Annotated in this window: 50 protein-coding genes and 4 pseudogenes (2 of these 54 only partly in view); 31 read left to right on the top strand and 23 right to left on the bottom strand. The window is 59.9% G+C overall.

Annotated features, from left to right (window positions below):
• A protein-coding gene (locus KF707C_RS27955) for an ABC transporter substrate-binding protein (RefSeq protein ID WP_003457713.1) crosses the window boundary here: on the bottom strand, window positions 1-1,091 show its 5' portion. Its footprint begins 484 nt before the window's first position; 1,091 of the gene's 1,575 nt are visible here — the first part of the coding sequence; its start codon is at window positions 1,089-1,091; its stop codon lies off the left edge, out of view.
• 358 nt (window positions 1,092-1,449) lie between these two features.
• On the opposite strand from KF707C_RS27955, the gene rpmB reads away from it, so the two are divergent.
• Complete coding sequence (gene rpmB / locus KF707C_RS27950) at window positions 1,450-1,686, top strand: 50S ribosomal protein L28 (RefSeq protein ID WP_003457710.1); 237 nt, start codon at window positions 1,450-1,452, stop codon at window positions 1,684-1,686.
• 10 nt (window positions 1,687-1,696) lie between these two features.
• Complete coding sequence (gene rpmG, locus KF707C_RS27945; RefSeq protein ID WP_003457707.1) at window positions 1,697-1,852, top strand: 50S ribosomal protein L33; 156 nt, start codon at window positions 1,697-1,699, stop codon at window positions 1,850-1,852.
• Between the two features lie 134 nt (window positions 1,853-1,986).
• Here rpmG and KF707C_RS27940 read toward each other — a convergent pair whose 3' ends face one another.
• Both KF707C_RS27940 and KF707C_RS27935 read right to left on the bottom strand, forming a co-directional pair.
• On the bottom strand, window positions 1,987-2,352 hold the full coding sequence (locus tag KF707C_RS27940; RefSeq protein ID WP_003457704.1) for a cupin domain-containing protein: 366 nt from the start codon (window positions 2,350-2,352) through the stop codon (window positions 1,987-1,989).
• Window positions 2,353-2,366: 14 nt separating this feature from the next.
• Complete coding sequence (locus tag KF707C_RS27935; protein ID WP_003457701.1) at window positions 2,367-3,707, bottom strand: aspartate aminotransferase family protein; 1,341 nt, start codon at window positions 3,705-3,707, stop codon at window positions 2,367-2,369.
• A gap of 229 nt (window positions 3,708-3,936) precedes the next feature.
• Between KF707C_RS27935 and KF707C_RS27930 the strand changes: the two genes are divergently transcribed.
• Window positions 3,937-5,430, top strand: a complete 1,494-nt coding sequence (locus KF707C_RS27930; RefSeq protein WP_003457697.1) for an aldehyde dehydrogenase — start codon at window positions 3,937-3,939, stop codon at window positions 5,428-5,430.
• A 128-nt stretch (window positions 5,431-5,558) separates the two neighbouring features.
• Window positions 5,559-6,710 carry an MFS transporter gene (locus KF707C_RS27925; protein WP_003457693.1) on the top strand — a complete coding sequence of 384 codons (1,152 nt, stop codon included), beginning with the start codon at window positions 5,559-5,561 and terminating at the stop codon, window positions 6,708-6,710.
• A gap of 160 nt (window positions 6,711-6,870) precedes the next feature.
• On the opposite strand, the gene KF707C_RS27920 is transcribed toward KF707C_RS27925, so the two are convergent.
• Together KF707C_RS27920 and dadR are read right to left on the bottom strand one after the other, a co-directional pair.
• A complete protein-coding gene (locus KF707C_RS27920; protein WP_003457690.1) occupies window positions 6,871-8,193 on the bottom strand; it encodes an NAD(P)/FAD-dependent oxidoreductase in 1,323 nt (440 codons plus the stop codon).
• 111 nt (window positions 8,194-8,304) lie between these two features.
• Window positions 8,305-8,793: a transcriptional regulator DadR gene (dadR, locus tag KF707C_RS27915; RefSeq protein ID WP_003457687.1), complete on the bottom strand. Its 489-nt coding sequence runs from the start codon at window positions 8,791-8,793 to the stop codon at window positions 8,305-8,307.
• Between the two features lie 157 nt (window positions 8,794-8,950).
• On the opposite strand from dadR, the gene dadA reads away from it, so the two are divergent.
• The 5 genes from dadA (at window position 8,951) to KF707C_RS27890 (ending at window position 13,015) form a co-directional block, all read left to right on the top strand.
• Window positions 8,951-10,249: a D-amino acid dehydrogenase gene (gene dadA / locus KF707C_RS27910; RefSeq protein ID WP_003457684.1), complete on the top strand. Its 1,299-nt coding sequence runs from the start codon at window positions 8,951-8,953 to the stop codon at window positions 10,247-10,249.
• Window positions 10,224-10,577 (top strand): RidA family protein, encoded by a 354-nt coding sequence (locus tag KF707C_RS27905; protein WP_003457681.1) that lies wholly within the window; start codon window positions 10,224-10,226, stop codon window positions 10,575-10,577. Before dadA ends, KF707C_RS27905 begins: the two co-directional genes overlap by 26 nt.
• A 66-nt stretch (window positions 10,578-10,643) precedes the next feature.
• Window positions 10,644-11,711, top strand: a complete 1,068-nt coding sequence (gene alr, locus KF707C_RS27900) for an alanine racemase (protein ID WP_003457679.1) — start codon at window positions 10,644-10,646, stop codon at window positions 11,709-11,711.
• A 200-nt stretch (window positions 11,712-11,911) separates the two neighbouring features.
• Window positions 11,912-12,460, top strand: coding sequence for a cupin domain-containing protein (locus KF707C_RS27895; protein ID WP_003457676.1), 549 nt, complete (start codon window positions 11,912-11,914; stop codon window positions 12,458-12,460).
• A 132-nt stretch (window positions 12,461-12,592) separates the two neighbouring features.
• Window positions 12,593-13,015 carry a c-type cytochrome gene (locus tag KF707C_RS27890; protein ID WP_003457674.1) on the top strand — a complete coding sequence of 141 codons (423 nt, stop codon included), beginning with the start codon at window positions 12,593-12,595 and terminating at the stop codon, window positions 13,013-13,015.
• A 210-nt stretch (window positions 13,016-13,225) separates the two neighbouring features.
• On the opposite strand, the gene KF707C_RS27885 is transcribed toward KF707C_RS27890, so the two are convergent.
• Together KF707C_RS27885 and rep are read right to left on the bottom strand one after the other, a co-directional pair.
• Window positions 13,226-13,798, bottom strand: coding sequence for a xanthine phosphoribosyltransferase (locus KF707C_RS27885; protein ID WP_003457671.1), 573 nt, complete (start codon window positions 13,796-13,798; stop codon window positions 13,226-13,228).
• Between the two features lie 45 nt (window positions 13,799-13,843).
• Complete coding sequence (gene rep, locus KF707C_RS27880) at window positions 13,844-15,856, bottom strand: DNA helicase Rep (RefSeq protein ID WP_003457669.1); 2,013 nt, start codon at window positions 15,854-15,856, stop codon at window positions 13,844-13,846.
• Window positions 15,857-16,114: 258 nt separating this feature from the next.
• On the opposite strand from rep, the gene KF707C_RS27875 reads away from it, so the two are divergent.
• On the top strand, window positions 16,115-17,779 hold the full coding sequence (locus KF707C_RS27875; protein WP_003457666.1) for a putative bifunctional diguanylate cyclase/phosphodiesterase: 1,665 nt from the start codon (window positions 16,115-16,117) through the stop codon (window positions 17,777-17,779).
• 51 nt (window positions 17,780-17,830) lie between these two features.
• Here KF707C_RS27875 and KF707C_RS27870 read toward each other — a convergent pair whose 3' ends face one another.
• Window positions 17,831-19,228 (bottom strand): NorM family multidrug efflux MATE transporter, encoded by a 1,398-nt coding sequence (locus tag KF707C_RS27870; RefSeq protein ID WP_003457663.1) that lies wholly within the window; start codon window positions 19,226-19,228, stop codon window positions 17,831-17,833.
• A 136-nt stretch (window positions 19,229-19,364) separates the two neighbouring features.
• On the opposite strand from KF707C_RS27870, the gene KF707C_RS27865 reads away from it, so the two are divergent.
• The gene (locus KF707C_RS27865; RefSeq protein WP_036994711.1) at window positions 19,365-20,282 is read left to right on the top strand and encodes a LysR substrate-binding domain-containing protein; all 918 of its coding nucleotides are present in this window, start codon (window positions 19,365-19,367) and stop codon (window positions 20,280-20,282) included.
• Window positions 20,283-20,304: 22 nt separating this feature from the next.
• Here the strand turns inward: KF707C_RS27865 and betT are convergent, their stop codons facing one another.
• Together betT and KF707C_RS27855 are read right to left on the bottom strand one after the other, a co-directional pair.
• Window positions 20,305-22,284 carry a choline BCCT transporter BetT gene (betT, locus tag KF707C_RS27860; protein ID WP_003457657.1) on the bottom strand — a complete coding sequence of 660 codons (1,980 nt, stop codon included), beginning with the start codon at window positions 22,282-22,284 and terminating at the stop codon, window positions 20,305-20,307.
• Between the two features lie 112 nt (window positions 22,285-22,396).
• Window positions 22,397-23,668 (bottom strand): annotated as a pseudogene (locus KF707C_RS27855) (YifB family Mg chelatase-like AAA ATPase); the annotation flags it as partial.
• 132 nt (window positions 23,669-23,800) lie between these two features.
• Here KF707C_RS27855 and KF707C_RS27850 point away from each other — a divergent pair.
• The 7 genes and pseudogenes from KF707C_RS27850 (at window position 23,801) to KF707C_RS27825 (ending at window position 31,472) form a co-directional block, all read left to right on the top strand.
• Window positions 23,801-24,511 carry a TnsA endonuclease N-terminal domain-containing protein gene (locus tag KF707C_RS27850; RefSeq protein ID WP_069776300.1) on the top strand — a complete coding sequence of 237 codons (711 nt, stop codon included), beginning with the start codon at window positions 23,801-23,803 and terminating at the stop codon, window positions 24,509-24,511.
• Complete coding sequence (locus KF707C_RS27845) at window positions 24,508-26,454, top strand: Mu transposase C-terminal domain-containing protein (protein ID WP_003457653.1); 1,947 nt, start codon at window positions 24,508-24,510, stop codon at window positions 26,452-26,454. The genes KF707C_RS27850 and KF707C_RS27845 overlap by 4 nt, the downstream gene beginning before the upstream one ends.
• Window positions 26,455-26,456: 2 nt before the next feature.
• A complete protein-coding gene (locus KF707C_RS27840) occupies window positions 26,457-27,350 on the top strand; it encodes a TniB family NTP-binding protein (protein ID WP_003457650.1) in 894 nt (297 codons plus the stop codon).
• Window positions 27,301-27,798, top strand: a pseudogene (locus KF707C_RS30200) (TniQ family protein); the annotation flags it as partial. The gene KF707C_RS27840 and the pseudogene KF707C_RS30200, both read left to right, overlap by 50 nt.
• Before the next feature lie 351 nt (window positions 27,799-28,149).
• Window positions 28,150-28,542, top strand: coding sequence for a hypothetical protein (locus KF707C_RS29885; protein ID WP_231992297.1), 393 nt, complete (start codon window positions 28,150-28,152; stop codon window positions 28,540-28,542).
• Between the two features lie 123 nt (window positions 28,543-28,665).
• Window positions 28,666-29,436 carry a hypothetical protein gene (locus KF707C_RS27830; protein WP_036994565.1) on the top strand — a complete coding sequence of 257 codons (771 nt, stop codon included), beginning with the start codon at window positions 28,666-28,668 and terminating at the stop codon, window positions 29,434-29,436.
• Window positions 29,437-30,212: 776 nt separating this feature from the next.
• On the top strand, window positions 30,213-31,472 hold the full coding sequence (locus KF707C_RS27825) for an OprD family porin (RefSeq protein ID WP_003457644.1): 1,260 nt from the start codon (window positions 30,213-30,215) through the stop codon (window positions 31,470-31,472).
• Window positions 31,473-31,768: 296 nt separating this feature from the next.
• On the opposite strand, the gene KF707C_RS27820 is transcribed toward KF707C_RS27825, so the two are convergent.
• The 3 genes from KF707C_RS27820 to KF707C_RS29995 form a co-directional block, all read right to left on the bottom strand.
• Window positions 31,769-31,846 carry a hypothetical protein gene (locus KF707C_RS27820; protein ID WP_231992364.1) on the bottom strand — a complete coding sequence of 26 codons (78 nt, stop codon included), beginning with the start codon at window positions 31,844-31,846 and terminating at the stop codon, window positions 31,769-31,771.
• Between the two features lie 206 nt (window positions 31,847-32,052).
• The gene (locus KF707C_RS27815; RefSeq protein ID WP_036994563.1) at window positions 32,053-32,400 is read right to left on the bottom strand and encodes a DUF3703 domain-containing protein; all 348 of its coding nucleotides are present in this window, start codon (window positions 32,398-32,400) and stop codon (window positions 32,053-32,055) included.
• A gap of 7 nt (window positions 32,401-32,407) precedes the next feature.
• Window positions 32,408-32,539 (bottom strand): hypothetical protein, encoded by a 132-nt coding sequence (locus tag KF707C_RS29995; RefSeq protein ID WP_003457638.1) that lies wholly within the window; start codon window positions 32,537-32,539, stop codon window positions 32,408-32,410.
• 86 nt (window positions 32,540-32,625) lie between these two features.
• Here KF707C_RS29995 and KF707C_RS27810 point away from each other — a divergent pair.
• Window positions 32,626-32,874, top strand: a pseudogene (locus KF707C_RS27810) (transposase domain-containing protein); the annotation flags it as partial.
• Window positions 32,875-33,135: 261 nt separating this feature from the next.
• Window positions 33,136-34,289 (top strand): IS3 family transposase gene (locus KF707C_RS27805; protein WP_085986651.1). Its coding sequence is split into 2 segments (ribosomal slippage): window positions 33,136-33,382 and window positions 33,382-34,289, totalling 1,155 coding nucleotides; the frame shifts between segments, so codons are not numbered across the junction.
• Here KF707C_RS27805 and KF707C_RS27800 read toward each other — a convergent pair.
• Window positions 34,282-34,674: pseudogene (locus KF707C_RS27800) on the bottom strand (hypothetical protein); the annotation flags it as partial. The gene KF707C_RS27805 and the pseudogene KF707C_RS27800 sit on opposite strands and share 8 nt — an antisense overlap.
• Window positions 34,675-34,820: 146 nt before the next feature.
• Here KF707C_RS27800 and KF707C_RS27795 point away from each other — a divergent pair.
• Window positions 34,821-35,720: a cation transporter gene (locus tag KF707C_RS27795; protein ID WP_394296143.1), complete on the top strand. Its 900-nt coding sequence runs from the start codon at window positions 34,821-34,823 to the stop codon at window positions 35,718-35,720.
• Window positions 35,721-36,131: 411 nt separating this feature from the next.
• Here the strand turns inward: KF707C_RS27795 and KF707C_RS29260 are convergent, their stop codons facing one another.
• Both KF707C_RS29260 and KF707C_RS27790 read right to left on the bottom strand, forming a co-directional pair.
• On the bottom strand, window positions 36,132-36,305 hold the full coding sequence (locus KF707C_RS29260) for a hypothetical protein (protein WP_192817708.1): 174 nt from the start codon (window positions 36,303-36,305) through the stop codon (window positions 36,132-36,134).
• Window positions 36,306-36,634: 329 nt separating this feature from the next.
• Entirely contained in the window at window positions 36,635-37,042 is a 408-nt protein-coding gene (locus tag KF707C_RS27790; protein ID WP_036994553.1) for a MerR family DNA-binding protein, read from the bottom strand.
• Window positions 37,043-37,110: 68 nt separating this feature from the next.
• Here KF707C_RS27790 and KF707C_RS27785 point away from each other — a divergent pair, with 68 nt between their 5' ends.
• Genes KF707C_RS27785 through KF707C_RS27770 form a run of 4 tightly spaced genes read left to right on the top strand, consistent with a single transcriptional unit; the run spans window position 37,111 to window position 39,554 of the window.
• Window positions 37,111-37,899: a cation transporter gene (locus KF707C_RS27785; protein WP_003457623.1), complete on the top strand. Its 789-nt coding sequence runs from the start codon at window positions 37,111-37,113 to the stop codon at window positions 37,897-37,899.
• Window positions 37,900-37,930: 31 nt separating this feature from the next.
• Window positions 37,931-38,359: a copper chaperone PCu(A)C gene (locus KF707C_RS27780; RefSeq protein WP_003457621.1), complete on the top strand. Its 429-nt coding sequence runs from the start codon at window positions 37,931-37,933 to the stop codon at window positions 38,357-38,359.
• A 54-nt stretch (window positions 38,360-38,413) separates the two neighbouring features.
• Window positions 38,414-39,088 carry a DsbA family protein gene (locus tag KF707C_RS27775; protein WP_003457619.1) on the top strand — a complete coding sequence of 225 codons (675 nt, stop codon included), beginning with the start codon at window positions 38,414-38,416 and terminating at the stop codon, window positions 39,086-39,088.
• Between the two features lie 4 nt (window positions 39,089-39,092).
• A complete protein-coding gene (locus KF707C_RS27770) occupies window positions 39,093-39,554 on the top strand; it encodes a methyltransferase family protein (protein WP_036994551.1) in 462 nt (153 codons plus the stop codon).
• Between the two features lie 142 nt (window positions 39,555-39,696).
• Here the strand turns inward: KF707C_RS27770 and KF707C_RS27765 are convergent, their stop codons facing one another.
• Both KF707C_RS27765 and KF707C_RS27760 read right to left on the bottom strand, forming a co-directional pair.
• On the bottom strand, window positions 39,697-40,440 hold the full coding sequence (locus tag KF707C_RS27765; protein ID WP_003457615.1) for a cytochrome c biogenesis CcdA family protein: 744 nt from the start codon (window positions 40,438-40,440) through the stop codon (window positions 39,697-39,699).
• A gap of 2 nt (window positions 40,441-40,442) precedes the next feature.
• Window positions 40,443-41,072: a TlpA family protein disulfide reductase gene (locus KF707C_RS27760; RefSeq protein WP_231992296.1), complete on the bottom strand. Its 630-nt coding sequence runs from the start codon at window positions 41,070-41,072 to the stop codon at window positions 40,443-40,445.
• Between the two features lie 160 nt (window positions 41,073-41,232).
• On the opposite strand from KF707C_RS27760, the gene KF707C_RS27755 reads away from it, so the two are divergent.
• Window positions 41,233-42,738 carry a sensor histidine kinase gene (locus tag KF707C_RS27755; RefSeq protein WP_051050808.1) on the top strand — a complete coding sequence of 502 codons (1,506 nt, stop codon included), beginning with the start codon at window positions 41,233-41,235 and terminating at the stop codon, window positions 42,736-42,738.
• Between the two features lie 115 nt (window positions 42,739-42,853).
• Here KF707C_RS27755 and KF707C_RS27750 read toward each other — a convergent pair whose 3' ends face one another.
• A complete protein-coding gene (locus KF707C_RS27750) occupies window positions 42,854-43,084 on the bottom strand; it encodes a hypothetical protein (protein ID WP_036994549.1) in 231 nt (76 codons plus the stop codon).
• A gap of 568 nt (window positions 43,085-43,652) precedes the next feature.
• Here KF707C_RS27750 and KF707C_RS27745 point away from each other — a divergent pair.
• Window positions 43,653-44,978, top strand: a complete 1,326-nt coding sequence (locus tag KF707C_RS27745; RefSeq protein ID WP_003457609.1) for an OprD family porin — start codon at window positions 43,653-43,655, stop codon at window positions 44,976-44,978.
• A 198-nt stretch (window positions 44,979-45,176) separates the two neighbouring features.
• Window positions 45,177-45,407, top strand: a complete 231-nt coding sequence (locus KF707C_RS29255; RefSeq protein WP_131679708.1) for a hypothetical protein — start codon at window positions 45,177-45,179, stop codon at window positions 45,405-45,407.
• 140 nt (window positions 45,408-45,547) lie between these two features.
• On the opposite strand, the gene KF707C_RS27740 is transcribed toward KF707C_RS29255, so the two are convergent.
• The 4 genes from KF707C_RS27740 to KF707C_RS27725 all read right to left on the bottom strand — a co-directional run bounded on the left by KF707C_RS27740 (window position 45,548) and on the right by KF707C_RS27725 (window position 52,683).
• Window positions 45,548-46,111, bottom strand: coding sequence for an SCO family protein (locus tag KF707C_RS27740; protein ID WP_197704969.1), 564 nt, complete (start codon window positions 46,109-46,111; stop codon window positions 45,548-45,550).
• A 212-nt stretch (window positions 46,112-46,323) separates the two neighbouring features.
• Window positions 46,324-49,509: a CusA/CzcA family heavy metal efflux RND transporter gene (locus KF707C_RS27735; RefSeq protein WP_003457607.1), complete on the bottom strand. Its 3,186-nt coding sequence runs from the start codon at window positions 49,507-49,509 to the stop codon at window positions 46,324-46,326.
• Between the two features lie 25 nt (window positions 49,510-49,534).
• Entirely contained in the window at window positions 49,535-50,788 is a 1,254-nt protein-coding gene (locus tag KF707C_RS27730) for an efflux RND transporter periplasmic adaptor subunit (protein WP_003457606.1), read from the bottom strand.
• 545 nt (window positions 50,789-51,333) lie between these two features.
• A complete protein-coding gene (locus KF707C_RS27725; protein WP_003457605.1) occupies window positions 51,334-52,683 on the bottom strand; it encodes a TolC family protein in 1,350 nt (449 codons plus the stop codon).
• 446 nt (window positions 52,684-53,129) lie between these two features.
• On the opposite strand from KF707C_RS27725, the gene KF707C_RS27720 reads away from it, so the two are divergent.
• From KF707C_RS27720 to KF707C_RS27710, 3 genes are all read left to right on the top strand, one after another.
• Window positions 53,130-53,804, top strand: coding sequence for a heavy metal response regulator transcription factor (locus tag KF707C_RS27720; RefSeq protein WP_036994539.1), 675 nt, complete (start codon window positions 53,130-53,132; stop codon window positions 53,802-53,804).
• A complete protein-coding gene (locus KF707C_RS27715; RefSeq protein WP_003457604.1) occupies window positions 53,801-55,198 on the top strand; it encodes a heavy metal sensor histidine kinase in 1,398 nt (465 codons plus the stop codon). The genes KF707C_RS27720 and KF707C_RS27715 overlap by 4 nt, the downstream gene beginning before the upstream one ends.
• A gap of 194 nt (window positions 55,199-55,392) precedes the next feature.
• Window positions 55,393-56,319 carry the 5' portion of a cation diffusion facilitator family transporter gene (locus KF707C_RS27710; RefSeq protein ID WP_036994538.1) on the top strand. It continues 15 nt past the right edge of the window, so 927 of the gene's 942 nt are visible here — the first part of the coding sequence; the start codon lies at window positions 55,393-55,395; its stop codon lies off the right edge, out of view.

Raw genomic sequence — 56,319 nt, 5'->3', positions numbered from 1 at the left:
CTGGTCTTGAATCCTTCCGGCAGGCCGGCTTCGGCCAGCAGCGCCTTGGCTTTCTGCGGGTCGTGGGGATAGGCCGGCAGATCCTTGGCATAGCTCCAGGTGGTGGGCGGGTAGGGGCCGTCGGCGGCCGTGGCGCTGCCTTCGAACACGGCCTTCAGGTAGCTGTTCTTGTCGAAGGCCAGGTTGATGGCCTGGCGAACCTGCGGCTTGTCCAGGGGCGGGTGCTGGCTGTTGATGCCGACGAAGGCGGTCATGAACGCCGGGGTCTCGGAGACCTTGAGGGTCTTGTCGCCGGCCACGGATTGCACGTCCAGGGGCTTGGGCGACAGGGCGATCTGGCATTCCCCCCGACGCAGTTTCTGCAGGCGCACATTGGCATCGGGGGTGATGGCGAAGACCAGGCCGTCCACCGCCGGTTTGCCGCCGAAGTAGTCGGGGTTGGCGGCGTAGCGCACCGCTGCGTCCTTCTGGAAGCGACGGAAGACGAAGGGGCCGGTACCCACGGGCTGGGCGTTCAGTCGTTCGGGGGTGCCGGCCTTCATCAGCTGGTCGGCGTACTCGGCCGAGTAGATGGAGGCGAAGCCCATGCTGAGGGTGGCCAGGAAGGTGGCATCGGGTGTGTTCAGGGTGAAGCGCACCTGATGGGCGTCGGGGGCGTCGACGGATTTGATCAGGCTGGGCAGTTGCATCGATTGGGCATGGGGGAAGCCGCTCTGGGCGACCTTGTGCCAGGGGTGGCTGGCATCCAGCATGCGTCGAAAACTGAAGACCACGTCGTCGGCCTCGAGGGCACGGCTGGGCTTGAACCAGTCGGTGCTGTGGAAGGCCACGCCCTGGCGCAGGTGGAAGGTATAGGTGAGGCCGTCGTCGGACACCTCCCAGCGTTCCGCCAGCCCGGAGACCAGGCGGCCTTGTCGGGCGTCGAACTCCACCAGTCGGTCCATCAGCACATCGGCCGAGGCGTTGGTGGTCGTCAGGGAGTTGTACTGCACCACGTCGAATCCTTCGGGGCTGGCTTCGGTGCAGACGCTCAACGTGGCGGCCTGGGCAAGCAGCGGGGCGAATAGCAGCGACAGGGCGGCGAGACGCATGGCGGTCATCCTTTGCAAGGGAAGCGGTACCCGTGATGGGCGGAAGGCCTTACCCTAGTCCAACCCCGGGTGCTGAACAATGCGCGGTTGGCGACGAGCGGTCACCTCGCCCGGAAGCGCAGGGGCCAGCCGCAGCGGCCTGTCGCGGGGCCTTCGGGGGCTGTGGGTAAAACGCTGCGGCCCTTGCTGCACTAGGGGCTTTCTGATATAAAGCAGCGCTCTTTTCTGGGGGGCCGGTATTTCGCAGTCAATTTGCGGCCGGTAAGACCCTGACGAGACGGGCGCCAAGCGCCCACAATGTGAGAGTTCAAGCGGCCAACCCATGCCGGGTTGGGCATGTGGTTTAGAGGGCTGAGGCATGTCGAGAGTCTGTCAAGTAACCGGTAAGGGTCCGGTTACCGGGAACAACATTTCCCACGCAAACAACAAAACCCGTCGTCGTTTCCTGCCGAACCTGCAGCACCATCGCTTCTGGGTCGAGTCCGAGAAGCGCTTCGTGCGTCTGCGCGTTTCCGCCAAGGGCATGCGTATCATCGACAAGCGCGGCATCGACGCAGTTCTGTCCGAACTGCGCGCCCGCGGCGAAAAGGTTTAAGGAGCCCATCATGCGTGAACTGATCCGTCTGGTGTCCAGCGCCGGTACCGGCCACTTCTACACCACCGACAAGAACAAGCGCACCACCCCCGACAAGATCGAGATCAAGAAGTTCGATCCTGTCGTGCGCAAGCACGTGATCTACAAGGAAGCCAAGATCAAGTAATTGATCCGGCCCTTGGAAGAAGCCCGCCTAGAGCGGGCTTTTTCATGGCTGCGTTTTGCCCGGCAGGACCCCGGGGGCGTAAAAAAGCCCGCGCGAGGCGGGCTGAAGGTGACAAGCATCGGGTGGGAGCGGGCTCAGTGGCTGGCCTGCTCGAAAATCACATAGACCTTGCGGCAGGGCTCCAGCACTTCCCAGGTGCCCGAAAAACCGGCTGGGATCACGAAGCGGTCGCCGGCGCGCACGGTCTTGGCGTTGCCTTCGGCGTCGCGGATCACGGAGACGCCCTGGAGGATCTCGCAGTACTCATGCTCGGTGTAGCTCACGGTCCAGTGGCCCACCGCGCCCTCCCAGATCCCCACGTTGAATTGCCCGCAGGGGCTGCCGTAGTGGTTGCGGACGCTCTGCTCCGGATCCCCCTTGAGGATCTTCTCCGGTGCCGGGCGGTAGTGCTCCGGGGCGGTGGTGGCCTGGGCGAAGTCGACGATCTGCTGAATGTTCATGGTGCTGTCCCTGTTCAGGCGGCCTTGCGGATGGAGTCGGCGAGCGTGCCGACGAGAGTGTCGATCTGTTCCTTCTCCACGATCAGCGGCGGTGACATGGCGATGGTATCGCCGGTCACGCGCACCATCAGGCCGTCGTGGAAACATTGCTCGAATACCTGGAAGCCCCGTTTGCCCACGCCCTCGGCGCTGGGGGCCAGTTGCACGCCGCCTACCAGCCCCACGGCGCGGATGTCGACGACGTTGGGCAGGTCGCGCAGGCCGAGCAGGGCGTCCTGCCAGTAGGCCTCCAGTTCGAGGGTGCGCTCGAACAGGCGTTCGCCCTGGTAGATGTCCAGGGTCGCCAGGGCGGCGGCGCAAGCCACGGGGTGGCCGGAATAGGTATAGCCGTGGAAGAACTCGATGGCGCTGTCCGGGCCCTGCATGAAGGCCTGGTGGATATCGTCGGCGACGAACACCGCACCCATGGGAATGGCGCCGTTGGTCAGGCCCTTGGCACAGGTGATGATGTCCGGGGTGACGCCCCAGCGCTGCGCGGCGAAGGCCTTGCCGACGCGGCCGAAGCCGGTGATGACCTCGTCGAAGATCAGCAGGATGCCGTGCTTGCGGGTGATCTCCCGCAGGCGTTGCAGGTAGCCCACCGGCGGCAGGATCACCCCGGCGGAACCGGACATGGGTTCGACGATCACGGCGGCGATGTTCTCGGCGCCATGCAGGGTGACCAGGCGCTCCAGCTCATCGGCCTTCTCGATGCCGAACTCCGGCAGGCCGCGGCTGAAGGCGTTGCGGGCGATGTCCAGGGTATGGGGCAGGTGGTCCACGCCGGGCAGCAGGGCGGGGAAGGCTTTGCGGTTGTTGACCATGCCGCCCACCGAGATGCCGCCGAAACCGACGCCGTGGTAGCCCAGCTCGCGGCCGATCAGGCGGGTGCGGGTGCCCTGGCCGATGGCGCGCTGGTAGGCCAGGGCGATCTTCAGGGCGGTGTCCGCCGATTCCGAGCCGGAGTTGGTGAAGAACACCCGGTTCAGGCCCACGGGGGCGATGTCCGCCAGGCGTTCGGCCAACTCGAAGGGCAGCGGGTGGCCCATCTGGAAGGTGGGGGCAAAGTCCAGGCGGGCGATCTGCCGGCTCACCGCCTCGGTGATCTCGCGGCGACCATGGCCGGCGTTGCAGCACCAGAGGCCGGCCGTGCCATCCAGGACCTGGCGACCGTCGCTGCTTCGGAAGTACATCCCTTCCGCGCTTTCCAGCAGCCGCGGATTGGCCTTGAACTGGCGGTTGGCGGTGAAAGGCATCCAGAATTCGTCCAGGCTGTTGGATATTCTGCCCGGTTGAGCGAGGGTGGCGTTCGTCATTGTTGGCACCGGAGAAGGCAAGGTGGGTCGTTGTATTGTTCTGGCGGCAGTCTATGTTTGATAAATTGAACAAGGCAAGGGTGTTTGCTGCTCTTCTGTAAAATATATTGAAAAGGCTGGTCGCTCTGGTTTAGGGTTGCCAGGATGGCCATTCGCAGGTCGGCCTTGCAGAATTTTTGACAGTGCATGCCCTGAGCTGGCGGCACTCTTCTAATAAGAGGAAAGCTCCATGACCACCCTGACCCGAGCAGATTGGGAACAGCGCGCCAAGTCCATCCAGATCGAGACCCGCGCTTTCGTCCACGGCGAGTACACCTCCGCCGTCTCCGGTGAGACCTTCGATTGCGTCAGTCCCATCGACGGCCGCGTGCTGGGCAAGGTCGCCAGTTGCGATCTGGCTGACGCCGAGCTGGCGGTGAAGGATGCCCGCGCCACCTTCGAGTCCGGCGTCTGGTCGCGCCTGGCCCCGGTCAAGCGCAAGGCGGTGATGATCCGTTTCGCCGACCTGATCGACGCCCACGCCGAGGAGCTGGCCCTGCTGGAAACCCTCGACATGGGCAAGCCCATCAGCGACTCCCTGAGCGTTGACGTGCCTTCCGCTTCCCGTGCCATCCGCTGGAGCGGCGAAGCCATCGACAAGATCTACGACGAAGTCGCTGCCACCCCGCACAACGAGCTGGGCCTGGTGACTCGCGAGCCGGTGGGCGTGGTCGCTGCCATCGTGCCCTGGAACTTCCCGCTGCTGATGACCTGCTGGAAACTCGGCCCGGCGCTGTCCACCGGCAACTCGGTAGTCCTCAAGCCCTCCGAGAAGTCGCCGCTGACCGCCATCCGCCTGGCCCAGCTGGCCATCGAAGCCGGCATCCCGGCGGGCGTGCTCAACGTGCTGCCGGGCTTCGGCCACACCGTGGGCAAGGCCCTGGCCCTGCACATGGACGTGGACACCCTGGTGTTCACCGGCTCCACCAAGATCGCCAAGCAACTGATGATCTACGCCGGCGAATCCAACATGAAGCGCGTCTGGCTGGAAGCCGGTGGCAAGAGCCCGAACATCGTCTTCGCCGACGCGCCCGACCTCAAGGCCGCCGCCGAAGCCGCCGCTGGCGCCATCGCCTTCAACCAGGGCGAAGTCTGCACCGCCGGCTCGCGCCTGCTGGTGGAGAACAGCATCAAGGAGCGGTTCGTGCCCATGGTGGTCGAGGCCATCAAGGCCTGGAAGCCGGGAAACCCGCTGGACCCGGCCACCAATGTGGGCGCCCTGGTGGACACCACCCAGATGAACAACGTGCTGTCCTACATCCAGGCTGGCCATGACGACGGCGCCAAGCTGGTCGCCGGCGGCAAGCGCGTGCTGGAGGAGACCGGCGGCACCTACGTCGAGCCGACCATCTTCGACGGCGTGAACAACGCCATGCGCATCGCCAAGGAGGAGATCTTCGGCCCGGTGCTCTCGGTAATCGGCTTCGACACCGAGGACGAGGCGGTCGCCATCGCCAACGACACCGTCTACGGCCTGGCCGCGGCGGTGTGGACCAGCAACCTGTCCCGTGCCCATCTGGTGGGCAAGGCCCTGCGCGCCGGCAGCGTCTGGATCAACCAGTACGACGGCGGCGACATGACCGCGCCCTTCGGTGGCTTCAAGCAGTCGGGCAACGGTCGCGACAAGTCGCTGCACGCGTTCGACAAGTACACCGAGCTGAAAGCCACCTGGATCAAGCTCTGATTCCACATTGAGGTCCGCCCCCCGAATCGCGGGGGGCCGGCTCTACGAGCCACGCCTGCGGCCGGGTTTTCCTTCGGGATACCCGGCCTTTTTTGCTTTGCCCCACAGGGAAAGGGAGGACGACGGCGATGCGTTGGGGAACCTACTTCGCGGTTTGCGGCGCGGTCATCAGCATTGGCCTGGCGCTGGGGGTGACCATGCCCCTGGTGTCGCTGCGGCTGGAAAGCTGGGGCTATGGCAGCTTCGCCATTGGTGTCATGGCCGCCACGCCGGCGGCGGGTGTGCTGCTGGGTGCCGTGATCGCCGGACGCCTGGCCGCGCGATTCGGCACCACTACCCTGATGCAGCTCTGCTTCCTCGTTGGCGCCGTTTCGGTGGCCGCGCTGGCGCTGGTGCAGGCCTACCCGGTGTGGCTGATGCTGCGCCTTCTGATCGGTGTTGCCCTGACCGTGGTGTTCATCCTCGGCGAAAGCTGGATCAACCAGTTGGCGGTGGAGCAATGGCGTGGGCGCCTGGTGGCGCTCTACGGCACCGGCTATGCCTTGAGCCAGCTCTGCGGGCCTTTGCTGCTGTCCGCGCTCGGAGCTGACAACGATCTGGGCTTCTGGACCGGGACCGGCTTGCTGATCGGTGGTTCCCTGCTGCTCCTGGGGCGTACCGGGGCCCCCAGCGTCGATGCCCATAGCGCGTCAGGCCGGGGCCTGTGGGCCTTCTGCTCGCGTCTGCCCACCATCGCCTGGGCGGTGGTCCTGTTCGCCGCGTTCGAGGCCATGATGCTGACGCTGCTGCCGGTCTATGGCCTGCGCCAGGGCTTCACCCAGGAAGTGGCGCTGCTCATGGCCAGCGTGGTGGTGGTGGGCGACGCCGCCCTGCAACTGCCCATCGGCTGGCTCGCCGATCGCATGTCCCGCCTCAGTCTGTTCCGCATCTGCGGCGTCACCCTGCTGGGCAGCAGCCTGGCCGTTCCGCTGTTGCTGCACGCGCCGCTGATCTGGCCCGTCTGGGTAGTGTTCGGGGCGAGTGCCGGCGGGCTCTTCACCCTGGCGTTGATTCTGATCGGCGAGCGTTACCGGGACGACGAACTGGTGCGGGCCAACGCCCATATCGCCCAGCTCTGGGGTATCGGTTGCCTGGTAGGCCCCCTGGCCACTGGCGCCGTCAGCCAGTGGGCCACCGGCCATGCACTGCCGCTGATGATGGCGCTGGGCGCGGCGGTCTTCGTCTGGCTGGCCTGGACCCGCGAGCTGTTCGATGACGGCGCCGAAGCGGTGGCTGACTGAAACGAAAAAGGGCCGCATTGCGGCCCTTTCTTCGCGAATGAACAGCTTTGTAGGATGGGTAGAGCGAAGCGAAACCCATCGCGACGTGCGCGCCGGCTGATGGGGATCGCAGGCTCAACCCATCCAATTACGGAACTATGAAAGGCTTGCGCTGGGGGGATCAGACCGCCCCCACGGCTTCCTTCATCCGATACCAGAGCATGCCCAGGGCCAGCAGTGGCGAACGCAGGTGGCGACCGCCCGGGAAGGTGATGTGGGGCACCTTGGCGAAAATGTCGAAGCCCGTGCTCTGTTCGCCGCAAATGGCTTCCGCCAGCAGCTGACCGGCCAGGTGCGTCGCGTTGACTCCGTGGCCCGAGTAGGCCTGGGCGAAGTAGACGTTGGGCTGGTTGGGCAGGCGGCCGATCTGCGGCAGGCGGTTGGCGCCGATGCCGATCATGCCGCCCCACTGGAAGTCGATGCGCACGTCCTTCAGCTGCGGAAACACCTTCAGCATCTTCGGCTGCATGTAGGCGCCGATATCCGCCGGGTCGCGCCCGGAATAGTGGCAGGCGCCGCCGAACAGCAGGCGGTTGTCGGCGGACAGGCGGTAGTAGTCCAGGGCCACCCGCTGGTCGCAGACCGCCATGTTCCGTGGCAGCAGCTCGCGGGCCAGCTCCCTGGGCAGGGGCTCGGTGGCGATCACGTAGCTGCCGGCGGGCAGGACCTTGCCGCCCAGGGTCGGGTTGAGGTCGTTCAGGTAGGCGTTGCAGCCCAGCACCAGGGTCCTGGCCCGCACCTGGCCGCGTGCGGTGTGTACCTTCACCTCGGCGCCGTAGTCGATGCGGGTCACCGCCGAGTGCTCGAACAGCTTCACGCCGAGGGATTCGGCCGCGGCCGCCTCGCCCAGGGCCAGGTTGAGGGGGTGCAGGTGACCGGAACCCATGTCGATCAGACCGCCGACGTAGCGGTCGGAGCCCACCACGCTGCGCATCTCGTGGGGCTGAAGCAGGCGCAGTTCATGACGGTAGCCGAGGCCCTTGAGTTCCTCCATGTCCTCGGCGAAGCCCTCGAGGTCGCCCGGCTTGTTGGCCAGGTCGCAGTAACCCCAGGTCAGGTCGCAGTCGATGGCGAACTCCTCGACGCGGCGGCGGACGATCTCCACGGCCTCCAGGCCCATCAGTTTCAGGGCGCGCACGCCCTCCGCGCCGATCACCGACTCGAACTGCTCGACGCCGTGGCCGACGCCCCGGATCAGTTGCCCGCCGTTGCGGCCGCTGGCGCCCCAGCCGATCTGCCGGGCCTCCAGCAGCACCACCTTGCGGCCACGCCGGGCCAGCTCGATCGCGGTGTTCAGCCCGGAGAATCCGCCGCCGACAATGCACACATCGGCCAGCTCCTCTCCCGCCAGGGGCGGGTACTCGATGCGCCGATTGGCGGTCGCGGCGTAGTAGGAGGGGGCGTGGTGTTCGGTGTGCACCGGCATGCGAACGCGGGCGTTCATGTGCGAAATCCTGATTTTATTGTGTGGAAAATTAAACGCCCGGGCAGCATAAGGCGAACCCCCTGACCCTGCCAAGGGATTTGCCGGTGGAAATGGGACAGGGGTGCCGGATCAGTCGGGAATCGGCAGGTTGAGGGATTCCTTCACCTCTTCCATGACGATGTAGGACTTGGATTCCCGGACGTGGGGCAGCTTCAGCAGGATGTCGCCGAGCAGCTTGCGGTAGGAGGCCATCTCGTTGATGCGTGCCTTCACCAGGTAGTCGAAGTCCCCCGAGACCAGGTGGCATTCCAGCACGTGGGGCAGCTTCAGCACGGCGCGGCGAAAGTCTTCGAAGGTGTCCCCGGACTTGTAGTCCAGGCTGATCTCGACGAACACCAGCAGGCTGGCCTTCAGGTGTTGCGGGTTCAGCCGGGCGCTGTAGCCCATGATGATGCCCTCGCGCTCCAGGCGCCGGACCCGCTCGGTGCAGGGGGTGGTGGAAAGCCCTACGCGCTCGCCCAGCTCGGTAAAGGAGATCCGGCCATCTTCTTGCAGGATTCGTAGAATGTTCCGGTCGATCTTGTCGAGTTCACGACGGGACTGATGCTGGGTTCTCATGGTGGATGCCCCTCCGTGCAGGCGGTTTTTGTCGAGAATTATCGCCAAATATAGCCTTCTATATAGTGAATATCACTGCTCCTGTCTTCCTATACTGCGCCGCATCGACGCTCAAAATAACAAACGCAGCGAATTCCCCGCTGCGGTGGAGACTGACATGCGAGTGATGGTTCTTGGCAGTGGTGTGATTGGTACGGCTAGCGCCTATTACCTGGCCCGCGAAGGGTTCGAGGTGGTCGTCGTCGACCGCCAGGATGCCGTGGCCAAGGAAACCAGCTTCGCCAACGCTGGCCAGGTTTCCCCCGGCTACGCCTCGCCCTGGGCCGCGCCCGGCGTGCCGCTCAAGGCCATCAAGTGGCTGATGCAGAAGCATGCGCCCCTGGCCATCAAGGTTACCGGCGACATCGACCAGTACCTGTGGATGGCGCAGATGCTGCGCAACTGCACCGCCGCCCGCTACGCCGTGAACAAGGAGCGCATGGTTCGCCTGTCCGAGTACAGCCGCGACTGCCTCGACGAACTCCGCGCCGAGACCGGCATCGCCTACGAAGGCCGCCAGCTCGGGACCACCCAGCTGTTCCGCACCCAGGCCCAGGTGGACGCCGCCGCCAAGGACATCGCCGTGCTGGAAGCCTCCGGCGTGCCCTACGAGCTGCTCGACCGCGACGGCATCGCCCGTGTCGAGCCGGCGCTGGCCTCCGTGAAGCACAAGCTGGCCGGTGCCCTGCGCCTGCCCAACGACCAGACCGGCGACTGCCAGATGTTCACCACCCGCCTCGCAGAGATGGCCCGTGACCTGGGGGTGGAGTTCCGCTTCGGCCAGGACATCCAGCGCCTGGACTTCGCCGGTGACCGCATCAACGGCGTCTGGATCGACGGCAAGCTGGAGACCGCCGATCGCTACGTACTGGCCCTCGGCAGCTACAGCCCGCAGATGCTCAAGCCGCTGGGCATCAAGGCCCCGGTGTATCCGCTCAAGGGTTACTCCCTGACCGTGCCCATCACCAACGGCGGCATGGCGCCTACCTCGACCATCCTGGACGAGACCTACAAGGTGGCCATCACCCGTTTCGACAACCGTATCCGCGTCGGCGGCATGGCCGAGATCGCCGGATTCGACCTGTCACTGAACCCGGCCCGTCGCGAGACGCTGGAAATGATCACCGCCGACCTCTACCCCGAGGGTGGCGACCTGTCCCAGGCCGAATTCTGGACCGGCCTGCGCCCGGCCACCCCGGACGGCACCCCGATCGTGGGCGCCACGCCGTTCCGCAACCTGTTCCTCAACACCGGACACGGTACCCTTGGCTGGACCATGGCCTGCGGCTCCGGTCGCCTGCTGGCCGACCTGATGGCGCGCAAGCGTCCGCAGATCAGCGCAGAAGGCCTGGACATCTTCCGCTACGGCAATACCAAGGAGACCCCGAACAATGTCAATCCAGCGCCTGCGCACTGAGACCCGCTACAGCGAAATCGTCATCCACAACGGCACCGTCTACCTGGCGGGCCAACTGGATGAAAAGCACAGTGCGGGCATCGGCCAGCAGACCCGAGAAACCCTGGCCGCCATCGACGCCTTGCTGGCCGAGGCCGGGACCGACAAGAGCCGCATCCTCTCGGTGACCATCTACCTCAAGGACATGGACGCCGACTACGCCGCGATGAATGCGGTGTGGGATGCCTGGCTGCCCAGGGGAGCCGCCCCGGCCCGTGCCTGCGTCGAGGCGAAGATGTACTCGCCGGATGTGCTGGTGGAGATGACCGTCGTCGCCGCACTGCCCTAGTTTCTTGCTCAGCCCGGCGCTCGCGCCGGGTTTTTTCCACCTGATCCATTAGAAGAAGCCCTCGCCATGCGTCCCGCCCGTGCCCTGATCGATCTCGAAGCCCTGCGCCACAACTACCGTCTTGCACGCGAAGTGAGCGGTGCCCGCGCCCTCGCCGTGGTCAAGGCCGACGCCTATGGGCACGGCGCGGTGCGCTGCGCACAGGCCCTGGAGGATGAGGCCGACGGATTCGCCGTCGCCTGCATCGAGGAGGCGCTGGAACTGCGCGCGGCGGGCATCCGCAAGCCCGTCCTGCTGCTGGAAGGATTCTTCGAGGCCGATGAGCTGGAGCTGATCCAGGAGCACGAGTTCTGGACCGTGGTCCACTCCGGCTGGCAGCTGGAGGCCATCGAGCGGGCCAGCATCGGCAAGCCGCTCACCGTCTGGTTGAAGATGGATTCCGGTATGCACCGGGTCGGCTTGCATCCGGCGGAGTACCGCGATGCCTACCAGCGGCTGTCGGCCAGCGGCAAGGTCGCGAAGATCGTCCTGATGAGCCATTTCGCAAGGGCCGACGAGCTGGACTCCAGCAGCAGCGCCGAGCAGGTGGCCGTGTTCGAGGCGGCCCGCGCCGGCCTCGTGGCGGACGTCAGCCTACGCAACTCGCCGGCGGTCCTGGGCTGGCCCCAGGTGCCCAGTGACTGGGTACGCCCCGGCATCATGCTCTACGGCGCCACGCCTTTCGAGGTGGCCCATCCCCTGGCGGAGCGCCTGCAGCCGGTGATGACCCTGGAATCGAAGATCATCAGTGTGCGCGAACTGCCTGCCGGCCAGCCTGTGGGCTACGGCGCCAGGTTCGTCACCGAGCGTCCGACCCGCGTCGGCGTGGTGGCCATGGGGTATGCCGACGGCTACCCGCGCCACGCCCCCACCGGCACCCCGGTGGCCATCGACGGCCAGCCGAGCCGACTGATCGGGCGCGTCTCCATGGACATGCTCACCGTGGACCTTACCGACCTGCCCCAGGCCGGCCTCGGTAGCCGCGTGGAACTCTGGGGCAAGCAGGTGCTGGCCAGCGAAGTGGCGATGGCCGCCGGCACCATTCCCTACCAGATCTTCTGCAACCTGCGCCGGGTACCGCTCGTCTACGGCTGAATCCGGTGTTATCGGCGAAACGCTCAGGTTAATGAACGTTTCGCCGGAAATCCCCGCATGTTTTCCAGTCTTGCTCCGGATTCTCTCCGGGTGGCGTGCGCTTGCGCGGTATCGACGGCCGAAGTGTTGTAAATACTGAACGCTGTTGCCATGATACGGCGACCGTGACCGCCCCCCAGATCCCGAGGAGGATCCCACCATTGGACGTTGGTGTTCGACTGCAAGCCATCCGTAAGCTGAAAGGCCTGTCCCAGCGCGAGCTCGCCAAGCGCGCGGGAGTCACCAACAGCACGATTTCCATGATCGAGAAGAACAGCGTCAGCCCCTCCATCAGCTCCTTGAAGAAGGTGCTGGGTGGGATACCCATGTCGCTGGTGGAGTTCTTTTCCCTCGACCTCGAACAGGAAAATCAGGTCCAGGTGGTTTACCGGGCCTCGGAACTGACCGATATCTGCAGCGGCGCCATCACCATGAAGCTGGTGGGAAAGGCCCATCCCAGCCGCGCCCTGGCCTTCCTCGACGAAACCTACCCGCCGGGCTCCGACACCGGCGACGAGATGTACGCCCACGAGGGCGAAGAGGCGGGAATGCTGGTGGAGGGCCGTCTGGAGCTGACCATCGGCAGCGAGGTCTACATTCTGGAGCCCGGCGACAGCTACTACTTCGAGAGCAGCAAACCCCACCGCTTCCGCAATCCGTTCGATGCACCGGCCCGGCTGATCAGCGCCACCACTCCGGCCAACTTCTGAATTCCATCGCCGCCGCGCCCATATCCCTGCGACAAGTTGGGTTGTTTCAGCGTGACGGACTAACCGTATATACTTGCGCCCGCTCGCGAATCCGTGGCCGCGGGCGAAACTAGCCACGATGAGGGTGTAAGGGTGAACCTAATCAAGAAGATGCTGGCGGCCCAGGCTGCCGTATTGGCCCTGTGGGCTGTTGGCGCCCAGGCCGCGACCAACGACGCCATCGCCGAGCGAATCAAGCCGGTGGGCGAGGTCTGCGTACAGGGTCAGGAATGCAAGGGCGTGGGCGCCGTAGCGGCCGCCGCTGGCGGCGGCGCACGTACGCCGGACGACATCATCGCCAAGCACTGTGGCGCCTGCCACACCGCTGGCGTTCTGGGCGCGCCGAAGATCGGCGATACCGCTGCCTGGAAAGAGCGCGCCGACCACCAGGGCGGCCTCGATGGCATCCTGGCCAAGGCCATCTCCGGCATCAACGCCATGCCGCCGAAAGGCACCTGTGCTGACTGCACCGATGATGAGCTGAAAGCCACCATCAAGAAGATGTCCGGCCTGTAATCAGATCGGCATCGATGAAAAAGCCGCCCTCGGGCGGCTTTTTCGTGTCCGGCGTCTGCGACCTGTTGTCGCAGGGGCCGAAGGCCCAAGGCTGAGATGGCTTCCGTCGCAGGTTGTGGCTGAGCTACGCGAAGCCCGACGCTGCCGGGCCCCGACCGGGGGCCTTGGGTTTCGCTGCGCGCTACCCAGCCTGCGATCCGATCGACCGCCCTATTCGAGGAAGGTCACCTGGCCGTCGGCGAGTGAGGCCACCCGCGCCAGGGACTCGATCCGGTAACCCTCGCGTTCCAGCAGTGCCCGGCCGTCCTGGAAGGACTTCTCGATCACGATGCCGATGCCGGCGACGCTGGCGCCCGCCTGCTGGATCAGGTCGATCAGGGCCTTGGCCGCGTGGCCGTTGGCCAGGAAGTCGTCGATCACCAGGACCTTGTCGGCGGCCGACAGGTGCTTGGCGGAGATGGCGATGGTGCTCTCGGTCTGCTTGGTGAAGGAGAACACCTTGGAGATCAGCAGGTCGTTCTTCAGGGTCAGCGACTGGAACTTGCGGGCGAAGATCACCGGTACGCCCAGTTCCAGCCCCGCCATCACCGCCGGAGCGATGCCGGAAGCCTCGATGGTGACGATCTTGGTGATCCCCTGGCCCTGGAAGCGTTGGGCGAATTCATGACCTACCTGCTGCATCAGGCGCGGGTCGATCTGGTGGTTGAGGAAGGCATCGACCTTCAGCACCTGGTCGGACAGTACGATGCCCTCTTCACGAATCTTCTGTTTCAGCGCTTCCACGCCCTTACCCTCATGTGTGTTCCGGTTGTTGCCGGAGTCTCTTGATCAGTTCTTCTTCAACATGGCGCGGATGTCGGCCAGGGCCGTGTTGCCGCGGGCCGCCTTCACTTCCACCGGCGCGTCGTCCATGCCTTCCCATTCCAGGTCTTCCTGGGGCAGTTCCTCGAGGAAGCGGCTGGGCGAGCAGTCGATGATCTCGCCGTACTGCTTGCGCTTGGCGGCGAAGGTCATGGCCAGGTTCTGCCGCGCACGGGTGATGCCCACGTAGGCCAGGCGGCGTTCTTCCTCGATGGTGTCGGCCTCGATGCTGGAGCGGTGGGGGAGGATGTCTTCCTCCACGCCCATGATGAACACGTAGGGGAATTCCAGGCCCTTGGAGGCGTGCAGGGTCATCATCTGCACGCCGTCGGCGCCTTCCTCTTCCTCCTGCTGGCGCTCCAGCATGTCCCGCAGCACCAGCTTGGCGATGGCCTCCTCGATGGTCATGCCGCCTTCCTCGTCACGCTCCAGGGTGTTCTTCAGGGCGTCGACGAGGAACCAGACGTTGCCCATGCGGAAGTCCGCGACCTTGTCGCTGGAGGCGTTCTGGCGAATCCAGTTCTCGTAGTCGATGTCCATCACCATGCTGCGCAGGGCGGCGATGGGGTCGTTCTGGGCGCATTGCTGGCGCACCTTGTCCATGAAGCGCTTGAAGCGCTGCAGGCGCTCGGTGAAGCGGCTGTCCAGGTGTTCCGAAAGGCCCATCTCGTCGCAGGCGGCGTACATGGAGATGCCCCGTTCGGTGGCGTAGTTGCCGAGCTTCTCCAGGGTGGTCGAGCCGATTTCCCGACGCGGTACGTTGATCACCCGGAGGAAGGCGTTGTCGTCGTCCGGGTTCACCAGCAGGCGGAAATAGGACATCAGGTCCTTCACTTCCTGGCGGCCGAAAAAGCTGGTGCCTCCCGAGAGCCGATAGGGGATCTGGTGGTGCTGGAGCTTGAGCTCCATCAGCTTGGCCTGGTGGTTGCCCCGGTAGAGGATGGCGAACTCGCTGTAGGGGCGCTGGGTGCGCAGGTGCAGGGTGAGGATTTCCATGGCGATGCGCTCGGCCTCGGCGTCCTCGTTGCGACAGCGGATCACCCGGATCGGGTCGCCCACGCCCATCTCGCTCCACAACTGCTTCTCGAACACATGGGGATTGTTCGCGATGAGGATGTTGGCGCACTTGAGGATGCGGCTGGTGGAGCGGTAGTTCTGCTCCAGCATCACCACCTTGAGGGAGGGGAAGTCCTCCTTCAGCTGCATCAGGTTCTCCGGTCGCGCGCCGCGCCAGGCGTAGATCGACTGGTCGTCGTCGCCCACCACGGTGAACTGGGCGCGATGCTGCACCAGCAGCTTCACCAGCAGGTACTGGCTGGCGTTGGTGTCCTGGTACTCGTCCACCAGCATGTAGCGCACCCGGTGCTGCCACTTCTCGAGGATGTCCGGGTTGTCCTGGAAGAGTTTCACCGGCAACAGGATCAGGTCGTCGAAGTCCACCGCGTTGTAGGCCTTGAGCGTGCGCTGGTAGTGCAGGTAGACGATGGCGGCGGTCTGCTCCTTGGGGTTGCGCGCCCTGGCCAGCGCCTCGTCCGGCAGGATCAGGTCGTTCTTCCAGTTGCCGATGTAGTTCTTGATCTCGTCGACGCCGTCGTCGCCCGAGTACTCCTTCTGCATGATGTCGGTGAGCAGGGCCTTGATGTCCGACTCGTCGAAGATCGAGAAACCCGGCTTGTAGCCCAGCCGCGAGTGCTCCTTGCGGATGATGTTCAGGCCCAGGTTATGGAAGGTGGAGACGGTCAGGCCCTTGCCCTCGCTGCCGCGCAGGAGGGAACTGACGCGCTCCTTCATCTCGCGCGCCGCCTTGTTGGTGAAGGTCACCGCGACGATGTGCTGGGCGCGGATCCCGCACTGTTGCACCAGGTAGGCGATCTTCCGGGTGATCACGCTGGTCTTGCCGGAGCCTGCGCCGGCGAGCACCAATAGGGGACCACCGACGTAGTTCACGGCTTCCTGCTGCCGGGGATTGAGTCGGGACATGCTGGGCTGGGATAGAGGGCGAATGGCCGCGCATTCTAGCAGGCGGCACGGGTCCTGCCGAAGTACCTCCGGGCAACTGTGACGCAACCCCGGTTGCGGGTGGGTCGCCCTTGGCAATTTCCTGACAGCCGGTACGATGGTTCCGCCTTCTTCGCTGAATCGGGGAAGGGCGCGCAGGGAGGCGCGGAAAGAACAGCGCCGAAAACGGCGCAGTCCGGTGCGAGAGCGCCGCAGCCCTTGTGACCCCGGGGAGGTCATTTGTCCGCGCACGTCGAGTCCCTGCGCCTGCTCCTGCTGACGGAAGCGCCGGCCTGGGCCGAGCTTCTGCGCCAACTTCTGGCGACCCTGAATCCGTCCGCTTCCCTGATCACCGCCGCCTCCTGGGATTCGGCCAGCAGCCTGGTGGTGGACCTGGAGTGCGACCTGCTGCTCTGCACCCCGGCGCTCATGCCTGCGGCGGGACGCTGCCCGCTACCCATAGTGCTGCTGCTGGAGGATGAGCCCGTCGAGACGCCCCAGGGCATCGCCGACTGGCTGGTGCGCAGCCAGCTGGGGCGAGACGTCCTGCGCCGTACCCTGCGTCATGTGCGCGAGCGGCGCAGCCTGCAGGATGCCCTCGAGCGCCTGACCGAGCAGGACCCCCTCACCGGCATCGCCAACCGCCAGGGTTTTCATGCCCTGCTGGCGTCACGCCTGGCCGAATGCGGCGGCCGTGGCCTGGCCCTCGGGCACCTGGACCTGGACAACTTCCGCCATGCCAACGATGCCCTGGGTTACCAGGCCGGCGATCGCCTGATCCTGCAGGTGGTGGCGCGGCTGAAGGCCCAGCTGCGGGCCGGCGACCAGCTGGCGCGGCTGGGTAGCGACGAGTTCGCCCTGCTGCTGGACACCCGGGGCGACTCCGCACGCGCGGAGCGTGTGGCCGAGCGGATCGCCGAAGCCCTGGGCGAGCCTTACCTCGTGGACGGCGAGAGCCTGTTGCTGGGGTGCAGCCTCGGCATTGCCCATTCCCGCTCCAGCGAGGGTGCGGACCCCTTGATGTGGCACGCCCACATCGCCATGCAGCAGGCCAAGTCCAGCCAGGGCTGCACCTACCATGTCTTCGACGAGCGCATCCACCGCAGCGCACGCAGCCAGGCCGACCTGGAAAGCGAGTTGCGCCGGGCCCTGCGCCGTGACGAGCTGGACCTGCACTACCAGCCGCGCCTCTGCCTGAAGACCGGCAATATCCTCGGCCTGGAGGCCCTGGTGCGCTGGCGCCACCCGGAGCGCGGACTGCTCACCCCCAACGAGTTCGTGCCACTGGCCGAGGAAAGCGGCCTGATCGTGCCCCTGGGGTACTGGGTCATCTCCCGCGCCCTGCGTGACATGCAATGGCTGCGCGGCCGCGGACTGCCGCCGTTGCACATGGCGGTGAACCTGTCGTTCCGCCAGTTCCAGGACAGCCAGCTGCTGTCCACCCTGAACCGCCTCATCCAGGAGCGCGGGGTCGATGGCCGCTGGCTGGAGTTCGAGCTCACCGAGACCGCCGTGATGCGTCGCAGCGACCAGGTGCGCAAGACCATGGATGCCCTGGGCCAGTTGGGCGTGCGCTTCTCCCTGGACGATTTCGGCACCGGTTTTTCCTCCTTCGTCCATCTCAACAGCCTGCCCATCGCCCTGCTGAAGATCGACAGGAGCTTCGTCGGCGGCATGCACGATCGCCCGGAGAATCGCCAACTGGTGAAGGCCATGATCGACCTCGCCCATAACCTCAACCTGGAGGTGGTGGCCGAAGGTGTCGAGACTGCGGAACACCTGGCCCTGCTACGCCTGTACGGCTGCCACCAGGCCCAGGGTTACTGGATCAGCCGCCCGCTGCCCCTGGCGGAGCTGGCGCGGTTCCTGGTGTTCGGCTCCCACCAGGCGCTGTTCAGTTCCTAGGATGGGGCGAGCGGAGCGAGCCCGTCACATCGGCCGCCAGGTATCGCAGGCTCAGCGGAACGTACGGGCGGCGGCCAGCGCTGTGGATAACCTCTCCGGGCGCAGCAGCCGCGCCGTTTTCCATTCGAAGCCCAGTGTCAGGCCGAGGGCCGCGCAGGCCAGGCCCAGGGCCAGGCCCCACCAGACGCCGGCGGCTCCCCAGCCCAGGGGGAAGGCCAGCAGCCAGGCCGCTGGCGCCCCCACCAGCCAGTAGCAGCCCAGCCCGACGACGAAGGTGGTCTTGGCATCCTTGAGGCCGCGGATCGCCCCCATGGCGATGGTCTGGATGCCGTCGAACAGTTCGAACCAGGCGGCCACCGCCAGCAGGCTCACGGCCAGTTCCACGATGTCCCGGAACGCTGGATCCTCGTGGTCGAGGAACAGCCCCACCACCCATTCCGGCGCGAGCCAGAAGAGCAGGGCGAAGGCCAGCATGCAGGAGGCGCCGAAGCCGATGCCGATGCGTCCGGCCCGGCGCGCCTCCAGCAGGCGCCCGGCACCGTAGTGCTGGCCGATGCGGAAGGTCACGGCGTAGGAAATGCCCACCGGCACCATGAAGGCGACATAGACCGACTGGATGGCAATCTGGTGGGCGGCCAGCTGGGTGCTGCCCAGGGCGCCCATGCACAGGGCGGCGAAGGCGAAGAGGCCGGACTCCACCGCATAGGTGCCGCCGATGGGCAGGCCCAGGCGTATCAGTTCCTTCCAGGCCTCGCGCGAGGGCCGCAGCAGGCCGCGCCCCAGGGGGTAGGCGGCGTAGGCGGGGTTGCGCAGGATGTGCCAGGCCAGCAGCAGCGCCATGCCGTTCATCACCAGTGCGGTGACCAGGCCGATGCCGGCCAGGCCCAGGCGCGGCAGCCCGAACAGTCCCTGGATCAGCGCGTAGTTGAGGAGGAAGTTGACCAGGGCGCCGCCGATGCTGATGGCCATCACCGGCCCGGGGCGGCCGATGGCACTGGTGAAGCCGCGCAGGGCCATGAAGGCCAGGTAGCCGGGCAGGGCGAAGACCAGGGTGGAGAGGAACTGCATGGCGCCGGTGACGCTCTCCGGTGCCTGGCCCATGGCCAGGAGGATGGGGCCGAGGTTCCACAGCAGCAAGCCGGCCGCCAGGGCCATGGAGAGGGCCAGCCACAGGCCGCTCTGGGTCAGGCGAGTGGCGCCCGGTGCATCGTCGGCACCGTGGCGGATGGCCACCAGGTTGCCCACGGCCGCGATCACGCCGACACAGAAGATCGACACGAAGGAGTAGCTGGCTGCGCCCAGGCCACCGCCGGCCAGGGCCTCGGGGCCGATCAGGCCCATCATCACGGTGTCGGTGAACACCATGAGCACATGGGCCAGCTGGGCGGCGATCAGGGGGCCGGCCAGGCGCAGGATGGCCGCCAGCTCGTTGCGAATGCTTTGTGACATGAGTCGGGCTCAATGAATCGAAGGGCTGCCAGGTATCCTGGCGATACGTCGGATCCTGCTATTTTCCGAGGCTTGCCCGGGAGGCACAAAAGGAAAAAAATGATGCGACTCATGACTCTGACTCATGGATTCGATCATGTCCCGCCGCTTGCCGCCCCTCTACGCCCTGCGCGCTTTCGAAGCCGCCGCGCGCCATGCCTCCTTCACCCGCGCCGCTGAGGAGCTGGCCATCACCCAGAGTGCGGTTAGCCGGCACATCCGTACCCTGGAGGAGCACTTCTCCTGCCGCCTGTTCGAGCGGCAGGGGCGCAGCCTTCAGCTCACCGAGCCGGCCCGCATGCTGCTGCCGGGCTTGCGGGACGGATTCGACGCGCTGGAGCGGGCCTGCATCACCCTGCGGGTGGATGACGCCACGCTCCGCCTCAAGGCGCCCTCCACCCTCACCATGCGCTGGCTGCTGTCGCGGCTGTCGCGTTTCCGTCACCTGAACGACGACATCGAGGTGCAGCTCACCAGCGCCTGGATGGATGTGGACAAGGTGGACTTCCAGCATGAGCCCTTCGATTGCGCGGTGCTGCTCAGCGACGGGCACTTCAGCCAGGACTGGGAGGTGACCCTGCTCTTCCCCGAGTGGCTGATTCCGGTCTGCGAAACCTCGGCGGCGGCCGAACCCTGGAACCTGGAGCGGCTCAAGGCCACCGAGCTGCTGCACCCCACGCCCGACCGACGCGACTGGCGTCGCTGGCTGGTGCGCATGGGGCTGGCGGAGGAGGTGCCGCTCAAGGGAGGCCAGGTGTTCGATACCCTGGAGTTGGGCATAGTCGCCGCCGCGCGAGGCTACGGCGTGTCCATCGGCGACCTGGTGATGGTGGCCGAGGATGTGGCGGAGGGGCGCATCGGCCTGCCCTGGCCGACGGCCGTGGCCAGTGGCGAGAGCTATTACCTGGTCTGGCCCCGGGCCCGCAGCGGGCAGGAGCGCCTGCGCCGTCTGCGGGATTATCTGCGGGCGGAGGTGACGGCCATGGCCTTGCCCGGGGTCGACCTGCTGGAGTAGCGGGTCGCCGGGCGGGTCGGCTTCATCGCACCACGTGCAGGAAGTGCAGGTGTTTCTCGTACTGGTCCAGCAGGTCGCCGATCACCTCGTCGCGGCTCCAGCCCATGACGTCGTAGTCCTGGCCGCCTTCGCGGAGGTAGACCTCGGCGCGGAAATACTTGCGGGCATCACCGTTCTCCTCGGCGCCATCCCGTGAGACGAATCCCGGCAGCAGCAGCGAGCGCGGACGCACCTCATAGCTGAAGTCCACTTCCTGGCCGTGCCCGACGGTGAGCTTGCAGCGGCCGTCGCCACCGTTCAGCACGGTGACCTCATAACCCTGTTTGCGCAGTTCGTCCGCCACGTCCTGGCAGGCGGGGCGGACCACTTCCTCGATGAAGCGGTTGACGTGGCTGCGGCGCGGGAACATCAGGATATTGCGCAGGCGTCGCTGCCAGCCGCCCAGCTGGCGCTGGGCCGGACGCGACAGGTTCAGCGCCTGGTAGCGGATGCCGCGCTTGGTGGCGTCCAGGCGCAACGCCTTGAGCAGCCCCCAGGTGGCGGCCAGCAGGACCACCGAGAAGGGCAGCGCGCTGGCGATGGTGGCGGTCTGCAGGGCCTTGAGGCCATCGGCCACCAGCAGCGCCATGGCCACCACGCCCATCAGGATCGACCAGAACAGCCGCTGCCACAGCGGCGTCACCTCGCGGCCGCCCGAGGCCAGCATGTCCACCACCAGGGCGCCGGAGTCGGCTGAGGTGATGAAGAACACCACCACCATCAGCACGGCCACCAGGGACAGCAGCGAGGAGAAGGGAAACTGTTCGAGGAAGGCGAACAGGGCCAGGGAGCTGTCCTGCGCCACGGTTTCAACCAGGCTCTGCACGCCCTGGTGCAGCACCATGTGGATGGCGGTGTCGCCGAATACGGTCATCCACAGCAGGGTGAAACCGGCGGGAACGAAGAGCACGCCACAGACGAACTGGCGGATGGTGCGGCCCCGGGAAATGCGGGCGATGAACAGGCCGACGAAGGGCGACCACGACAGCCACCAGCCCCAGTAGAGCAGGGTCCAGCCGCCGATCCAGTCGGTGGGTTCGTAGGCGTAGAGGTTGAAGGTCTTGCTGACGATCTCCGACAGGTAGCCGCCGGTGTTCTGCACGAAGGTCTTGAGCAGGAACACGGTGGGGCCCAGCACCAGCACCACGGCCAGCAGGATGACCGCCAGGATCAGGTTGAACTCGGAAAGGATCTTGATCCCGCGGTTCAGGCCGCTGGCGACCGACAGGGTGGCGAGGGCGCAGGTGCCGGCGATCAGGCCCAGTTGCACCGGCATGCTGACCGGCAGGCCGAACAGGTGATTCAGGCCGCTGTTGATCTGCAGCACGCCGTAGCCCAGGGAGGTGGCGACGCCGAACACCGTGCCGAGGATGGCGAAGATGTCCACGGCATGGCCGATGGGCCCGTGGATGCGCTCGCCGATCAGTGGATAGAGGGCCGAGCGCAGCGTCAGCGGCAGGTCGTGGCGAAAGCAGAAGAACGCCAGGATCAGGGCGACTATGGCGTAGATCGACCAGGCGTGCAGGCCCCAGTGGAAGAAGGTCAGCTTCATCGCCTCCTTCGCCGCCGCCACGGTATTGGCGTCGCCCACCGGTGGGTTGGCGTAGTGCATCAGCGGTTCGGCGACGCCGAAGAACATCAGGCCGATGCCCATGCCGGCGGAGAAGAGCATGGCGAACCAGGTGCTGTTGTGGTAGTCGGGCTGGCTGTGGTCGGGACCGAGCTTGATATCGCCGAAGCGACTGACGGCGAGGAAGACCACGGTGATCAGGATCAGCGCGACGGTGAGGACGTAGAACCAGCTGGCATTGACGATGATCCAGTTCTGGATCGTTCCGAACAGTGCTTGAGCCTGCTGGCGAGCGAGGGTGCTGAAGAGCACCAGGGCGATGACGAGAAGGGCGGAGCCGAAGAAAACGGGCGGGTTGAGGGTGGATGAGGAAGAAGACGAACGTGCCTCCATTGAGCTAGCTCTCCTTTTGATCGGATGGCCGCCAAGGGCGGAAAGCGCGCAATTCTAACAATCTCAATAGATTTTGTCTCTTGATTGTCGATCGGCAATAGCTTTGCCTGTCTCAAGGAAGGGGTTCCGGCCGGTATTGCAGGGCCTCTCCCAGGTGATGGCGGGCGATGGCGTCCGCCTGTTCCAGGTCGGCCAGGGTGCGGGCCACCTTGAGGATGCGGTGGGCCGCGCGCAGCGAGAGGTTGAGACGCTCGCAGGCCTCCTCCAGCCAGAGACGGTCATCCCGGGGGAGCGCGCAGTGCTGGCGCAGGCCCTGGAGGTCGAGGAAGGCATTGGCACAGCCCTGGCGTTCCAGTTGCCGACGCCGCGCCCGCGCCACTTCGGCAGCGGCGTCGGCTGTACTGGGGCCTTCGCCGCTGATCGGTTCCAGGGCCGTGGCCTCGCGGGCGACCGTGAGGTGCAGGTCGATGCGGTCGAGCAACGGACCGGAGAGCTTGGCCCGGTAGCGCTGAACCTGCTCCGGGGTGCAGCGGCAGCGGCCGCCGGGGTCGCCCAGATAGCCGCAGGGGCAGGGGTTCATGGCCGCGACCAGTTGGAAACGGGCTGGGAATCGCACCTTGTCGTGGGCCCGGGCAATGACGATCTCGCCACTTTCCAGCGGCTCCCGCAGCACTTCCAGGACCTTGCGATCGAACTCCGGCAACTCGTCGAGGAACAGCACGCCCTGGTGCGCGAGGGTGATTTCTCCGGGTTTCGGGCGGCTGCCACCTCCGACCAGGGCCGCGCCGGAGGCGCTGTGGTGGGGCTGGCGAAAGGGGCGTGGCGGCCAGGCCCGGAGCGGTGCGTGGCTGGCCACCGAGTGGATGGCGGCGACTTCCAGGGCTTCCTGTTCTTCCAGCGGCGGCAGCAACCCCGGCAGGCGGCTGGCCAGCAAGGTCTTGCCGGTGCCGGGCGGGCCGCAGAAAAGCAGGTTGTGGTTGCCCGCGGCGGCAACCAGCAAGGCACGCTTGGCGGCCGCCTGGCCCTGGACATCGGCGAGGTCGGGGTAAGGCGGGCGCTCCAGCACCAGCCCCTGGGGCGCATAGGGCGGCAGGGGCGTGTGCCCGGCGAAATGGGCGCTGATTTCCAGCAGGTGACTGGCTGCGAGCACCTTGAGACCGCTGGCGAGGCTGGCTTCCTCGGCGTTTTCCTTAGGCACCACCAGGGTGCGTCCGGCGGCGCGCGCCGCGAGCGCCGCCGGCAATACGCCCTGTACCGGACGCAGGGCGCCGGAAAGGGCCAGTTCACCCAGGCATTCCACCTCGTCCAGGGCATTGGCCGGCATCTGTCCACTGGCGGCCAGCAGGCCGAGGGCGATGGCGAGGTCAAAGCGCCCACCGTCCTTGGTATGAAGGATAATGCTATATGATAATTAGACCACCGCTATTTGATAACGAGCGTCATGCGCCCTCATATCCGAGACGTTTCGCCTTACCAGTTTCCGCAGTTTCTGGACGACTTGTTGGCGGGGCTTCACATGCCTGCCCGTAAGATCGGTCCCAGCTCCTACACCAACACTGGCTATATCCCTAACTCGAAGGGCAACCGGGTGCAGCGCGCTGAGTCGCTGCTGGAGCAGCAGTTCCTTATGCTGCTCGACTACGACAACCGCGTTAGGGGATACCAGGTTCAGCCGTTCAAAATCCGCTGGAAAGCTCCGAATGGGCGTTGGCGTGAGTTCACTCCGGATGTAGTTGTGTCATACACCGCTGATGCCCAGGCAGCTGAGCCTTGGCTCAAGCCCACAGTGTTCGAAGTTAAAACCCGAAAGGAGCTGTCGGCGAAGTGGGACGATCTGCGGCCAAAATTTCGGGCAGCAGTCGCCTGGGCCAAGATGTACGGCTGTCGTTTCAAGATCATCACCGAGACAGAGATCCGGACTCCGTATCTGACCAATGTGCAGCACTTCATGCACTTCCGGAGTTTCCGTCTCGGAGAGCACCCTGATGCTGGCCGTATGCAGAAGCTGCTTCTCGAAGCCCTGCATGAAGAGAAAAAGGCTACCCCGCGGGGTGTGCTCGAATGCATCTCAAGCAACAAGAGAGACCAGGCGGAGCTGATTCCGTGGTTATGGAACCTCGTAACCCTGGAGATGGTGGGGGCGGATTTAACTCAGCCGTTCAACATGGGGTCCCCGATCTGGATCACTGATCGCGGGGTGGTTGCGCTCGGAGTCATGCAGCAATGAGCACGTCGACATTACAAGTCGGACCAGGGGCGATCCTGACAGTCGATGAGCAGCTTGTCTGTGTGCTGCGATTCGTCTCCAGCACTGAAGTCGAGGTTTCGGTTGTCGAGACCGGCAAGAAAAAGACGGTGACCCTTGCCGAGATCAGCCACTCAATGGGATCACGGGCTGTCTTGAGCTCTGTCGAACTTAATGAGGTTGATCCGGAGGCATGGAAGGAAGCTGTTGAGAGGTTTCACTGGCTCGAACCTCTCATGTTCAAGCACGACCGATCAGTTGCTGAAATTCGGGCTGTCGCTGTCGAGCTAATGACCTCTCAAGTGTCGATTTATCGCTGGCTCAAGAAGCTTGAAGAGCACCGCAATATCCGTTGTCTCCTGCGACGCCGGCGGGGGGATGCAGGAACAAAGCGTCTCAGCGCAGAAGTCGAGGCGGTGATCGAGCGCGTCATCAGGGACACCTATCTCAAGGAACTCAAACCTAGCCCCACGGTGACGTACAACGTGCTGGAAACCGAATGTCGCCGGCTGGGGCTTAGTTGCCCGAGCAAAGGAACTTTCTTAAATCGGCTCGATGAAATCCTCCCTGCTGAGCGTGAGCTCAAGCGCAAAGGGAAAAATGCTGCATTAAAGCACCGTCCAAATCGTGGCTCTCTACCGGGCGTGAATGGGCTTTATTCGATCTGGCAGATCGACCACACCGAGGTCGACATTGAGCTGGTGGACTCGGTTGATCGGATCGCGATTGGGCGCCCGTGGATCACTGTCGTGATCGATACGTTCTCACGCATGGTGGTCGGTTGGTACATCTCATTTGACCCACCAGGAACCATCGGGACCGGGCTTGCAATCACTAATGCAGTGTTGCCGAAAGACAGCTGGATGCGAGACCTTGGTGTGGACTACGACTGGCCCTGCCAAGGTAAGCCGCGCATCATCCATTGCGACAACGCGAAAGAATTTCAGGGCAACGCCTTGGAATTGGCATCTCAGGAGCATGGATTCCAGCTTCGGTTCCGGAAGAAAAAGACACCTCAATACGGGGCCTACATCGAACGCTATCTCGGCACTGTTGGTAGGGAAATCCATGCGCTCGATGGAACTACCTTTGAAAGCGTGGGTGCGAAGGCTGAGTACGACCCTGCAGGTAATGCAGTGCTTACTCTGGAGAATTTCGAAAAGTGGCTGGCGCACCTGATCTTGGGTGAATACCACCAGAAAATTCACTCGGGCGTGAAAGGTAAGAACGCAGAGTTAAAAAGTGAGTATGCCGAGGAGCCTAGAACCCCGCTCCAGCGCTTCCATGAGGGGCTTTTGGGGACCGATGACTTCCCAGGTTTGGGGGTTCTTCCCATCACAGGCACTCCTGAGCAGCTGTATCAAGATTTCCTGCCTGTCTTCACCCGCACTATCCAAACCTATGGCGTCCGTTGGGAGCACATCGACTACTACGATTCCATCCTGGATAAGTGGATTGGATCGAAGGCCCAAAGCGATAAGCGGAATGCTCGAGAATTTTTGTTCAGGTACGACCCCAGGGACATCAGCCGTCTCTACTTCTGGGAACCGGACCTGAAGAAGTACTTTCAGATTGGCTATCGCAATATGAGCCGGCCTCCCATCAGCTACTGGGAGCTGAAGGCGGTACGTAGCTTTATCGAGAAACGCGGGATGACTGAGGTGAATGAGGATGTCATCTTCCGATCCCGTGAGGCACGACGTGTCATTGTCCATGATGCGACGAACCTGACCCGCGGGGCCGCTAGAGAGCGTGAACGGCAACGTGCTCACAGGTTGGTTGGGGCGAAGAAACCGGCAGGCCAAGCGAGAAGCTCTACCTCGGAAATGCCAACACCAAGTCCCTCGAAGGGAGCAAATACACCCTCACTCAAGCAAATCGATCTGCAGAATCTTCCTGATTTCGACGAGTTTGAAGAGGTGTAATTATGGTTGCGAAGATCATGCGCGAGCCCGTCTCTCCCGAGACGGCGCAGCGCATCTTCGATTTGAGGAAAGATGTCTGGGTCGGCTATGAGGCTGCTTTAGAGGTGCGCTACCACCTGGAGCAGCTCCTGATCCATCCTGACTCCAACCGCATGCCATGTCTGGCGCTTCTGGGAAGAAGTCAGAATGGCAAATCCAGCATCCTGGCGAACTTCCTGAAGCGCAACCCGCCGGTGTCGGACCCCAACGCCGAAAAGGCGTTGATGCCGGTCCTGCTGATCGACATGCCTCCAGCCCCGATCGAAGGGCGGTTGTACTACAGGATCCTGAGCAAATTTGGCGTGGCAGGCTCGGCACGAGAGTCTGATGAGTCGATGCTCCACAGGATCTGCATTCTCCTGAGCCATTTGGAAACGAAGATGCTCATCGTCGATGAAGCCTTCAATCTCAACGGCGGCTCGCACACCCAGCATCAGCGAATGCTCAACGCTATCAGGGGTATCTGCACCTCGCTGAGGATCCCGGTTGTCATTGCAGGCGTGCCTCAGGTAGAGCCAATCCTGGCCAGGGATGAATCGATTGGTAATCGCTTCCGGCCGGTCTATCTCCCTTCATGGAACGACAAGCGCCTTGAGGAATATGCCCGCTTCATCAAGACGTTTCTGAAGCATTTCAAGCTGGCAAACCAGTCCAACCTGATGGATGAAAACGCTTTGATGCAGCTACTCCACTTCAGTGATGGCCTGCTGGGTGAGACGGTGAAGATCCTGACGGTGTTGGCTGAAATGGCAATTCGCAGTGGTGAAGAGGTTATCGAACCTAAGCACATCACCAAGCAGCACTTGGATGCGGCCGGCTATGTACCGCCTGCGACAGGGCGTTCTTACAACTACTGATCCTCGACATCCCCTTTTGGCTTATCGAAGTCGGCCACAAGAGGATGAGTTGTTGCTGTCCTGGATGACCAGGTTGGCGCGAGGTAATGCGGTCAAGCTGCAATGCCTGGCGACAGATATTCTCGGGTTCAGCTCACAGCTCCTTAGCCATGATTTGGATCGCGTGCCAGATGAGGAGCTGCTCGGTCGGATTGTCAGGCGAGTGGGCTGTACTTACGAGCAGGCCTTCTCGACCGGGATGTGGGCATACCAGGGCCTTTTGTGGTTCCAGGCACCCAGCGAGCGAGGCCCCGTTGATTGGCTGATGCCAATGGGGCGGTCGTGTCATGACCACCGACGTATCTCCTCCTACACAACGCAAATGTGCTGCGCATGCTTAGCCAGTGATCCTATCCCCTACTTTAGGCGCTACTGGCGCCTTGCCCTGGCGGTGGTATGTCCGGCCCATGGCATCTACCTGCGGGACTGCTGTCCATGGTGTCACGGTCCGATCGAGTACCACACCACTGATTTCGGGTGCCGACTTCTCCCCGCAGTTGAGCCAATGATGCATTGCGGGAAGTGCGGCCACGACTGGTGCCATGAGCCTTGGGATGAGATATCTGCGCCTGAGAGCCTTGTTGTATTCCAGCGACAACTGTGCCGGATGCTAGTCGATGGGTGGAGCCCAGATCTGCCTGGCGCAGAGGTCTTTTCACCGCTCTTTTTTGCTGGATTGAAGATCCTTCTGCAGCGGCTCAATCAGCCCGGTCGATGCCGGCGTCTGCGCGAGTACTTTGCTCTACGAGATGCGGAGCTGATGTTTGATCCCTACGCACATTCTGCTCAGCGCTTTGAGTGTCTGCGGGTGGGTGTCCGTGCTCGTTTGCTGGACATGGCGCAAGAGCTGTTGGTGGACTGGCCTCACCAGTTCGCCAACATTGCGCGGGATAGCCGCGTCTCCAGTTCTTACCTCGTCGATTATCGGCATTGGACGCCCTACTGGTTGCATGAGCCGCTTCGGGCGCTGCTGTTCGATCAGGATTACGCGCCCACAACGCAGGAGCGTGCCTCCGCCAAGGAGTATCTGCTGCGGCATGGTGGAACTGGTAGCGCAGACGAGGTGAATGGCCTTCTAGGCGTCTCATCCGTGCTTCACAAGGCAACTCAACGAGAGCGATGGAATCCCAGAGGGCCGAGAGCGATGGTGTGAGAGACAGAGTTTCCTGCGCATTTCTTGACTTGTGGTTCGGCCAACAAAATTTACTGCTTTCAACCGCTTGTATCACCGAGCACTCCGTCTGCACGCTATAGAGCACAGATAGATGGAGGCAGCATGCCCAAGCTTCGCCAGCACCACATTTTCCGTTTCCTTGACCTGCTGTCCTTGGTGGCCAGCAACGCCTATACGGCCTGTGTAGCAGGAATTATCGCTTTCAACAGCTCTCCTGACGCTGCGGCGCTCTTACCTGTTGATGTGCTTGCCGCGCTCGCTCTTGGCGCCACGTTGCTTTTCGAGGTGGTCGCCGTTTCTCTATGGAGCTGGCACAACCACCAATGCAACAAAGTGCTCAAAGTAGCCGGTCTATCCAGCACCTACTTCAACAGAAAAGCCTTGAATACCGCCTTGAGCGACCCAGTTGCCAGACAGCGGTACAGCGAGGCGAGTCTCAACAAGAGCTCAGCCATGGGCTCAATAACCCTTTGCGCCCTGCTTCTCATGGCCAGTATGTTTGTTGCGCTGTACTTGAGCGGTACCAGCTTGACCTCGAACGGTTGGGTGTACGACAAGTTTGGCTATGCCATTTACGCCGTACCGGCGATCGGCGTCATTGTTTTCTTCACACTGAGCCTCATCCAGTATCGCCGCGGACTCAAAGACGAGGTCGAGGCGCAAAGATGGATTAGCCTAACCATCCGCCCGCCAAAGTCACAAGATATTCAGCCAGGCTTCGTCAGCGGTATGGTGCTGTGCCGATCACCCAATTACATCGATAAGTGGGGTGGCTGTTACCGTGTGTTGAAGATCAGTCAGATTAAAAACAGCAAATACATGCCGCCTCCTGATAAACAAGTGGGTATCGAGTGGACCCAATTCCGGAGCTAGCTCCGGATGTCCGCCGATAAAAATCCGCGTTTGATCGACTTGCCTCGACTCCACCAGGACTTCAATCCCCAAGACGAGTATCAAGAAGTCGATCGACGCATTACACGTCCCCTAACCTCATACAAACGGGCATCGTCGCCGTACTACGGGTCATCGCCAAGGGCCGGCGCGACTGCCTCGCTTGCCTTCTTCGTTGTCTTGAAGATCGTCGAGCTCGCCTTCCATTGACGAAGAAAAGCTCAGTCGTGTGGGATAAGCATTGGCGGATCACTGCACTTCATTGAAGGATTCGTTAGCAACGGATGCCCTTTGAACCAGCTAAACCCTTCCTATTTCTAATTTATAAACTCTCTGCGGTCACTAGCACCTAGCGGACAAGCATTGGCCGTTCCAAATCATAGAGTGCACTCGCGCAGAATGTGGGCTCTAAGACTTAACATGAAAATGACGGAAACATTACAATTTTGTAATGAAGAGTTATTTGGAATGATTCCTATATTAGTATGAGGAAAGTAAGAATTCGTAACAAATGCCCTGCCGATGAGACCAACCTCCCTTTAGCTTGATGGATCAACTTGCATAGCTCGTTAGCGGCCTGGCGAAGAGCTTGAAGCAGATTGCCAATGTCCTTACAGATCAACTGTGTTCGCTTGATTCTGTAGTTGCTACAGGTCTCAGCCTTGCCCCCTTCAAGCACTAGAAAAATCATCGATTGAAACGTGCAACGCAGGCTACTTCTACACACCGATGCGCGCTCTTGAGCTAGGAGACTCCAAATGAGAAGAACAATTTTGGCAACCGCAATTGGCGCCGGCGCCTTCAGTATCAGCTATCAGGCATGTGCCGAATTCTTCGGGGATAGCAAAGCGAGCCTGGAGACACGTAATTTTTACTTCAACCGTGACTTCCGCCAGGACAACGCCCCGCAGTCCAAGGCCGAAGAATGGGCCCAGGGTTTCCTCCTGCGCTACGAATCCGGCTTCACCGAAGGCACCGTCGGCGTGGGTGTGGACGCCATCGGCCTGCTCGGCGTCAAGCTCGACTCCAGCCCGGACCGCAGCAACACCGGTCTGCTCAAGCGCGACCGCGAAACCGGGCGCGCCCAGGACGACTACGGCGAGGCCGGCGCCACCGCCAAGCTGCGCGTCTCCAAGAGCGTGCTGAAGGTCGGCACCCTTCTGCCGAAGCTGCCGGTGGTGCAGTACAACGACTCGCGCCTGCTGCCGCAGACCTTCGCCGGTGGCCACCTGAACTCCATGGAGATCGACGGCCTCACCTTCGATGGCGGCCAACTGAAGAAGGTCAACCAGCGTGACTCCTCCGACAACGAGGACATGACCATCTTCACCGGCGGCGCGAAGAACTTTCAGGGCATCCGTCCCGGCACCACCGCCGATGACTTCAATTTCGCCGGCGCCACCTACAAGTGGACCGACAACCTCAGTACCGGCTATCACTACGGCGCCCTGGACGACTTCTACAAGCAGCACTACTTCACCGTCACGCACATGCTGCCGCTAGGGGACAAGCAGTCGCTCAAGAGCGATATTCGCTACGCCCGCTCCACCGATGACGGCACCAGCAACGTCGACAACAAGGCCTTCGGCGCCATGTTCACCTACGCCCTGGGCGGCCACGCCTTCGGCCTCGGCTACCAGAGCATGAGCGGCGACACGGGCTTCGCCTACATCAATGGCACCGACCCCTACCTGGTGAACTACGTGCAGATCGGGGACTTCGCCAACAAGGACGAGAAGTCCTGGCAGGCCCGCTACGACTACAACTTCGCCAGCATCGGCATTCCTGGCCTGACCTTCATGACCCGCTACCTGTCCGGCGACGACGTCGACCTGGGTGTGGGCCGCGAGGATGGCAAGGAGTGGGAACGCAACATGGACATCGCCTACGTGTTCCAAGACGGCCCGCTGAAGAACTTCGGCGTGAAGTGGCGCAACGCCACGGCGCGTTCGACCAACTTCGGCAACGACATCGACGAGAATCGCCTGATCCTCAGTTATGTGCTGCCGCTTTTCTAGGGCTGATCAGCACTGAAAGATTCAACGCTCAGCTGGTGTTGGGCGTTGGTTCTGACAATTCCAACTCGTTCGGCCACTCCCCTGCAGAACGCCATAGGGGAGTTCGACCTTAAGCCCTGGAGGCAGCCGGTTTCTGGGGCGCTTCGTGCCGGTACGTCCAACCAGGGATGTTGTCGAGGTCACCAAGATCGCTTTTCATCACGGCGACCCGCTTGCACTGCGGGTCTCACCGTACCGCCGACCATCACCAGCAACGCACCGCCGACGATCGAGCTGTCCGCCAAGTTGATTGTTGGCTAGTGCCAGCCTTGGTAGTGGAAGTCCAGGTTGTCCACAACATAGGCACGGACAGCTCGGTCGATGAGATTGCCCACCGCTCCACCCAGGATGAGGCTGAGCTGAACATCGCAACGGTATTCTGGGCATGCACCAGGTTAAGGAAGGGACTTACGGTGAGCGATGCTCCCAGCTCTGACATTGCTCAATGGCATACTTGAGGCATTGCTCAAGCACTTCCACCACGACTGCAATTCCCCACCAAAACCCAGCCGTTCGCCAGCGAGAGCATTGCGATAAGCCCTCATCGACGCTCGCCTTGCAGTAATTGTTTCAACTCCGCTGAAATCGGCATCGGCCGAAAGGCGCTGACTCTTGCCCGTCCGGTATTGCCCTCTGGCACCCAGACCTTGGAGAACAGCAAGGCTGCAAGAATGCGCGGTACCTGGCCAAGCATCTCCCGGTAATCGCGTTCCATCCAGCCCGCCTGAAGCATCAGCCAGTGGCTATAGCTATGGAGCAGGGGGCTTTTCTGGGCAAGGATGTGGGCTCGCTCCAACCAGGGGTAAGCCTGCGGTGGGGATTTCGCCCCCAGCGCCTGCCGGGCATTCAGAAGCGATTCATTGATAGCTTCACGCATATCACGGTTCATTTCACCCTCACTTGCGCAGCAAACGCTGACCGTTCAAGGCGACGAACAAGCTCACTCCCATGTCGGCAAACACCGCCATCCACATCGTAGCGTAGCTGGTCAGCGTGACGACCAGGAAGAAGGCCTTGATCCCCTCCACACCTTCTACACGAAGCTCTTGGCGTACCGAGGGGCAATTTAGTGCAGAGATGTCGATCGGTGTCCGTCTGCCCAGTTGTTGAACGTGCTGTGCCCATCGATAACAACTGGGTCGAGAACCAGATCCGGCCGTGGGCACTTGGACGCTCGAACTGGCTGTTTGCCGGATCACTGTGCAGTGGCAAGCGGGCGGCGGCGATCATGAGCTTGATCCAGTCGGCCCGGATGAATGGGCATGACCCGTATGCCTATTTGAAGGATGTGCTGACGCGGCTGCCGACGCAGCGGGCGAGTGAGATCGGCCAACTGCTGCCGCATCGGCGGGGGCCTGCCTAACTCACGCCAGGTGAGTTGGGCAGACGCTTAACAGTGGGAATAGGGCGCTTCCAGTGGAACAAGCCTGGGGTCTTAGCGAGGCGGCGTGCCCATGTGCTGCTGATGCTGCATCATCTGATCCATCATCATCTGCTGCATACCCATGTACCTGTCCATCATGTATTGATGTTGCTTCATCTGCTCAGGCGTCATCTGGGAGGGGTTCTACCCCGTTAGCACGGACACTTTCAAGTAAGCTCACACCGAGCTGAAGGAGTGTTCATGAAGCGCAAGAAATACAGTCCCGAGTTCAAGCGGGAAGCCATCGAGCTAGTTCGTCGTTCAGGGGCCAGCTGCCGACAGGTGGCCCTAGAGATTGGTGTGGCTCCCAACCTGCTCACCCGCTGGGTTCGGGAGGCGCAACCAGGCACTGAGAAAGTCTTCCCTGGAACGGGAAGTCCGCGGGATGAGGAGCTTGCCCGTCTCAAGCGCGAGTTGGCCCGAGTAACCAAGGAACGTGATTTTTTAAGAGACGCGGCAGCGTACTTTGCCAAGGAGTCATCGAGCGGTACACGGTGATCCAGCGCTGCCGCAACGAGTACCCGGTACGATTGATGTGCCGTTGCCTGAAGGTTTCTGCCAGCGGCTATTACGCCTGGCAGGATCGTGAACCAAGTGCGCGAGCTCAGGAGAATGCGCGCTTGGTGAAGCGCATTCGGGAGATTCACGAGGACAGCCGGGGCGTGATTGGAGCGCCACGAATGCACGAGGATTTGCTCGACGAGGGCGAAGTCGTCAGCCTGAACCGAGTTGCTCGCCTGATGGCGGCTGAGCGAATTCAAGGCTGGCCACGCCGGAAACGACGTGGCTTCGGAAGAGCCGTCAGTGGCCGCCCAGCAGGCGTGAAAAACCTCCTGGAGCGCGATTTCACTGCACAGGAACCGGAGCGCAAGTGGGTCACGGACATCACGGAAATAGCCACACTGGAAGGCAAACTCTTCCTGTGCGTAGTGCTCGACCTGTACAGCAAGCTGGTGATCGGTTGGTCGATGCATCACCGCCAGGATCGGCAAATGGTGATCCGAGCAGTGGAGATGGCAATCTGGCAGCGCCAGGGTGACTGGTCAGTGATCCTGCATTCGGATCGCGGCAGCCAATTCACCAGTGCTGACTACCAGCGCTTTCTGAATCGCAACACGCTGGTTTGCAGCATGAGTGCCGTCGGGCATTGCGGCGACAACGCTGCCTGTGAAGGCTTCTTCGGTCAGCTCAAACGGGAGCGGGTTGCCCATCAGTCGTATCGAACTCGCGATGAAGCACGAGCAGATCTATTCGATTACATCGAGCGGTTTCACAACCCGAGAATGCGTCGTAGAGTCGCCAGGCAAGATCTGAAGTTTTCAGCCCTTTTCAAACCGTCCGTGGAAATGGGGTAGAACCCGAGTAGTGGCTGCCCATTTGGCCCCAACCCATCATGTGACCATTCCCCATCATGTGACCGCCCATCATGCCGCCCCCGCAGCACCCCATCATTCCTTCACCCCACATTCCATTCATCATCTGCATTCCTTGCTGCATCATGGCCTGGTGCTGTTGCATCAGTTTCTGGCGCTGCGCCGGATCGGTCGTCTTCTGGATTAGGCTCATCTGCTCCTGCATGTTCTTCAGGTTTTCCTGCGCCTTCGCCATCTCCTGGTCAAATTGCTCGATGCTCATCGGCTGCTGAGTCGGCTTGGCGGCGTTAGCGTCCTGCTGCGCAAAAGCTAGGACGGGGAAAAGCACAGCCGCCAAAGCGAGGGCGGCGAGTTTGGATGCTTTCATAATTCAGATCCTTGCAGGGGATGGTAGGCAGGGAGTGGATTGCCACTGTCCAATATAGGCCTCGAATATGGGCATAACCTGACGTTGGTCAAAGGTTGACCCTGTACCCGCTACAGGGTGTATTAAGGCGGTTTACTGAGTGGACGGTGAACAGGATGAGTGGCGACAAAGCTTGTGGTTGTACGCACGGCGTTGCACCGCTGAATGAGGTGGCCACCCCAACTAAAGGGAGCGCCTGGGTCAGCGAATTTTCAGTGTCCAAGATGGACTGTCCCTCTGAAGAGCGGATGATTCGCTTGGCTTTGGAGGGGCGGGAAGGTATCGAGTCGTTATCCTTCGATCTTGGTCAACGGCGCGTTCACGTCTATCACACGGGGAAGATAGATCTGCACGCTAGCAAGCTCGATTCCTTGGGCCTTGGCTCGACCCTGATAGGTACGCGGGCTTGTGCACCAGGCGAGATCGCGCAGAGAGGGCAGGCTGACGCCCAGGAGGCCCTAGGTGAGTCCAGGGTGCTTAAAGCCTTGTTGGGAATCAATGCTCTTATGTTTGTAGCCGAGCTGATTCTCGGGGTTATTGCTGAGTCCACAGGGCTGATCGCGGATTCGCTGGATATGTTCGCCGATGCCGCTGTTTATGGCCTTGCCCTCTATGCTGTTGGACGGAGCAAGGGGCTACAGCTTAAGGCCGCGCATCTGTCGGGTTTTCTACAAATAGCGCTCGCGTTGGGCGTTTTACTGGAAGTTGTTCGCAGATTTATTTTTGGAAGCGAACCCGAGTCATTGCTGATGATGGGGGTTGGCATGGTTGCCCTTGTGGCCAATGTTGGCTGTCTGCTATTGATAGCAAAACACCGAGATGGTGGCGCTCACATGCGAGCAAGCTGGATTTTCTCAGCAAACGATGTGTTGGCCAACCTAGGGGTTATTGTTGCTGGCCTACTGGTGATGCTTACAGATTCGCCTTATCCCGACCTTGTGATTGGTTTTGCTGTCGGCCTACTTGTCCTCAACGGCGGGCGGCGAATTCTTGCCATGAAGGCTTGATGACCATGCTCAAACCTCCGCCGATTAAGCAATGTGGAGGTATGGCAGGGAGGAAATCAGCCTAAAAGGACGTGTTCACGTGCCTGCCGACCCGGAATGCTAGCGCCTTGGTCGAACTGTTGGTGCACAGCTGGGCCCCCCGGCAAGGTGTGATGCTCCGTTCGCCTACCTAGAGGTACGCGAACGGTAACCCCTTCCTGATTTCTGACTTAGTCGACGGTTGACATCAACCTCCCCCCCCAGGCGCAGGGTGTCAGATCAGACTAGCCCGTCGATGACATGAATTCTGAGAGACCTGCCCCACGCGAACATGCCGCTCGACCGTGAAGGTGCCTGGCATGTAGTCGAGTTTCTCGCTGACATCGGGGAGGTGTATTGGCCGGACGGTTACTAATCTTTAGCTCAGATGCCTTATTGATGCCGTCGTCGACCATCCCCACAGTGCCTCGGTGCTTGATCAGGGTTTCGATCGCGTTGAGTTTTTTCGGGCGGCAGCAAGCTGTCCTGAGCATCGTCGTTGCCGACCTGGTCGGCAATGGCCTCGGCGGTATGCGCGTTGTCAGCCATCAACATCAAGGTCTTCACGCCCAGCTCGTGGAATTCGCTGATGGCGGAAGTTATTGACGACTAGCCAACTTCCGTCGCGTGGGCGGTTCAATTAGCCTCGAGCCAGGAAAAGCTTATGAGCGGCCCATAGAGCGACGAGGGTCAAAACCAGCAGCACGAATGCCTCGCAGGGCGACTCATTAATTGCCCCCAACAAACTTATCTTCGCGAACGTGCCTTCCACAAATAGGCTCCTCGATCAGCGGCCTAAAAAATGATCCTGTCGCCGGCACTTATCTCACGGAGACGACATCTGGCCGACGAAGTGGACGACGGGACCGTCATGACGGGTGCTTCGCTTGAAGCGCTCATTGGTGCCCCGTCAGCGACTCAATGATGCGGCATTGCTCGATCACTCCTCCCTGGCAGCAATCAATCAGTCGTTGCAGTTCTTGCTCCAATCCCAGGAGATCACGTATCCGCAATCTGACCTGGGCCAGTTGCTCCGCGATCTTTGCATCAACCGCCGCGCAGGAATCCTGCCGATGGTCAGAAAAGCTCAATAACTCGCGGACATCGTCAAGGCTAAAACCCAAGGCACGACTGCGCCGGATAAAAACCAGGCGGTCCCGATCTTGCGCCGAGTACTGACGGTAGCCTGACGAACTGCGTTGGACGGCCGGCAACAGACCCATACTCTCGTAATAGCGGATGGTGACAGCCTTGGTAGCTGTCGCCGTGGCCAGTTGACCAACGGTGAATCTGGGCTCGTTCATAGCGCTTGACCTTATAGTTACTATAACCCTCATTCTACGGGCTATGTACCGTAGAGGAGGATTGGTTCATGGACAGCTGCTGCGAAAGCAAGGCCGGGGAACTGGCCCAGCTGCGAGCCCGGCAAAGCCGAGTGCTCTACATCGTCCTGGCCATCAATGCCCTGATGTTCCTGGTGGAGTTCAGCGCCGGCTGGATCGCCGGGTCGACCGCGCTGCTGGGCGATTCGCTGGATATGTTCGGCGATGCCTCGGTGTATGCCCTGACCCTCTTCGTGCTGCACCGCAGTGTTCGGGCTCGGGCCGGCGCGGCGCTGTTCAAAGGCGGCTTCATGTTGCTGTTCGGCCTGGTGGTGATCGCCGACGCCGTGCGCAAGCTGCTGCTGAACGAGGTGCCGGCCGCCGACTGGATGGGCGCCGTGGGCGCGCTTGCCTTGCTCGCCAACGGCGTGTGCTTTGCTTTGCTTTATGCGCACCGCAGCGATGACCTGAACATGCGCTCCACCTGGCTTTGCTCGCGCAACGACCTGCTGGCCAACAGCAGCGTAATCGTCGCCGCGGCCCTAGTTGCACTCACCGGAAGCCTCTGGCCGGATGTGGCGGTCGGCTTGGCCATCGCTACCTTGTTCCTGCACTCCGCCTGGCAGGTCATCACCGAAGCTTGGGCCGAATGGCGGACCGCCTCTACGCCCCCGAACCCCCAACCGGCAGCCACAGCCAGCAGCTGTGGCAGCCAGACGGTGGGACATCCGGATACCTGCTGTTCCCCCAAATCCACGGTGGTCGTAGTTGAGCCCTGCTGCGCCCCGAAACCGTCCAACCCTGCCGGCGGCTGCTGCGGCCCGAAAGAGCCGCACTGAGTAGTGCCATCATTCAAGAAGGAGAAAGTTGATGCTGCTGTTCCGATATCTCTGCATAGCGCTGCTGCTCGCCGCGTCGACCGACGCAATGGCCGGTTTGGAGGCCAAGGATGCCCGGCTGCGCCTGTTGCCCGGCAACCTGCCGGCCGCCGGTTACTTCAGCCTGACCAACACCGGAACCGAATCCGTTGTGCTGACCGGTGCACAGAGTCCCACTTATGCTGAGGTGATGATGCACCGCAGCGCTATTGAGAACGGAACCGCCAGCATGCAGCACATCGAGAAGGTAGAAGTGGCCCCTGGCGCGACAGTGAATTTCGCATCAGGCGGCTACCACCTGATGCTGATGCAACGCCGGCAACCGGTGGCACTGGGCGATAAGGTAGAAGTCACCTTGCAGTTTGCTGACGGCCAGAGCTTGCCCGTCACCTTCACAGCAGTTTCGCCGTCCGCGCAATGATATTGGGCCAAGACAATCCCTCAATCCCCTAGCCAATTCCTGGAGATCCGCCCCATGAGTCGACGTTTTGTTCGCCTCGACATCATCATTTTCGCCTTCGTAGCAATTGCGGCGGCGGTACTCTTCTACGACCGCCAGATTTCGCAGGAAGAACAGGCTTCCGTTGTCGCCGCCGTGTCCTCAGCATCAGCCACTGAAGACCCCGCCACGCTGGTACGTTTCCATTCACCGACCTTCGGTCCCTCCAATGCGCCCGTGACCATCGTCGAATTCTTCGACCCATCCTGCGAGGCTTGTCGGGCGTTCTATCCGCTCGTGAAGCAGATCCTCGACGAGAACCCCAATGACGTCCGCCTGGTCATGCGTTACGTGCTGTTCCACAAGGGCTCCGAAGAAGTTGCACGAATGCTGGAGGCCTCTCGCAAACAGAATCTATTCCCACAAGTGCTGGAAGCAGTGCTGGCCGCACAACCGGAGTGGCACGATGACCCGAAAGTGTTGAAAGCCTGGGACGCCGCCGCGAGGGCTGGATTAGACGTGGAGAAAGCTCGCACTGAGATGGGTTCTTCGGCCATCGATGCGGTCTTGAAGCGCGACATGGAAGATGCCAAGAAGATTGGTATCCGTGGCACTCCAACCTTCTACGTCAACACCCAACCGCTGGTTGAGCTCGGTCCCGAACCGCTTCGCAACCTAGTGCTGTCAGAAATCAAACAAGCAAGGAACTGACACCATGAACTGGCTGGAGCATCGTGTACCACCTCCTCTAGTCGCAGCGGCATTTGGGGGGGTGATGTGGTTGCTTTCGCTATGGGTACCCAACGACGAGGTGGCCGCCGGTTGGCGCATCATTGCCTCGACTCTTGTGCTTCTAGCGGCGGCGGCGGTCTGCCTGGCCGGCGTACTGTCCTTCCGCCTCGCCAATACCACCGTCAACCCGCTGAAGCCGGAGACGGCTTCCTCTTTGGTCAGTTCAGGCGTTTACCGCTATACGCGGAACCCGATGTATCTGGGATTCGCCGTAGCCTTGGTAGCCTGGTCGATCTACCTCGGGTCACTCGTGGCGCTGCTGGGGGTGCTCGGCTTCGTGCTCTACATGAACCGCTTTCAGATCATTCCTGAAGAGCATGCGCTGGCAAGCCTGTTCAGAGAGGAGTTCGCCGCCTATCGAAGGCGTGTCCGCAGATGGTTGTGAAGTACACGTGGCTAGTCGGTTGTGGTCTACGGCCAGCCTAGCTGTCCTCACCAGAGCGAGAACGATGCTCTGCTGAAAAAATTCATCGGCCCAGAAAACAGGACGCATCCCGCTTCCACTGAGCTTCGGTTCTTGGCAGCGCCTAGCCGATCCTGCCTAAAACCGGAAACACCTCCAACAACCACCAGGCGAATCGGGTCAGTTGGCCGGTCACCATGGCCAAGCCCATGAGGATAAGGACGATACCAGCACCGACGTGGATGCCCCGACTCCAGCGGCGAAAACGCTTCATCCCCGCCAGAAAATGATTGGTAAACAGCGCCGTCAGCAGAAATGGCAGACCCAAGCCAAACGAGTAGATCGACAGCAGAGTCACACCGTTAGCACCAGTGGTGCCTGTGGATGCACTCAACGTGAGGATGCTGCCCAGAATCGGACCTATGCAGGGCGTCCAACCGAAAGCAAAGGCAATGCCCAGCACGTAGGCGGCAAGCGGGCCGCCAGACGTTTTTAACTGGTGGACGAAACGCACATCCATGTTGAGCCAACGCGGGTTGATCAGTCCTGTCATGAAAAGCCCGAAGACAATCACGATCAGTCCGCCAATCAGGTTGGTCTCCTGCCTATAGGCGATCAGGAGCTGACTAATGGCCGTTGCACCGGCGCCGAGGGCAATGAAAACCGTGGAAAAGCCCAGCACGAAGCTAAGACTCATACCAATAACAGCGAGACGCTCCCGGTTATCCTTCCGTACCTCCAGTTCGTCCATTGAGCGTCCGGCCATGAAGGACATGTAGCCTGGGACAAGAGGTAAGACGCAAGGCGACAGGAACGAGATCATCCCCGCCACAAAAGCACTCAAGACCCCGATATCGCTCAGGTTCATGGTTACCTCTTGGTTGAGCTGATGACCTCTCGAAGGTAAGCCTCGACCTCCGGAGCGTCCCATTGCGCAGCTCCCAATTTACGGCCGACTTCTCTCCCCTGGCGGTCCAGCAACAGCGTTACCGGTAAGCCAAAGGCACCGAGCGTCTGTATCGCGTCCATCTTCTCATCAACAAAAATGTCGAGGCCTCGTACAGCTATCTCGCGATAGAAGTCGCGTACAGCATCAACGCCCTCCTGATCGATGGAGAGCGCAACGACCTGGAAATCCTCTCCACCGAGCCGGCTCTGCAGCCGGTCAAGGGTGGGCATCTCCTCGCGGCACGGCACGCACCATGTCGCCCAGACATTCAACAGAACCACCTTGCCATGGAAGTCGGCGAGGGTACGGGTTCTACCTTCACCGTCTACAAATTTAACCTGTTCTAGGGGCCTAGGTTCTGGCCACAGCGTCAAGCCGCCTGGCCCAAGAGGATCAGCGCCCCAGGCCGCTTCGACGCGTAACACGATCAACGTCAGCAACGGTAGCCAAAAAAACCAACGCGTTAAGGAAGGCAGGCGAAACGTTTCGGATCGAACCTGGAGGTCAATCGCATCAGACTGCACAGTACACCTCTGCATCAGGTCGTCCATGCTGATGACTATAGCCATCGCAGGCCTAACACCGGCGTACGCCAGCGTTATTCAGTTGTCCGGCTTCCACTCATCCACTCCTGGTGCCAGTCAGCAGGCGCGCGCTACCCGACAGAATGACGGCAACTATAAAAAGGGGAACAAATGGCGGAGAAATCACATGCAAGCTGAATCTATCTTGGCCTACGGGATGATGGGTGAAGCACGGGAGATCGCCCCCACACGGCCCTTCAATCTTCTGCGCTGGTTCTCACTGGTCAGCCTAGTCATCATCGCCGCGGTCGCCATAGGCATTGGCTCCATCTCCACGCATTTCCTGGTCAGTGAGAGCCTGGAGCGAGACGCAATGCTCTCGGCCCAGTTCATTCAAACGCTGGCCAAGGGAGAAACGCGCCATCACGGGCTAGAAGGCATGCAGATGGGGAACGTGCTGCTTCCGGACGAGTATTGGATATTCACTCAGGAAGCGCGGCGAAATCGCGAACGTGCACGGTCGGAATTCCTTGATCACCTGTCCCACCTGCCGGATTCGCTGCTGGCCACCATTTACTCGCCGGACCGAACAGTCGCGTGGTCGACCAACTCTGCCTTGATTGGAAAGCAAGTCGCCTATGACGAAGCACTGGAAGAGGCCTTTGAGTCTGGCGGACGCGTATCGGCCAGGTACAACGAGGTAGAGGAAGGCAAAGTCGAGCAGAAGTTTCTCCGTGATCCCAGGATGTTCTTCATCGAAAACTACATCCCGCTGCTTGATGACAATGGCAAGGTCTTGGCCATCGTCGAGATCTACAAGGAGCCGATAGACCTGATCGAACGCGTCAAACGCGGCAATGGAATGATCTGGGCAGCAACGGCGCTTGGTGGGCTGTTGCTTTACCTCGGCTTGTACTGGATTGTGAAGCGGGCATCTAACTTGTTGGCTTTGCAGCAGAATCAGCTGGTCGCCAACAAGACCTATGTGGGGCTGGGCGAGATGTCGAGCGCGGTCGCCCATAGCCTGCGAAATCCTCTGGCTTCGATCCGTTCCAGCGCAGAATTAGCCCAAGAAATGGACGGCCCCCAGTTACAGAAATGCATTTCCGACATCATCAGCCAAGTGGACCGATTGTCGAGTTGGGTCCGTGATCTGCTGCTCTGCCTGCGACCGCTCCACGGAGACTCACAGCAGATCGAACCCATAGAGGTGGTACGGGGAACCTTGAATAACTTTGAGCAACAGCTTGCAAAGTCAAAAATTCAAGTTTCCTTGGTGGATAAGCCTGGCCCGCTGGTAACCAGCCATAGGTTGCTACTCTCGCAGGTCCTTAACAGCGTCATCGCTAATGCCATCGAGGCGATGCCGGGCGGCGGCCAGCTTTCGATTCAAGCCTTTCCAGACCTGAACGGACAGTGGTTGGACCTGATCATTAGTGACTCAGGCAAAGGCATGTCCAGACAACAGGAAATGATGGCCTTCAAATCGTTCTACACCACCAAACAAGGTGGGCTGGGTATTGGTCTGATCATGGTCAAGCAGATCATGGAGCGATTCGGTGGGAAGGTCAGCTTAACCAGCCGGGAGAATGAGGGCACCAGTATTCGTTTGAGCTTCAGGGTCGCCGAATCAGCACAGAAGGCAGCAGAGACTGAAACAGAAATACAACACACCGGTGAGCATGCCGGATAAGAACTGATAAATCCATTAATATTAAACTTTCTTATCTGGTGGTCACGTCAAGAACTACCTGCGTTACTTCAATAAAAAAGCGCCCATCGGGCGCTTTTTATTGGCAAGCTTTTGATCAGTCGTCCTTGCGGAGATTCTCAGCTGTAGCTGGTGAGGACTCTTTTTTCTTCAGTTCTGCTTTATCTACCTGCTTTGCACCATCATCACGTTGGCCGTGGATTCTTTTCTGATCTTCACGGAATTTCTTGTTAAATTCATAGGACTTGTCGTAGCCATCCCCCTTGGCGAAGGCGGAAACCGAGCCCATAGCAAGCAGCGCAATCAGAAGGTATTTAATTTGCTTCATATAGCCAACCTCGTAAGTATCGCATTTGCAATGCGGAAGAAGATGTTTCGATACTACGAGGCCGAAGCTAACGAGAGCATGAAAAGAGAATTACAATACTGAAATTTATCGCACTAAACAGTTTTCATCGCAGCCAGCATTTGCCAACAGCCTTTGATCAAAATCCAGACCTGTTAGGGCTTATACCCATAAGCATCTTTCAATCGACACACTGCGACGTACTGGCATCTGGCTGGCAAAAAGCATCTATCCCAGGATGCTAATTCAATTCCTACGCTCCAGCCTCCCTCAGATCATGAGGAAGTTCGATCCTTTGCCGTGGGGCAGGACCATAGCTTGCTAAGCGTGGTCAATCGGCTCTGACGATGTCGCAATAAGGAAAGGAACTTGCTGAATTGCGAACATTACAGAATTGTAATCTTCCAATCATCTTCAAGTTATCTTCGACTTGCAAGGATAGACCCTGGTCGCCAGGAGGCCCTTGTCGTCTCCTTTTTGGCGTCGAACTCAACAAGAACAACACGTGGCGATAAAAAAACCAAAAACTGCCGACCATAAGGAGCAATCAATGCGATATAGAACGAAACTCTCACTCGCCGTCATGACCGCGATCATGGGCGCCGTGCCGATGGCTTCGGCGGCTGAAGAGCAGGCGGAAGGTTTCATCGAAGGCAGCAGCCTCACACTCCTCAATCGCAATTTCTATATGAACCGGGACTTCCGTCACGGCCAATCGAGCAATACCGGCAACGGGTACTCCGAAGCATGGGCCCACGGCATCATCGGCAAATTCGAATCGGGATTCACGCAGGGCACGGTAGGCTTCGGTGTCGACGCCTTCGCTATGCTCGGTCTCAAGCTGGATACTGGCGACGGTCGCTACGGTCCAGGCGGCAGCATCAACCTGCTGCCGGTGAACAGTGAAGGCGAGGCCGAGGACGAGTACTCCAAGCTCGGTGGCGCAGTGAAGGCGCGCCTCTTCGACACCGTGATCAAGGCCGGCGACGTTTTCCCCACCACTCCTGTGGTGCATTACGGCGACTCGCGCTTGCTGCCGGAGTCCTTCCGAGGCGTGACCTTGGAAAACGCCAGCATCGAAGGCCTGAAACTGCAGGGCGGTCGTCTGCACGCCATGAGTCAGCCGCAGGAAAGTGGCATGCGTGGTGACTTCGCCACCTTCTACGCGGGTGTCGTCGACTCCCCCTGGGTCGCCTACGGTGGTGGTGATTACCGCGTTACCGACCATGTCGCCATTAGCCTTTACACGAGCCGTTTGGAGGATGCTTGGAACCAGCACTATGCTGGTATCTACTTCGAATCCCCGCTGAACGACACTGTCAGCATCTTCGGGGGAGCCAACTACTACAAGGCCGTAGACCAAGGTCAGAAACTGCTGGGTGAGTTCGACAACGATATCTATAGCGGAAAGATCGGTGTCAAAGTCGGCGGCCACAGCATTGCCCTGTCGCACCAGCGTAACGATGGCGACAACGACTTCGATTACCTGCGCCAGTCCGACTCCATTTTCCTCGACAACTCTATCCAGTACAGCGACTTCAACTCGCCGAAAGAGCGCTCCTGGATGGTTCGCTACGACCTCGATATGTCTGCGTACGGCGTTCCCGGTCTGTCCTTCATGACCCGTTATGCCCGTGGTACGGATGCGGATTACTCCGATGCGAACGAGGTGTACATGCGTCGTGACGAGAATGGTGATCCGCTCACCAACCAAAAACGCTGGGAACGCAACATCGAAGCTAAATACGTTGTTCAGGCCGGTTCGCTGAAGGACATGTCTTTCCGCGTTCGCCAGATGAACACTCGCGCAACTGATTTCGAGTCGGACCTTGATGAGGTTCGCCTGATCGTTGAGTACCCGCTGAGCGTTCTCTAAAGCAATCGGACCGGGCGAGAGAGCATCAGCTCTCCGTCCGGTTTTTTATGGCCGTTATAAAGCGGCCTCAACCTCGCACTCCAGATGGCAATAATTTCAATATTGTAATCTTCCGCTCACCCTGCTGTTAGGTTCACGCCCATACAATCACCTCAGTCTTGAGTATCGCGACTCGGACTTAATCTCGAGGATGGTTATATGAAGATGGCTTGCATTGTTGCCCTATCTGCCGTCGTGCTCGGATCAAGCTACTCGTTTGCTGAAGATGGCTATGGCCGCTCTCTCGAAATGAACAGAGAATTTCGAGAAAACCAGGCAAAAATTCACGGGGAAAACCGCACTGAAAGTGCAGCGGATAAAGCTGAAGAAAAATCTGAAGAAAATAAGCTGAATTCCGCTCACGAGCAGGATGTCTCTCAACAAGACTGAATGCAGGTTGGCTTTCCACCAAAGTGTTCACCTCTAGAAGCTCCCGAGCTCCTTTGGAAAGAGGTGTACCCTAGGCGCCCGAGTGGCGCCTTTTTTATTGCCAAAGGCATCTCCAGCTATAAGCTGTGACAAGCATCCGACTAGTTTTCCTCTAAGAGCAACTCCAAGTCTGCAGCAATCGCGTCTGTTGGATCGCTATCGCGAAACAACGTGCGTATCTCCCCAGAACGGTTGAAAGCATACACCGCAGTGGAATGCGAAACGTTATAATCTCCCGCTTCGTCTTTCTTGCCATACTCGTAGATGCTGAAAAAACGACGCGTCAATGCGTCCAACGCTGTCTTGTCGCCTGTAAGTCCGATAAATTGCGGACCAAAAGCGTCTGTATAGTTTCGGAGCAACTGCGGATCGTCTCGAGCTGGATCAACTGAGACAAACAAGACATTCAAGTCATTTTGAAGGCTTTCATCCAATTGCCGGGAAGCAATGGCTATTTTGGCAAGAGTGGTGGGACAGACATCAGGGCAACGCGTGAAACCGAAAAACAGGAGAGCCGGCTTTCCTCTGTAGTTTTTTTCGCTGACGGCCTCTCCATTTTCATCGGTGAGACTGAACTCTAGGTTGGGCATCTTCCCTGTCACATCCTGGGTTCTCCAGTCCCGATCTCCGCAACCGGCAACCAATAGCGTGGCAACGAGGGTCAAGTGCCATCTGCACATACATCACCTGCTAGCGGACGATTCCCGCGATGACCTGAAGCTGAGCATAGCGGTTCAAGTGCTTGGGAAAATGACTGGGAGCTGCAGTATCGACAAGGGGTAGCGATTCAGCGATGCATCGCCTGCTCGATGAGATGGACGCTGAATCACGTTGCTAGAAACGGCCCCGCATCCGCTCAGCGGATGCGGGGACACGGTCATTCGCTTTGCGGAAGCCCGTCTGGAGCGGTAGTCGGAGATTCTTCCTCTTCCAGGTCGCGACGATAAGCCCAGTGATACAGCGCTGGGAGAACCAGCAGCGTCAATGCAGTTGACGACAAGATGCCCCCGATCACCACGGTGGCCAGCGGCCGCTGAACCTCGGCCCCGGTTCCAGTGGCGAGCGCCATGGGCACAAAGCCGAGAGAAGCTACCAAGGCAGTCATCAGTACCGGACGCAAACGGGTGAGTGCTCCCTCAGTGATAGCCCTGTCCAGCGATAGTCCTTCTTCCCGCAGATTGCGGATGAAGGAAATCATCACCAAACCATTGAGCACGGCAACCCCCGACAAGGCGATGAAGCCAACTCCAGCCGAGATCGACAAGGGGATATCCCGCAGCCAGAGGGCCAACACACCCCCCGTCAGTGCAAAGGGAATTCCAGTGAAGACCAGCAGACCATCCTTGATGTTGTTGAACATCATGAATAGCAGTGCAAACACCAGTAGTAGGGCGACCGGTACCACGATCTGCAGCCGCTTGGCAGCGGATTGGAGTTGCTCGAACTGCCCGCCCCAGGTGGTCCAATAGCCCGCCGGGATTTTTACATCCTGGGCAATACGATCTCCTGCTTCTTGAACGAAGGAACCGATATCCCGTCCTCGGACGTTGGCACTCACGACAATTAGGCGCTTACCATTCTCCCGGCTGATTTGATTGGGGCCTAGCACGAGATCCAGGCTCGCCACCTCCGAGAGAGAAATAAAAGCGATCTGATTGGTAGTGCTGTTCGCCGGTGCAGGCACTGGAATCAGTAGCCTCGACAAGCCATCGATATCGGTCCGCAGTTGGTCAGAAAGGCGGACCACCATCTCAAATCGCCGGTCTCCTTCGAACAGCGTGCCGGCCTGGCGCCCGCCTACAGCAACGGAAATGGTGTCCTGAACATCACCGACGTTGAGACCATAGCGCGCGGCTTTTTCCCGATCGATGTTAATGGTCAACACCGGCAGGCCAGTTGTCTGCTCCACCTTCACTTCCGATGCGCCGTCAATCTTACCGAGGGCGGCGGCGATCTCAGCTGCAGACTTGTTCAGCACCTCCATGTCATCCCCGAATATCTTCACTGCCACGTCGCTTCGGACGCCGGAGATCAATTCGTTGAAGCGTAACTGGATTGGCTGGGAGAGTTCGTAGTTGCTGCCTGGCACCGCAGCACTGGCCTTCTGAATATCCTCAATTAGCTGTTCGCGGGACTTACCTGGATCAGGCCATTGATCCTTGGGTTTGAGCATAACGTAGCTATCGGAAATATTCGGTGGCATCGGGTCCGAGGCGATTTCGGCGGTACCGGTGCGGGCGAAGATTCTTTCTACTTCAGGGACCTGCGCTATTACGGACTCCTCCAGACGTTGCTGCATCTCCACCGATTGAGAAAGGCTGGTCCCAGGTACCCGTAATGCCTGCAATGCAAAGTCACCTTCACTTAGGCTCGGTACGAACTCGCTCCCCATACGGCTTGCCATCACACCGGAGAGCACCACTGCTGCAACGGCCAGCGCGAATGCAATCGGCCGATGCGCCATGACCCACTGGAGAATCGGCGCATAACCTTGGCGAGCGGTGCGCATCACAACGTTCTCCTCCTCCTTGACCTTGCCCGTGATGAACAGCGCAATGGCCGCTGGAACGAAGGTAATGGAGAGGATCATTGCGCCTAGAAGCGCGATCACCACGGTGAAGGCCATGGGATGGAACATTTTGCCCTCGACGCCGGTGAGGGCGAAGATCGGCAGATAGACGACCATGATGATCAATTGGCCGAAAATGAGCGGTCGCCGAGCCTCTCTGGAAGCAGCGAACACTTCATGCATGCGCTCGGAGCGGGTCAGCATACGGCCATGATGTTGCTGGGCATGAGCCAGCCGGCGAATGGCGTTCTCCACAATCACCACCGCTCCATCGACAATGATGCCGAAGTCCAGCGCCCCCAGGCTCATGAGGTTGGCGCTGACCTTGTTGGAGAACATACCGGTGAAGGTGAACAGCATCGACAACGGAATCACCATTGCGGTGATGATCGCTGCGCGAATGTTGCCGAGGAACAGGAAGAGGATCGCAATTACAAGAATCGCTCCCTCGATCAGGTTCTTCCTCACTGTGGTGATGGCTTTGTCCACCAGGTTGGTCCGGTCATAGACAGTTACCGCCTTCACGCCTTCGGGCAGGGTACGATTTATGTCCTCCAGCCTCCTGGCGACGGCCTGTGACACGCTTCGGCTGTTCTCGCCGATCAGCATGAAGACGGTACCAAGAACTACTTCGCGGCCATTCTCCGTTGCCGCACCCGTGCGAAGTTCTCGTCCGATGGAGACATCCGCGATGTTCCGCACACGAATCGGTGTGCCGTCGACATTGGCGATAACGATGTTGGCGATGTCTTCAGTCGTGCCTACCTGGCCAGGAGCACGGATGAGTAGTTGCTCGCCGCCTCGCTCGATGTACCCGGCTCCCACGTTGGCGTTGTTGCGCTCGAGTGCAGTGACCAAATCCGTGAGCGTGAGCTTGTAGGCGGCTAACCGTTTGGGGTCCGGGGCGATCTGAAACTCTTTCGCGAAGCCGCCGATGGTATTGATTTCGGCAACACCGGGGACATTGCGCAACTGAGGTTTGATGATCCAATCCTGGATAACCCTGAGATCAGTGGGGGTGTAGTGGGTCCCATCCTCCTTCAGTGCACCCTCTTCGGCTTCTACAGTCCATAGGAAGATCTCGCCGAGGCCGGTGGAGATGGGGCCCATAACTGTCTCGGTACCCACGGGCAGTTGCTCGCGGGCAACCTGCAGACGCTCGTTGACCAGTTGGCGAGCAAAAAAGAGGTCGGTACCGTCTTCGAAAATGACCGTGACTTGGGACAGCCCTGAGCGAGAGAGGGAGCGGGTCTGCTTAAGAGCGGGCAACCCCGCCATCGCGGTTTCGATGGGGAAAGTAATGCGCTGCTCGGTTTCCAACGGGGAAAAACCTGCAGCAGCGGTATTGATCTGAACTTGGACGTTGGTGATATCGGGTACTGCGTCAATCGGCAGCTTCTGATAGCTGGCGATCCCCAACCCGGCCATTCCAAGGACCGCGAGAAGCACGATCATGCGCTGCTCAATGGCGAATTGAATAATGCGTTCAAACATGGTCGGTTACTCGGCAGAGTGAGGATCAGTGGGAGTGTTCGGCAGAGCCTTTGCCCAGTTCCGACTTCAGGATGAAGCTTCCCGTAGAGGCGATCTCAATTCCGCTCTTCAAGCCCTGTTTGATTTCCACATGGCCGCTGTCGCGCGTGCCCAGTACCACCGGCTGAGCGACGAAGCCACCATCGACGCGAATGAACACGGCAGGCTTGTCCTCAATGGTCTGAATTGCTTCCTCGGGCACAGTAACCGGGGCCGCATGGGATTCGGTGGCTAGCAACACTGAGACGAACAGTCCGGGACGCCACGAGCCTTGAGGATTCTCGAGTGTCGCGCGAGCCGTGGCGGTGCGGGTCTGCTCCCCCAGAAGATTGCCAACGTAGGACACGGAGCCGGTGACTTCGGCGTTGAGCTCGGGAGCGCTAATCTTCACTGGACGGCCAACCTGTACCCGACTCAGGTCCTTGGGTGACACATTGAAAGTGGCCCAGACCCTGGAAAGGTCCGACAGGGTGAAGGCATTGCTGGATTCGTTGACCACTTCGCCTGATACCAGGTGCTTCTCCACCACCACACCATCGAATGGTGCGCGAAGCTCGTAACGATTCCCGCCCGCCAACGTGATTCCACCGCTAAGGGCACTCATCTTCTGTCGGGCATTATTGAGAGCGATCTCTGCTTCCTGAAGCCCTTGGCGCGCCTGCAGGTAGTCCTGTTCGGCTGAGATCTTGTCTTTCCAGAGCTGACGCTCTCGTTCGAAGGTGGTCCGAGCAAGTTCTACCCGGCGTTGGCTGGCCGCCAACTCGCTGCGCTGATCGGAAATCTGCTGACTGGCAATGACGGCCAGCAGGTCTCCCTTCTTAACAGCTTGCCCCAAGTTGACCGCAACAGACTCCACAACACCTGCCACGCGAGGTACCACATGAGCGGTTCGGTCCTCATCGAAACGGATCTCGCCCGGTAACGAGAGCGAAGTACTCATCGCCCTCGGCTGAGCCGTTGCCACGCCAATTCGGGCTGCCTTGATCTGCTCAGGGGAGAGCTCCAACTTGCCCTCTTCCTTGCTGTAGCCAAACGTGAACGTTTTGCCGTTCAGCACGAGCAGAATCTCGGCATCAAATACATGCGGTTCAGCAATTCCTGCCTGGCTGAAATATCCATTGGCCTTGGGTTCGAAAACGACCGTACTGGTTTCCCCTGTCGGTCGGCGAATGGTCATCTCAACGGTAGTGGCACGGTCCGCTTTGACGGGATTGTTATCCTTGAAGAGGAAGACCGACATCGGCGTCTGTCCTTCTGCGTCCTCAGGGGCTACCAACTCAAGCCCGATGTCATCGTGGCTAAAGAGAATCCCCCCGTTTGGACCCTTGGCTTCGGATTCTGCATGATGTTCGGAGTCGGCATGATCATCCGCATCAGAATGGGTCTTCTCCTGTTCTCCATCGTGATGTTCGCGCTCGCGATGAGCATCTGGCTCTTCGTGGCCGTGCTCCTCGGTAGAGGCTTCTTTCTCCCCTTCGTACATTACGAGCGCACTAGCACCCAGCCCGACTGCCAGAGCTACAGCAATCGCAATTTTTTTTCTCTTACCCATGAAGACTCCTGAATCAATTTGGCTCAGCGATAGCGAAGAAAAACCAGCTAACTCCGCACCGTCTTGGAGAAAAAGGAACTCAGAGCCTGATGTAGATCGTGGATGCACCAATGCTCAGGAATCGCCATGTCATGTTCGACTTGACGTTTGAAAGCAATGAGCAGTGAAGCGATGCAGATCAGACCAATCAGAAACTTCTTGCGGCCCACCTTTTGAACCCGCCTCGAATAGAGTTAGAACTCCGAAGAGAGCTTCGAAACGTCACCAAAAATGCGCTCAATCCGTACCCAGGCATCCGTCGCCTCCGCAATTGATTGGATGTATTGAGTACGGGCAGCAATCAATGCACGCTGGGCATCAAGCACGTCGAGGAAACTGAACTTGCCCATTTCAAACCCGCGTGTGGCGCTGTCGACTGCAGACTGGGCTGCCGGCAGGATGCTTCCCTCGAAGGATTCAACCTCCTTTGCGGCAGTGGACCATTGCTCCAAGGCTTGTTGCGTCTCCGTGCGAAGACGAAGCTCCGTTGCATTTCGCAGATCCCGCGCCTGATCCGCTCTTCGCGCTGCAGCCAGAACATTGCCCTGGTTCCGATTGAAGAGCGGAATGGGCATCGAGAAACCGACGACGTTCACCCGCTCCCGATCTTCCTCGCTGTACTGACTGCCAATACTGATGTTCAGATCGGGAATGCGTTGCGCCTTCTCCAAGCCCAAAGAGGCTTCCTGCTGGGTTATTTGAATGGCGGTTAGCCGCATTTCGGCTGTTTCGGGAAGAAGTCGTTGTAACGCCGAAGCGGTCGGGATCCGTGGCAGGTGGGCCGCATCCCCCTGGATCTTGGCTTCAGAAGAGCTAGAGGAGCCGATGATCGCGTCTAGTTGCTGATAGGCGTTCGAAAGCGCCATATTTGCGCGGTTCACCTCTAAGCGCACTTCAGAAAGTTGTACCTGAGCCCGAGTACCCTCCACAGGAGAGGACTTCCCCGCCCGAATACGACCATCGACCGCAGCCTTTCCTCGTTCAGCGACGGACAAGGATTCTTCGGCAAGGTCCAGTCGCGCTTGCGCGCGAAGAGCTCCATAGAAAGCTTGGATTACACCTGCCCGCAGGGCATTTCGTTTACGTTGCAGGTCTACCGCCACGACATCCTGCCCGCGCTCGGCGAGTTGAATCCGAGCCCCGCGCTTGCCACCCAGCTCGATTGGTTGGGTGATTTGAACGGTAGTTGTTCTGGTGTCGCTTCGAGTGTCTTCTGCCTCCCAGGAAATCTCCGGGTTAGGAATCAGCCCAGCTTGTTGTCTTTCTCCCTGTGCGATAGATGCATCCCATTCAGCTGCAGCCATATCAGGGTTGTTGGCAAGAGCAGACTCTATTGCGGACCCGATTGACATACCCCGAACGTCTGTTGGAAGACTGCCTTGCTCACCGGCCCAAGATATAGCGGCCGTAGTGGCAGCAAGTAGTGCAATTATCCCCTTCAGTGATACTGCAAGAGTTTTCTGAAGTTTGTTTTCCTGCAATTTTAATATCCTCTCTGGCCACACAGGTAGGTGGCGGACAGCACTTCCAAAAAATCTTGGCATGGTCCCCTCGTGCGAGGCCGGGTCGAGTTGACAAGGTCTCGCCATCTTCCGAGCAGAGTAAATTCATGAACTTATCAGCAAGGTGACTGGAAAATTACAATTATGTAATCAAGGGTCCATCTTATTTCGGCTTGTATTAGTATGGTTCTCGGCAATGCAGCAATACCTAGAAACAAAGCAATAAGCTCTAAGGTGCTTTAGCGCCTTGCATGCTGGCGAAGCTTATGGGCTCGCCAAAATATAGGTGCGACGAAGTGTCGCGATGTACATGGACTAATACCGTTTGGCTCCTCAGGGCTTGACCCTGAAGCCACTACAGGCTTTAGCGTCGACAGTCTCTCGTGCTGCCGCATCCACATAATTGGCCAGTTTAGATACGTATCGCTCTGGCGGTTGGCTATAGGATGCAAATGGCAAGGACCAAATAATATTCCGGTGAGCTTTAAATGCGAATTCTTGTTGTAGAAGATGAACCGAAAACTGCCGAGTACCTGCATCAAGGGCTTAGTGAAAATGGCTATGTCGTTGATGTCGCAAACAATGGGGTGGACGGAATTCATCTGGTTAGACAGCATGCATACGACTTAGTAATACTTGATGTAAACATGCCTGAAATTGATGGCTGGGGCGTACTCGAGCACATTCGCAAAGACGGCAGCACCAGAATAATGATGCTAACAGCGCGAGGTCGACTTTCAGACAAGATCAAGGGTTTTGATTTGGGGGCGGACGACTATTTAGTAAAGCCCTTTGAGTTTCCTGAGCTTTTAGCCCGAGTGCGTACCTTGTTGCGCAGAAGCGATAAGGTTCCCGTTGTCGATGCGCTGCGAGTGGCAGATCTTGAGTTATATCCCGCGAGACATAGGGCTTTTCGAGGCGAGCAGCGAATTGACCTAACCACCAAGGAGTTTGCGCTATTACACCTGCTAATGAGGCGATCTGGTGAAGTTCTATCTCGCTCGCAGATCATTTCCTTGGTCTGGGACATGAACTTCGACTGCGATACAAATGTCGTTGAAGTATCCATTAGAAGGTTGCGCGCCAAGATTGACGACCCATTCAAGAAGAAGCTAATACATACATTGAGAGGGGTTGGGTACGTCCTCGAGGATCGAGGATGAGGTTGCGTAGTTTATCGATGCGACTTGGACTTTCGGTAAGCATGATGGGAGCGGCGCTAGTGGTTCTACTCGCCGCGCTTGCTTATTTTGCCTTGACTCGCGAACTCGACAATCTGGCGGAAGAAAGTCTTGAGGACAAGCTCAAGCAAATTCAACACACATTGTCTGCGGATATGGATTCTTTTGAAATATCTGGCCGCCCACACGCTCTTCTGGATACTGTCGTTGGTCATGATAATTTACATCTCACCATCTTGGATGAAGACGCAGATTCGCAAGTATTGTTCAGCGTCGGGAAGAACTCACTTGATCCAGCACTCAAAAATTTATTGAAAGGTGCTGAGACAAAGTTATTCAGATGGTCTAATTCAGAAGGTCACAATATCTTGACGGCCTCGCGACTGATGAGCCTACAAGACGGAGATCAAGTTCGGATCGTGCTATCAATCGATCGTATGGATGACGAGGTGCTTCTAAGTGCCTACTTACGATCTACTTTAGCTACTGTCCCCTTTCTCCTAGCCTTGATCGGAATAGGAGCTTGGTGGATCGTGAGGCGGGGGCTTTCCCCCCTGCGGCACATCCGGCACGTCGCTTCTCTGGTGTCTACTCAAGACCTGTCCCCTCGGATATCAGTCGACAAGCTTCCGGAAGAGCTCAGCGAGCTGGCTCATGGAATAAATTTCATGCTGCATCGACTGGATAGTGGAGTTCAGCAATTATCGCAATTCTCAGACGATCTAGCGCACGAACTGCGCTCGCCAATTACCAACCTCATGGGTAAGGCACAGGTTACCCTTTCGCGAGATCGCCCACCGGAAGAATACAAAGCAGTTCTGGAGTCCTGTACAGAAGAGCTTGAACGTGTAACCCGCATCGTTTCTGACATGTTGTTCTTAGCCCAAGTCAGCCATCCAACATCTCTCATAACATTCGAAAAAATATCTCTAGGCGATGAAGCTATACGAGTTGCCGATCTCTTTGCGCTCACCGCGGAAGAAAAAAAGATTGAGCTTAAAGTGTCTGGCAATGGGGGAACATATGGTGATCGGCTAATGATACAGCGTGCTATTTCCAATCTACTTTCAAATGCCATCAGGCACAGCCCCATCGGGGCAATTATTTCCATTCAGATACAGAAGAGCGCTGAAACTATTTCGATTTCCGTAGAAAATCCCGGAATTGGAATTCCATCCCAGCACCTTCCTTACTTGTTTGAACGCTTCTACCGTGTAGATAAAAGCCGGTCTCGAGCTGAAGGTGGTACAGGGCTTGGTTTGGCAATCGTCCGATCAATCATGAGTCTGCACCAAGGTACCGTGGAGGTCAGCAGCACACCGGGCGGACCGACAACCTTTCGTTTGAATTTCCCGAAAGTAGATAGCCCGCTGTAAGCCTAAGGTTCGCATCCATGCTTATGTTTGGCGATCTGACGTCTTTTCCCCTTTTTAGGGCAACGAGCCTTTGGATTCTGCAACCACTCTATAGATGGGACAACGCGAGTAAGAGATCGAAGTTTCCAAGCTTTGCGTGGCTTCCGTTCTTCTCGATCAGCTAGGCTTGCAATCAAAGAACAGGGGAGAGAGCGATGCGACATCCCGAAAGCGACCACCACCATGAGCATGAAGCGCACGATCATGGCGATGAGGGGCATAGCCACGCCCCCACCGTGAGCGAAGGAAATGTCCGTCGTATTCGCTTTGTGTTTGTTTTAACTGCCGGCTATGCCCTGATACAGGCAATTGGCGGATGGTTATCTGGCTCTCTCGCGCTGATTGCCGACGCTGGTCATATGGTGTCGGATGCGGCAGCGTTGCTGTTAGCTCTGATTGCGTACCGTGTGGCCATGCGAGCAGCAGACTCAACGCGCACCTACGGATTTCATCGAGTACGTGTGCTCGCGGCGCTCGCAAATGGTGCGGCCCTTCTAGTCTTGGTTTCCTGGATCGTATGGGAAGCCATAGAACGCTTTCGCGAGCCGACAGAAGTGCTTGCTGGCCCCATGCTCATCGTCGCGGTGATAGGTCTGGTGATAAATATCGCTGGATTCTTGATCCTGCGCATGGGCAGCCAGAACGACAGCAACCTGCGGGGAGCCTTTCTCCATGTGCTTGGCGACTTATTGGGGTCGGTGGGAGCAATTGCCGCAGCAATTGGCATCATGATTACTGGCTGGACCGTTCTCGACCCAATTCTCTCCGTCTTGGTGGCCCTGCTGGTAGTACGTTCAGCCTGGAACCTGGTAAACGAGTCAATTCAAGTACTCCTACAGGCCACTCCTCGCGGCCTAGATTCCGCAAAAGTAGTAGAAGATCTCCGACGCCTGCCGGGGATAGCAGAGGTTGGCCATTTCCATGCATGGACACTTACGGACGAAACTCGTGTAGCCACGGTTCATGTCGTTCCCACGCTGGGTACCGATCCCTTGTCTCTGCCGCCGCTGGTCGCTGAGCGGCTAAAGGAAAACCATTCGATCGTGCATGCCACGGTGCAGGTGGATGCACCGGGAAACCTC

The organism is Pseudomonas furukawaii (assembly GCF_002355475.1).
GTDB lineage: Bacteria > Pseudomonadota > Gammaproteobacteria > Pseudomonadales > Pseudomonadaceae > Metapseudomonas > Metapseudomonas furukawaii.
This window is presented reverse-complemented; position numbering and strand designations above follow the sequence as displayed.

Excerpts from the sequence above, each read along its gene's own strand:
- rpmB (WP_003457710.1), top strand. The coding sequence starts at position 1,450 with ATGTCGAGAGTCTGTCAAGTAACCGGTAAGGGTCCGGTTACCGGGAAC.
- rpmG (WP_003457707.1), top strand. The coding sequence starts at position 1,697 with ATGCGTGAACTGATCCGTCTGGTGTCCAGCGCCGGTACCGGCCACTTC.
- KF707C_RS27940 (WP_003457704.1), bottom strand. The coding sequence starts at position 2,352 with ATGAACATTCAGCAGATCGTCGACTTCGCCCAGGCCACCACCGCCCCG.
- KF707C_RS27935 (WP_003457701.1), bottom strand. The coding sequence starts at position 3,707 with ATGACGAACGCCACCCTCGCTCAACCGGGCAGAATATCCAACAGCCTG.
- KF707C_RS27930 (WP_003457697.1), top strand. The coding sequence starts at position 3,937 with ATGACCACCCTGACCCGAGCAGATTGGGAACAGCGCGCCAAGTCCATC.
- KF707C_RS27925 (WP_003457693.1), top strand. The coding sequence starts at position 5,559 with ATGCGTTGGGGAACCTACTTCGCGGTTTGCGGCGCGGTCATCAGCATT.
- KF707C_RS27920 (WP_003457690.1), bottom strand. The coding sequence starts at position 8,193 with ATGAACGCCCGCGTTCGCATGCCGGTGCACACCGAACACCACGCCCCC.
- dadR (WP_003457687.1), bottom strand. The coding sequence starts at position 8,793 with ATGAGAACCCAGCATCAGTCCCGTCGTGAACTCGACAAGATCGACCGG.
- dadA (WP_003457684.1), top strand. The coding sequence starts at position 8,951 with ATGCGAGTGATGGTTCTTGGCAGTGGTGTGATTGGTACGGCTAGCGCC.
- KF707C_RS27905 (WP_003457681.1), top strand. The coding sequence starts at position 10,224 with ATGTCAATCCAGCGCCTGCGCACTGAGACCCGCTACAGCGAAATCGTC.
- alr (WP_003457679.1), top strand. The coding sequence starts at position 10,644 with ATGCGTCCCGCCCGTGCCCTGATCGATCTCGAAGCCCTGCGCCACAAC.
- rep (WP_003457669.1), bottom strand. The coding sequence starts at position 15,856 with ATGTCCCGACTCAATCCCCGGCAGCAGGAAGCCGTGAACTACGTCGGT.
- KF707C_RS27870 (WP_003457663.1), bottom strand. The coding sequence starts at position 19,228 with ATGTCACAAAGCATTCGCAACGAGCTGGCGGCCATCCTGCGCCTGGCC.
- KF707C_RS27865 (WP_036994711.1), top strand. The coding sequence starts at position 19,365 with ATGTCCCGCCGCTTGCCGCCCCTCTACGCCCTGCGCGCTTTCGAAGCC.
- betT (WP_003457657.1), bottom strand. The coding sequence starts at position 22,284 with ATGGAGGCACGTTCGTCTTCTTCCTCATCCACCCTCAACCCGCCCGTT.
- KF707C_RS27850 (WP_069776300.1), top strand. The coding sequence starts at position 23,801 with ATGCCTGCCCGTAAGATCGGTCCCAGCTCCTACACCAACACTGGCTAT.
- KF707C_RS27845 (WP_003457653.1), top strand. The coding sequence starts at position 24,508 with ATGAGCACGTCGACATTACAAGTCGGACCAGGGGCGATCCTGACAGTC.
- KF707C_RS27840 (WP_003457650.1), top strand. The coding sequence starts at position 26,457 with ATGGTTGCGAAGATCATGCGCGAGCCCGTCTCTCCCGAGACGGCGCAG.
- KF707C_RS29885 (WP_231992297.1), top strand. The coding sequence starts at position 28,150 with ATGTTTGATCCCTACGCACATTCTGCTCAGCGCTTTGAGTGTCTGCGG.
- KF707C_RS27830 (WP_036994565.1), top strand. The coding sequence starts at position 28,666 with ATGCCCAAGCTTCGCCAGCACCACATTTTCCGTTTCCTTGACCTGCTG.
- KF707C_RS27825 (WP_003457644.1), top strand. The coding sequence starts at position 30,213 with ATGAGAAGAACAATTTTGGCAACCGCAATTGGCGCCGGCGCCTTCAGT.
- KF707C_RS27815 (WP_036994563.1), bottom strand. The coding sequence starts at position 32,400 with ATGAACCGTGATATGCGTGAAGCTATCAATGAATCGCTTCTGAATGCC.
- KF707C_RS27790 (WP_036994553.1), bottom strand. The coding sequence starts at position 37,042 with ATGAACGAGCCCAGATTCACCGTTGGTCAACTGGCCACGGCGACAGCT.
- KF707C_RS27785 (WP_003457623.1), top strand. The coding sequence starts at position 37,111 with ATGGACAGCTGCTGCGAAAGCAAGGCCGGGGAACTGGCCCAGCTGCGA.
- KF707C_RS27780 (WP_003457621.1), top strand. The coding sequence starts at position 37,931 with ATGCTGCTGTTCCGATATCTCTGCATAGCGCTGCTGCTCGCCGCGTCG.
- KF707C_RS27775 (WP_003457619.1), top strand. The coding sequence starts at position 38,414 with ATGAGTCGACGTTTTGTTCGCCTCGACATCATCATTTTCGCCTTCGTA.
- KF707C_RS27770 (WP_036994551.1), top strand. The coding sequence starts at position 39,093 with ATGAACTGGCTGGAGCATCGTGTACCACCTCCTCTAGTCGCAGCGGCA.
- KF707C_RS27765 (WP_003457615.1), bottom strand. The coding sequence starts at position 40,440 with ATGAACCTGAGCGATATCGGGGTCTTGAGTGCTTTTGTGGCGGGGATG.
- KF707C_RS27760 (WP_231992296.1), bottom strand. The coding sequence starts at position 41,072 with ATGGACGACCTGATGCAGAGGTGTACTGTGCAGTCTGATGCGATTGAC.
- KF707C_RS27755 (WP_051050808.1), top strand. The coding sequence starts at position 41,233 with ATGCAAGCTGAATCTATCTTGGCCTACGGGATGATGGGTGAAGCACGG.
- KF707C_RS27750 (WP_036994549.1), bottom strand. The coding sequence starts at position 43,084 with ATGAAGCAAATTAAATACCTTCTGATTGCGCTGCTTGCTATGGGCTCG.
- KF707C_RS27745 (WP_003457609.1), top strand. The coding sequence starts at position 43,653 with ATGCGATATAGAACGAAACTCTCACTCGCCGTCATGACCGCGATCATG.
- KF707C_RS29255 (WP_131679708.1), top strand. The coding sequence starts at position 45,177 with ATGAAGATGGCTTGCATTGTTGCCCTATCTGCCGTCGTGCTCGGATCA.
- KF707C_RS27735 (WP_003457607.1), bottom strand. The coding sequence starts at position 49,509 with ATGTTTGAACGCATTATTCAATTCGCCATTGAGCAGCGCATGATCGTG.
- KF707C_RS27730 (WP_003457606.1), bottom strand. The coding sequence starts at position 50,788 with ATGTCGGTCTTCCTCTTCAAGGATAACAATCCCGTCAAAGCGGACCGT.
- KF707C_RS27725 (WP_003457605.1), bottom strand. The coding sequence starts at position 52,683 with ATGCCAAGATTTTTTGGAAGTGCTGTCCGCCACCTACCTGTGTGGCCA.
- KF707C_RS27720 (WP_036994539.1), top strand. The coding sequence starts at position 53,130 with ATGCGAATTCTTGTTGTAGAAGATGAACCGAAAACTGCCGAGTACCTG.
- KF707C_RS27715 (WP_003457604.1), top strand. The coding sequence starts at position 53,801 with ATGAGGTTGCGTAGTTTATCGATGCGACTTGGACTTTCGGTAAGCATG.